This is a genomic window from Prochlorococcus marinus CUG1416, from assembly GCF_017695965.1.
GTDB lineage: Bacteria > Cyanobacteriota > Cyanobacteriia > PCC-6307 > Cyanobiaceae > Prochlorococcus_A.
This window is the reverse complement of sequence record NZ_JAAORM010000002.1, coordinates 57,672-113,730: the sequence shown is the minus strand read 5'-3', so window position 1 is coordinate 113,730 and position 56,059 is coordinate 57,672. Positions and strand designations below refer to the sequence as shown.

The 56,059-nt window shown below is 33.7% G+C and carries 65 protein-coding genes, 4 tRNA genes and 3 rRNA genes (1 of these 72 running past the window's edge); 42 read left to right on the top strand and 30 right to left on the bottom strand.

Annotated elements, in window-relative coordinates:
- Positions 1–145: 145 nt before the first annotated feature.
- Positions 146–379: a non-structural protein (NS2)-like protein gene (locus tag HA146_RS01880; protein ID WP_209107898.1), complete on the bottom strand. Its 234-nt coding sequence runs from the start codon at positions 377–379 to the stop codon at positions 146–148.
- A gap of 409 nt (positions 380–788) precedes the next feature.
- Between HA146_RS01880 and HA146_RS01875 the strand changes: the two genes are divergently transcribed.
- Both HA146_RS01875 and HA146_RS01870 read left to right on the top strand, forming a co-directional pair.
- A complete protein-coding gene (locus tag HA146_RS01875) occupies positions 789–1,079 on the top strand; it encodes a TatA/E family twin arginine-targeting protein translocase (RefSeq protein WP_209107897.1) in 291 nt (96 codons plus the stop codon).
- A 4-nt stretch (positions 1,080–1,083) separates the two neighbouring features.
- On the top strand, positions 1,084–1,476 hold the full coding sequence (locus HA146_RS01870) for a hypothetical protein (protein WP_209108459.1): 393 nt from the start codon (positions 1,084–1,086) through the stop codon (positions 1,474–1,476).
- Between the two features lie 11 nt (positions 1,477–1,487).
- Here the strand turns inward: HA146_RS01870 and HA146_RS01865 are convergent, their stop codons facing one another.
- Positions 1,488–1,805, bottom strand: a complete 318-nt coding sequence (locus tag HA146_RS01865; protein WP_209107896.1) for a hypothetical protein — start codon at positions 1,803–1,805, stop codon at positions 1,488–1,490.
- Positions 1,806–1,896: 91 nt separating this feature from the next.
- Between HA146_RS01865 and HA146_RS01860 the strand changes: the two genes are divergently transcribed.
- A complete protein-coding gene (locus tag HA146_RS01860) occupies positions 1,897–2,112 on the top strand; it encodes a Nif11-like leader peptide family natural product precursor (protein WP_209107895.1) in 216 nt (71 codons plus the stop codon).
- Position 2,113: 1 nt separating this feature from the next.
- Here the strand turns inward: HA146_RS01860 and HA146_RS01855 are convergent, their stop codons facing one another.
- Positions 2,114–2,599, bottom strand: coding sequence for a hypothetical protein (locus tag HA146_RS01855; protein WP_209107894.1), 486 nt, complete (start codon positions 2,597–2,599; stop codon positions 2,114–2,116).
- Between the two features lie 323 nt (positions 2,600–2,922).
- Between HA146_RS01855 and HA146_RS01850 the strand changes: the two genes are divergently transcribed.
- On the top strand, positions 2,923–4,452 hold the full coding sequence (locus HA146_RS01850; protein WP_209107893.1) for a phytoene desaturase family protein: 1,530 nt from the start codon (positions 2,923–2,925) through the stop codon (positions 4,450–4,452).
- 116 nt (positions 4,453–4,568) lie between these two features.
- Positions 4,569–4,772, top strand: coding sequence for a hypothetical protein (locus tag HA146_RS01845; protein ID WP_209107892.1), 204 nt, complete (start codon positions 4,569–4,571; stop codon positions 4,770–4,772).
- A 12-nt stretch (positions 4,773–4,784) separates the two neighbouring features.
- On the opposite strand, the gene HA146_RS01840 is transcribed toward HA146_RS01845, so the two are convergent.
- Both HA146_RS01840 and HA146_RS01835 read right to left on the bottom strand, forming a co-directional pair.
- Positions 4,785–5,075: a TIGR03894 family protein gene (locus HA146_RS01840; RefSeq protein WP_209107891.1), complete on the bottom strand. Its 291-nt coding sequence runs from the start codon at positions 5,073–5,075 to the stop codon at positions 4,785–4,787.
- A 90-nt stretch (positions 5,076–5,165) separates the two neighbouring features.
- Entirely contained in the window at positions 5,166–5,372 is a 207-nt protein-coding gene (locus tag HA146_RS01835) for a hypothetical protein (protein ID WP_209107890.1), read from the bottom strand.
- Between the two features lie 306 nt (positions 5,373–5,678).
- On the opposite strand from HA146_RS01835, the gene HA146_RS01830 reads away from it, so the two are divergent.
- On the top strand, positions 5,679–5,987 hold the full coding sequence (locus HA146_RS01830; RefSeq protein WP_209107889.1) for a hypothetical protein: 309 nt from the start codon (positions 5,679–5,681) through the stop codon (positions 5,985–5,987).
- A 276-nt stretch (positions 5,988–6,263) separates the two neighbouring features.
- Here the strand turns inward: HA146_RS01830 and HA146_RS01825 are convergent, their stop codons facing one another.
- Positions 6,264–6,404 (bottom strand): hypothetical protein, encoded by a 141-nt coding sequence (locus HA146_RS01825; protein WP_209107888.1) that lies wholly within the window; start codon positions 6,402–6,404, stop codon positions 6,264–6,266.
- A gap of 159 nt (positions 6,405–6,563) precedes the next feature.
- Here HA146_RS01825 and HA146_RS01820 point away from each other — a divergent pair, with 159 nt between their 5' ends.
- Positions 6,564–7,073: an alternative oxidase gene (locus HA146_RS01820; protein WP_209107887.1), complete on the top strand. Its 510-nt coding sequence runs from the start codon at positions 6,564–6,566 to the stop codon at positions 7,071–7,073.
- Here HA146_RS01820 and HA146_RS01815 read toward each other — a convergent pair.
- Positions 7,070–7,504 carry an NADH-quinone oxidoreductase gene (locus HA146_RS01815; RefSeq protein ID WP_209107886.1) on the bottom strand — a complete coding sequence of 145 codons (435 nt, stop codon included), beginning with the start codon at positions 7,502–7,504 and terminating at the stop codon, positions 7,070–7,072. The two genes, HA146_RS01820 and HA146_RS01815, sit on opposite strands and share 4 nt — an antisense overlap.
- 412 nt (positions 7,505–7,916) lie before the next feature.
- On the opposite strand from HA146_RS01815, the gene HA146_RS01810 reads away from it, so the two are divergent.
- Both HA146_RS01810 and HA146_RS01805 read left to right on the top strand, forming a co-directional pair.
- Positions 7,917–8,054 (top strand): hypothetical protein, encoded by a 138-nt coding sequence (locus HA146_RS01810; protein WP_209107885.1) that lies wholly within the window; start codon positions 7,917–7,919, stop codon positions 8,052–8,054.
- A gap of 463 nt (positions 8,055–8,517) precedes the next feature.
- Complete coding sequence (locus HA146_RS01805) at positions 8,518–8,769, top strand: DUF3104 domain-containing protein (protein ID WP_209107884.1); 252 nt, start codon at positions 8,518–8,520, stop codon at positions 8,767–8,769.
- Positions 8,770–8,842: 73 nt separating this feature from the next.
- On the opposite strand, the gene HA146_RS01800 is transcribed toward HA146_RS01805, so the two are convergent.
- Positions 8,843–9,733 (bottom strand): GNAT family N-acetyltransferase, encoded by an 891-nt coding sequence (locus HA146_RS01800; protein WP_209107883.1) that lies wholly within the window; start codon positions 9,731–9,733, stop codon positions 8,843–8,845.
- A gap of 159 nt (positions 9,734–9,892) precedes the next feature.
- Between HA146_RS01800 and HA146_RS01795 the strand changes: the two genes are divergently transcribed.
- The 4 genes from HA146_RS01795 to HA146_RS01780 all read left to right on the top strand — a co-directional run bounded on the left by HA146_RS01795 (position 9,893) and on the right by HA146_RS01780 (position 13,286).
- On the top strand, positions 9,893–11,278 hold the full coding sequence (locus tag HA146_RS01795; RefSeq protein ID WP_209107882.1) for an aldehyde dehydrogenase family protein: 1,386 nt from the start codon (positions 9,893–9,895) through the stop codon (positions 11,276–11,278).
- 78 nt (positions 11,279–11,356) lie between these two features.
- Positions 11,357–12,109, top strand: a complete 753-nt coding sequence (locus HA146_RS01790; protein ID WP_209107881.1) for a LysM peptidoglycan-binding domain-containing protein — start codon at positions 11,357–11,359, stop codon at positions 12,107–12,109.
- Between the two features lie 81 nt (positions 12,110–12,190).
- On the top strand, positions 12,191–12,400 hold the full coding sequence (locus HA146_RS01785; protein WP_209107880.1) for a photosystem I reaction center subunit IV: 210 nt from the start codon (positions 12,191–12,193) through the stop codon (positions 12,398–12,400).
- Between the two features lie 4 nt (positions 12,401–12,404).
- Positions 12,405–13,286 (top strand): DNA-formamidopyrimidine glycosylase, encoded by an 882-nt coding sequence (locus HA146_RS01780; RefSeq protein ID WP_209107879.1) that lies wholly within the window; start codon positions 12,405–12,407, stop codon positions 13,284–13,286.
- A gap of 43 nt (positions 13,287–13,329) precedes the next feature.
- Here HA146_RS01780 and rrf read toward each other — a convergent pair.
- From rrf to HA146_RS01755, 5 genes are all read right to left on the bottom strand, one after another.
- Positions 13,330–13,446: ribosomal RNA gene (rrf, locus tag HA146_RS01775) — 5S ribosomal RNA — on the bottom strand.
- Positions 13,447–13,510: 64 nt separating this feature from the next.
- Positions 13,511–16,386, bottom strand: a 23S ribosomal RNA gene (locus tag HA146_RS01770).
- 258 nt (positions 16,387–16,644) lie between these two features.
- Positions 16,645–16,717: transfer RNA gene (locus HA146_RS01765), tRNA-Ala, on the bottom strand.
- Positions 16,718–16,729: 12 nt separating this feature from the next.
- A tRNA-Ile gene (locus HA146_RS01760) sits at positions 16,730–16,803 on the bottom strand.
- Positions 16,804–16,928: 125 nt separating this feature from the next.
- Positions 16,929–18,413 (bottom strand): 16S ribosomal RNA (locus tag HA146_RS01755).
- Together the 16S, 23S and 5S rRNA genes with 2 tRNA genes alongside form the textbook arrangement of a ribosomal RNA operon.
- A 609-nt stretch (positions 18,414–19,022) precedes the next feature.
- Between HA146_RS01755 and HA146_RS01750 the strand changes: the two genes are divergently transcribed.
- The gene (locus tag HA146_RS01750; RefSeq protein WP_209107878.1) at positions 19,023–20,462 is read left to right on the top strand and encodes a glycoside hydrolase 100 family protein; all 1,440 of its coding nucleotides are present in this window, start codon (positions 19,023–19,025) and stop codon (positions 20,460–20,462) included.
- A 2-nt stretch (positions 20,463–20,464) separates the two neighbouring features.
- On the opposite strand, the gene petD is transcribed toward HA146_RS01750, so the two are convergent.
- Together petD and petB are read right to left on the bottom strand one after the other, a co-directional pair.
- Positions 20,465–20,947, bottom strand: a complete 483-nt coding sequence (petD, locus tag HA146_RS01745; protein WP_002808353.1) for a cytochrome b6-f complex subunit IV — start codon at positions 20,945–20,947, stop codon at positions 20,465–20,467.
- Between the two features lie 33 nt (positions 20,948–20,980).
- A complete protein-coding gene (gene petB / locus HA146_RS01740) occupies positions 20,981–21,637 on the bottom strand; it encodes a cytochrome b6 (RefSeq protein ID WP_011817812.1) in 657 nt (218 codons plus the stop codon).
- Positions 21,638–21,708: 71 nt separating this feature from the next.
- Here petB and ctpZ point away from each other — a divergent pair, with 71 nt between their 5' ends.
- The 6 genes from ctpZ to HA146_RS01710 all read left to right on the top strand — a co-directional run bounded on the left by ctpZ (position 21,709) and on the right by HA146_RS01710 (position 26,368).
- Positions 21,709–22,992, top strand: coding sequence for a carboxyl-terminal processing protease CtpZ (ctpZ, locus tag HA146_RS01735; protein WP_209107877.1), 1,284 nt, complete (start codon positions 21,709–21,711; stop codon positions 22,990–22,992).
- Positions 22,993–23,037: 45 nt separating this feature from the next.
- Positions 23,038–24,294 (top strand): HD domain-containing protein, encoded by a 1,257-nt coding sequence (locus HA146_RS01730; RefSeq protein ID WP_209107876.1) that lies wholly within the window; start codon positions 23,038–23,040, stop codon positions 24,292–24,294.
- Positions 24,295–24,304: 10 nt separating this feature from the next.
- Entirely contained in the window at positions 24,305–24,967 is a 663-nt protein-coding gene (locus HA146_RS01725) for a septum site-determining protein MinC (RefSeq protein ID WP_209107875.1), read from the top strand.
- Between the two features lie 111 nt (positions 24,968–25,078).
- Positions 25,079–25,894 (top strand): septum site-determining protein MinD, encoded by an 816-nt coding sequence (minD, locus tag HA146_RS01720; RefSeq protein ID WP_209107874.1) that lies wholly within the window; start codon positions 25,079–25,081, stop codon positions 25,892–25,894.
- Between the two features lies 1 nt (position 25,895).
- On the top strand, positions 25,896–26,231 hold the full coding sequence (gene minE / locus HA146_RS01715; protein ID WP_209107873.1) for a cell division topological specificity factor MinE: 336 nt from the start codon (positions 25,896–25,898) through the stop codon (positions 26,229–26,231).
- Between the two features lie 65 nt (positions 26,232–26,296).
- Positions 26,297–26,368: transfer RNA gene (locus tag HA146_RS01710), tRNA-Thr, on the top strand.
- Positions 26,369–26,547: 179 nt separating this feature from the next.
- Here HA146_RS01710 and HA146_RS01705 read toward each other — a convergent pair.
- The 4 genes from HA146_RS01705 to HA146_RS01690 form a co-directional block, all read right to left on the bottom strand.
- Positions 26,548–27,129, bottom strand: a complete 582-nt coding sequence (locus tag HA146_RS01705) for an L-threonylcarbamoyladenylate synthase (protein WP_209107872.1) — start codon at positions 27,127–27,129, stop codon at positions 26,548–26,550.
- A 23-nt stretch (positions 27,130–27,152) separates the two neighbouring features.
- On the bottom strand, positions 27,153–28,022 hold the full coding sequence (gene prmC, locus HA146_RS01700) for a peptide chain release factor N(5)-glutamine methyltransferase (RefSeq protein WP_209107871.1): 870 nt from the start codon (positions 28,020–28,022) through the stop codon (positions 27,153–27,155).
- Between the two features lie 11 nt (positions 28,023–28,033).
- Positions 28,034–28,186, bottom strand: a complete 153-nt coding sequence (psbM, locus tag HA146_RS01695) for a photosystem II reaction center protein PsbM (RefSeq protein WP_209107870.1) — start codon at positions 28,184–28,186, stop codon at positions 28,034–28,036.
- A 102-nt stretch (positions 28,187–28,288) separates the two neighbouring features.
- Complete coding sequence (locus HA146_RS01690) at positions 28,289–28,651, bottom strand: 2Fe-2S iron-sulfur cluster-binding protein (protein WP_209107869.1); 363 nt, start codon at positions 28,649–28,651, stop codon at positions 28,289–28,291.
- 222 nt (positions 28,652–28,873) lie between these two features.
- On the opposite strand from HA146_RS01690, the gene psbB reads away from it, so the two are divergent.
- The 7 genes from psbB (at position 28,874) to HA146_RS01655 (ending at position 35,086) form a co-directional block, all read left to right on the top strand.
- Complete coding sequence (gene psbB, locus HA146_RS01685) at positions 28,874–30,397, top strand: photosystem II chlorophyll-binding protein CP47 (RefSeq protein WP_209107868.1); 1,524 nt, start codon at positions 28,874–28,876, stop codon at positions 30,395–30,397.
- Positions 30,398–30,420: 23 nt separating this feature from the next.
- Positions 30,421–30,519, top strand: coding sequence for a photosystem II reaction center protein T (locus HA146_RS01680; RefSeq protein WP_011131951.1), 99 nt, complete (start codon positions 30,421–30,423; stop codon positions 30,517–30,519).
- Between the two features lie 100 nt (positions 30,520–30,619).
- Positions 30,620–31,099: a transcriptional regulator NrdR gene (gene nrdR / locus HA146_RS01675; RefSeq protein ID WP_209107867.1), complete on the top strand. Its 480-nt coding sequence runs from the start codon at positions 30,620–30,622 to the stop codon at positions 31,097–31,099.
- A gap of 110 nt (positions 31,100–31,209) precedes the next feature.
- A complete protein-coding gene (locus HA146_RS01670; RefSeq protein WP_209107866.1) occupies positions 31,210–32,301 on the top strand; it encodes a 30S ribosomal protein S1 in 1,092 nt (363 codons plus the stop codon).
- A 141-nt stretch (positions 32,302–32,442) separates the two neighbouring features.
- Positions 32,443–33,684, top strand: a complete 1,242-nt coding sequence (gene metK, locus HA146_RS01665) for a methionine adenosyltransferase (RefSeq protein ID WP_209107865.1) — start codon at positions 32,443–32,445, stop codon at positions 33,682–33,684.
- A gap of 11 nt (positions 33,685–33,695) precedes the next feature.
- Complete coding sequence (locus HA146_RS01660) at positions 33,696–34,925, top strand: FGGY-family carbohydrate kinase (RefSeq protein WP_209107864.1); 1,230 nt, start codon at positions 33,696–33,698, stop codon at positions 34,923–34,925.
- Between the two features lie 88 nt (positions 34,926–35,013).
- A tRNA-Phe gene (locus HA146_RS01655) sits at positions 35,014–35,086 on the top strand.
- A gap of 93 nt (positions 35,087–35,179) precedes the next feature.
- On the opposite strand, the gene HA146_RS01650 is transcribed toward HA146_RS01655, so the two are convergent.
- Complete coding sequence (locus tag HA146_RS01650; protein ID WP_209107863.1) at positions 35,180–35,599, bottom strand: hypothetical protein; 420 nt, start codon at positions 35,597–35,599, stop codon at positions 35,180–35,182.
- Between the two features lie 146 nt (positions 35,600–35,745).
- On the opposite strand from HA146_RS01650, the gene HA146_RS01645 reads away from it, so the two are divergent.
- The 3 genes from HA146_RS01645 (at position 35,746) to HA146_RS01635 (ending at position 37,205) form a co-directional block, all read left to right on the top strand.
- Positions 35,746–36,381 (top strand): TVP38/TMEM64 family protein, encoded by a 636-nt coding sequence (locus HA146_RS01645; protein ID WP_209107862.1) that lies wholly within the window; start codon positions 35,746–35,748, stop codon positions 36,379–36,381.
- A 118-nt stretch (positions 36,382–36,499) separates the two neighbouring features.
- Positions 36,500–36,679 carry a hypothetical protein gene (locus HA146_RS01640; protein WP_209107861.1) on the top strand — a complete coding sequence of 60 codons (180 nt, stop codon included), beginning with the start codon at positions 36,500–36,502 and terminating at the stop codon, positions 36,677–36,679.
- The gene (locus HA146_RS01635) at positions 36,654–37,205 is read left to right on the top strand and encodes a phycobiliprotein lyase (protein WP_209107860.1); all 552 of its coding nucleotides are present in this window, start codon (positions 36,654–36,656) and stop codon (positions 37,203–37,205) included. Before HA146_RS01640 ends, HA146_RS01635 begins: the two co-directional genes overlap by 26 nt.
- Here HA146_RS01635 and HA146_RS01630 read toward each other — a convergent pair.
- Complete coding sequence (locus tag HA146_RS01630; protein ID WP_209107859.1) at positions 37,189–37,701, bottom strand: R-phycoerythrin subunit beta; 513 nt, start codon at positions 37,699–37,701, stop codon at positions 37,189–37,191. The two genes, HA146_RS01635 and HA146_RS01630, sit on opposite strands and share 17 nt — an antisense overlap.
- A 177-nt stretch (positions 37,702–37,878) precedes the next feature.
- Between HA146_RS01630 and HA146_RS01625 the strand changes: the two genes are divergently transcribed.
- From HA146_RS01625 to HA146_RS01615, 3 genes are read left to right on the top strand one after another with little or no spacing between them, the layout of a single operon-like run.
- Positions 37,879–38,085, top strand: coding sequence for a hypothetical protein (locus HA146_RS01625; RefSeq protein WP_209107858.1), 207 nt, complete (start codon positions 37,879–37,881; stop codon positions 38,083–38,085).
- A gap of 22 nt (positions 38,086–38,107) precedes the next feature.
- On the top strand, positions 38,108–40,516 hold the full coding sequence (locus HA146_RS01620; protein ID WP_209107857.1) for a UvrD-helicase domain-containing protein: 2,409 nt from the start codon (positions 38,108–38,110) through the stop codon (positions 40,514–40,516).
- 5 nt (positions 40,517–40,521) lie between these two features.
- Positions 40,522–41,769 (top strand): CCA tRNA nucleotidyltransferase, encoded by a 1,248-nt coding sequence (locus tag HA146_RS01615; RefSeq protein ID WP_209107856.1) that lies wholly within the window; start codon positions 40,522–40,524, stop codon positions 41,767–41,769.
- On the opposite strand, the gene selD is transcribed toward HA146_RS01615, so the two are convergent.
- Positions 41,770–43,941, bottom strand: a complete 2,172-nt coding sequence (gene selD / locus HA146_RS01610) for a selenide, water dikinase SelD (protein ID WP_209107855.1) — start codon at positions 43,939–43,941, stop codon at positions 41,770–41,772.
- A gap of 10 nt (positions 43,942–43,951) precedes the next feature.
- Here selD and mtnP point away from each other — a divergent pair, with 10 nt between their 5' ends.
- Positions 43,952–44,845 carry an S-methyl-5'-thioadenosine phosphorylase gene (gene mtnP / locus HA146_RS01605; protein ID WP_209107854.1) on the top strand — a complete coding sequence of 298 codons (894 nt, stop codon included), beginning with the start codon at positions 43,952–43,954 and terminating at the stop codon, positions 44,843–44,845.
- 37 nt (positions 44,846–44,882) lie between these two features.
- On the opposite strand, the gene HA146_RS01600 is transcribed toward mtnP, so the two are convergent.
- The 6 genes from HA146_RS01600 to HA146_RS01575 all read right to left on the bottom strand — a co-directional run bounded on the left by HA146_RS01600 (position 44,883) and on the right by HA146_RS01575 (position 47,202).
- A complete protein-coding gene (locus tag HA146_RS01600) occupies positions 44,883–45,077 on the bottom strand; it encodes a photosystem II reaction center protein J (RefSeq protein ID WP_209082923.1) in 195 nt (64 codons plus the stop codon).
- A gap of 9 nt (positions 45,078–45,086) precedes the next feature.
- Positions 45,087–45,206 carry a photosystem II reaction center protein L gene (locus HA146_RS01595; RefSeq protein WP_002806119.1) on the bottom strand — a complete coding sequence of 40 codons (120 nt, stop codon included), beginning with the start codon at positions 45,204–45,206 and terminating at the stop codon, positions 45,087–45,089.
- Positions 45,207–45,217: 11 nt separating this feature from the next.
- A complete protein-coding gene (gene psbF / locus HA146_RS01590; protein WP_025929749.1) occupies positions 45,218–45,364 on the bottom strand; it encodes a cytochrome b559 subunit beta in 147 nt (48 codons plus the stop codon).
- A 1-nt stretch (position 45,365) separates the two neighbouring features.
- Complete coding sequence (psbE, locus tag HA146_RS01585; protein WP_011819648.1) at positions 45,366–45,614, bottom strand: cytochrome b559 subunit alpha; 249 nt, start codon at positions 45,612–45,614, stop codon at positions 45,366–45,368.
- Between the two features lie 133 nt (positions 45,615–45,747).
- On the bottom strand, positions 45,748–46,764 hold the full coding sequence (locus HA146_RS01580; RefSeq protein ID WP_209107853.1) for a photosynthesis system II assembly factor Ycf48: 1,017 nt from the start codon (positions 46,762–46,764) through the stop codon (positions 45,748–45,750).
- 9 nt (positions 46,765–46,773) lie between these two features.
- Positions 46,774–47,202: a rubredoxin gene (locus HA146_RS01575; protein WP_209107852.1), complete on the bottom strand. Its 429-nt coding sequence runs from the start codon at positions 47,200–47,202 to the stop codon at positions 46,774–46,776.
- 76 nt (positions 47,203–47,278) lie between these two features.
- On the opposite strand from HA146_RS01575, the gene HA146_RS01570 reads away from it, so the two are divergent.
- Genes HA146_RS01570 through HA146_RS01560 form a run of 3 tightly spaced genes read left to right on the top strand, consistent with a single transcriptional unit; the run spans position 47,279 to position 48,910 of the window.
- Positions 47,279–47,641: an NAD(P)H-quinone oxidoreductase subunit 3 gene (locus HA146_RS01570; protein WP_011375859.1), complete on the top strand. Its 363-nt coding sequence runs from the start codon at positions 47,279–47,281 to the stop codon at positions 47,639–47,641.
- Between the two features lie 4 nt (positions 47,642–47,645).
- Positions 47,646–48,380, top strand: a complete 735-nt coding sequence (locus tag HA146_RS01565; RefSeq protein WP_245157395.1) for an NADH dehydrogenase subunit K — start codon at positions 47,646–47,648, stop codon at positions 48,378–48,380.
- A complete protein-coding gene (locus HA146_RS01560) occupies positions 48,380–48,910 on the top strand; it encodes an NAD(P)H-quinone oxidoreductase subunit J (protein WP_209107851.1) in 531 nt (176 codons plus the stop codon). Before HA146_RS01565 ends, HA146_RS01560 begins: the two co-directional genes overlap by 1 nt.
- On the opposite strand, the gene HA146_RS01555 is transcribed toward HA146_RS01560, so the two are convergent.
- Positions 48,907–50,292, bottom strand: coding sequence for a gluconeogenesis factor YvcK family protein (locus HA146_RS01555; RefSeq protein ID WP_209107850.1), 1,386 nt, complete (start codon positions 50,290–50,292; stop codon positions 48,907–48,909). The genes HA146_RS01560 and HA146_RS01555 overlap by 4 nt on opposite strands.
- A gap of 136 nt (positions 50,293–50,428) precedes the next feature.
- On the opposite strand from HA146_RS01555, the gene HA146_RS01550 reads away from it, so the two are divergent.
- Complete coding sequence (locus tag HA146_RS01550; protein WP_209107849.1) at positions 50,429–51,214, top strand: ABC transporter ATP-binding protein; 786 nt, start codon at positions 50,429–50,431, stop codon at positions 51,212–51,214.
- 5 nt (positions 51,215–51,219) lie between these two features.
- The gene (locus HA146_RS01545; protein ID WP_209107848.1) at positions 51,220–52,065 is read left to right on the top strand and encodes an MlaD family protein; all 846 of its coding nucleotides are present in this window, start codon (positions 51,220–51,222) and stop codon (positions 52,063–52,065) included.
- A gap of 7 nt (positions 52,066–52,072) precedes the next feature.
- Here HA146_RS01545 and bchD read toward each other — a convergent pair whose 3' ends face one another.
- On the bottom strand, positions 52,073–54,250 hold the full coding sequence (gene bchD / locus HA146_RS01540; RefSeq protein ID WP_209107847.1) for a magnesium chelatase ATPase subunit D: 2,178 nt from the start codon (positions 54,248–54,250) through the stop codon (positions 52,073–52,075).
- A gap of 48 nt (positions 54,251–54,298) precedes the next feature.
- Here bchD and folK point away from each other — a divergent pair, with 48 nt between their 5' ends.
- The 3 genes in view from folK to HA146_RS01525 are tightly spaced (at most 47 nt apart) and all read left to right on the top strand, a layout consistent with a single transcriptional unit that may run on beyond the window.
- Positions 54,299–54,865, top strand: coding sequence for a 2-amino-4-hydroxy-6-hydroxymethyldihydropteridine diphosphokinase (folK, locus tag HA146_RS01535; RefSeq protein WP_209107846.1), 567 nt, complete (start codon positions 54,299–54,301; stop codon positions 54,863–54,865).
- A 47-nt stretch (positions 54,866–54,912) separates the two neighbouring features.
- Entirely contained in the window at positions 54,913–55,473 is a 561-nt protein-coding gene (locus HA146_RS01530) for an NUDIX hydrolase (protein ID WP_209107845.1), read from the top strand.
- Positions 55,473–56,059, top strand: partial view of a cryptochrome/photolyase family protein gene (locus HA146_RS01525; RefSeq protein WP_209107844.1) — the 5' portion only. It continues 850 nt past the right edge of the window; 587 of the gene's 1,437 nt are visible here — the first part of the coding sequence; the start codon lies at positions 55,473–55,475; the stop codon falls past the right edge of the window. The genes HA146_RS01530 and HA146_RS01525 overlap by 1 nt, the downstream gene beginning before the upstream one ends.

Genomic DNA, 56,059 nt, shown 5'->3' with positions numbered 1-56,059 from the left:
ATTAATAATTTATATTTTGTTATTTATAATTCTTCTTTTAGGAGTTATTTTTAATTTAAAAATAACTAATTTTAAAAAAGTTAAAGAAGTACAAAACAAGGCCAAAGATTATTAAAAAACGAATATTTAATTTGTATTACTAAGATTAAAATTCAATTTTTTCATTTGGAGTAAATACTGAGCAATATTTTCTTACTAGATCCTTTGGCTGATTAGTAGAAGAATTCGATAATTTTAACTTTTCTATAGCCTCATTAACATCAATCTCACCAAGTCGATATCTTGCACATGTATCCAATACTTTAAACATTTTTGTTGTAACCGCTTCAGCTGGATAAATTAAAAAACTTAAGTAAAAAATAATAAGTAAGGACTTCATTTTTTAAGAATTTAGATATTTAGCAATTAGTTTCAATAACAGAGCAACAAAATTAGTTTAGAAAAAATAAGATTAAGATTTTTTAGAATAACTAATTTGATTGAAACCTAGGATTCTTCTAAAATAATAATAAAAGAAATTAAGATAAAATAAGTGATATTAAAAAATTATCTCCGTGAAAATAAGAAAATTAATCGAAAAACACAAAACTTTTATAAATTGGTATAAAAAAAAATTCAAGTTGAGTGATTATCAATTACTTTGGCTAGTTTTCTTTAAAGGGATATTAGTAACAATGATATTTTTCAAAATCTTTTAATATTAATAAAGCTATTCCAATTATGAAATTTTTAAATGATTTGACTATATTTAATAATAGATTTTCTCATTAAGTAATTAGTTATCAGCTATGAATATTTTTGGTGTAGGTTTGCCTGAAGTTACTGTAATACTAATCTTAGCTCTTTTAATTTTTGGTCCAAAAAAGCTTCCGGAATTAGGAAAACAGCTTGGTAAAACTTTGAAAAGTCTTAAAAAAGCGTCGAATGAATTTCAAAATGAAATCGATCAGGTTATAAACGAAGAAGACAAAGAGGAATCGCCTAAATCCATGGAAAGCAGTCAAACGAATGAAATTGATCAAGAAAAACTTGCTTCAGAAAAAAAGAATCTTTCAAAGAAAGAAAACAGCAACAACTAATATTTTGGATAGGCCCATAACCCCCATAGAGGAATTTGAAAGAGCATTATCTAAAGCAGCTCTTACTAAAGAAGAATCTGAATTAATAGACTATATACGCTATACAAGCGTTTTTACACAACCAAGCCTTATTAAAGATTTAAAAAGGCCCTCAAAGCCTCCTCTTTTGTCAGTTCTATGTCAAATTTGCAGAAAAATTGGTGCAGAAATGCCAGATCATTTCAACAAAGTAATCGATTGGTCAATTGAAATTAGTGATCACGATACAAAATGGGATGCTCATTTAATTTGCGCAGAAGCATTTAACATAGACAAAATTCCATTAAGTCCAATTAATGGAACTACTTTATTTGATGTTCTTGTTGTACACAAAGAATTATTTCTTGGCTTTGATTGAATTAAATTAATCTAATCATCCAAAGGAATAGAATCAGTATCTATAACTTCCGAGTCATCATAGTTATTTGATTTTCTTTCAATCCAATTATTAATATAACTAACTAGAGGTAATGAACCTCTAAAAATAAAAAGAGAAGTAGGCAAAGCGCTTAATAAACCGACAACCGGACTTTTAAAAAGTAATCTTCCAGCCTTAATATTAAATAAAACAATCAGTAAGGAGGGAACCATAACTTTAACTACTGTTTTGAGCGCCTCAAGCCAACCAACACGATAAGTCCACCATATAAGAATTATTCCAACTACATAAAGAAATAGGTAAGTCATAAAAATAGTATAATAATTATCTATTTATCTTGTTCTAAATAAGAACAATATTTTTATAAGTTTTTTAAAATCAATCAATCAAATTCTAGTGATGAGTTTTTCTGAAATAAGAAAATTTTTAATTAAGATGCAGTCTGATGAAGACTTAAAACAGCAGGTTACATCTTCTTCTACAGCGGATGATGTAGCACTAATAGGTCAAGGCTTAGGATATGATTTTTCAGGCGATGATCTCTTAAGATTTAATGGACAAAAAGTTGATAAAGTAACTGTAAGAAAAGTAGATCATCCAGGGGAATACCACTAATTTAAGACTTAACCCATATTGCGAGCCCGCCGCCCCTGCCTCGTGCACACATCCATTTATCTTTAGTACTAATTCCTACAAGAGAGAAAAAAGGCATTTTCTTATCTTCAGGTTTTTTTAATTCCTTATTAAATATTGGAAAATTACTAAAACTAATCTTCAATTCTTCAAAATAAAAAGTTAACAAAGGTCTAAACCCTTTTAACTCTGCGCTGCCTATAAAGATAATGTTTAATAATCCGAAATTAATTGAATTTTTTATTTCAAAATTCAGTTGATCTTCTTTATTTTTCTTTTTTAATTCTAGTTTTGCAGATAATACTTGGAGAATCGAACTAGATATATTTTTTATTTCATCTGACTCGTTTCCCCAGACATACTGAAACCTCCATATTCCTAACAATTCCTCATAAACTATTCCGCTACCATTCTTTTGAGACTTTTTTTCTAATAGTTTTAACTCTTTTATGCAAGGAAAGGTCTTCATAAACAATTTGAATCTAAGAACTAAATACTAAGAAAACCTCATAAAAAATGTTATTGGTTAAATAAATCCTATAAAAAAATTTCTTTGTTTCGAAATATTTCAAAAAAAAGGGAGGCTTGGCACACATAAGGAACAATATCTCGTTAATATATTACTTAATGTAACAAAACCAATGGATTTCATCTCTAAAAGCCAAGGATACGTACCTCTCAAAGTAGTTCCTTACATATTTTTCCTAGCGATTGTACTAAGTATTACAACTTCAACAAATACATTCGTTTAAAACGATTTAGTTTTTAAATTGAAAATAAAGTCAATATTTAATGCAAAAATATGATGTCGTAATAGTTGGAAGTGGTATAGGTGGATTGTGTTGTGGTTCAATTCTAGCTTTAACAGGTAAAAAAGTTCTTATTTGTGAAGCACATTCCCAACCTGGAGGTGTTGCTCACAGTTTCAAAAGAAAAGGTTACACCTTCGAGTCTGGTCCTTCACTATGGAGTGGGATCGGTAAATGGCCAACAACTAATCCCCTAGGGCAAATTCTTAAATTACTTGATGAAGAAGTTGAACTATTTCAGTACAAAGGTTGGCAAGTTATAGTCCCAGAAGGCAATTTTAATCTTGATGTAGGAGAAGAATCCTTTAAAAAAACAATAAAAACTTTAAGAGGTGAGAAATCTGTTAAAGAATGGGAATCATTTATTTCTGAAATAAAACCTCTTAGCCAAATAATAAATGAGATACCTTTACTCTCGTTTTCTCCTGAATCAATAAATTTCTTAGATCTAATAAATTTAACCTCAAAATTCTTACCTAATATCAAGCAAATGCCAAAAATTAATAAGGGTTTTGGGAATTTAGTAAATAATCACTTAGAAGATCCTTTTCTCAGAAATTGGGTGAATTTATTGAGCTTTTTGATAAGTGGTATGTCAATGCATGATACAAATACAGCTGCTATGGCTACTTTATTTAACGAATGGTTTGAACCAAATTCCTACCTTGAATACCCCAAAGGAGGCAGTGAATCTATTGTAAAAGCGTTAATTAATGGATTTAAAAAAAATGGAGGAGAATTAATACTCTCTTCAAGAGTTACGAAAATAAACTTCAATAAAAATTTAGCGGCAGGTATAACCCTTGAGGATGGTTCCACTTATAGTTGTGAATCTGTTGTAATGAATACTGATGTTTGGAATTTAAAAAAGTTAATCCCAAATGCAATCTCAAAAAAATGGAAGCTAAAGGCCTTAGATCCTGATAAATGCGATTCTTTCCTTCATATACATTTAGGTTTTGATGCTGATGGACTTGAAAACTTGCCGATACATGCGATTCACGTTGATGATTGGGAGAAAGGTATCAATGCAGAAAGAAATATAGCGGTATTTTCAATCCCATCTGTTTTAGATAAAAATATGGCCCCTAAAGGGAAACATGTTCTTCATGGATATACTCCGGCAAATGAACCATGGGAAATTTGGGAAAACCTAAATCCAAAAGAACTAGCGTATAGAAATCTAAAAGAAGAAAGATGTTCAATATTCCTTAATGCTGTGCGAAAATTCATCCCAGATATAGATGAAAGGATAGATTTAAAGATGTTAGGGACTCCAATTACTCATAAAAAATTCACTAATACCCATTGCGGTAGCTATGGTCCAGCATTATCTGCAGCAAGAGGTCTTTTCCCAGGATGCACAACTCCAGTGAACAATTTATTTACTTGCGGTGCAAGTACATTTCCAGGTATTGGAATTCCAGCTGTTTCAGCAAGCGGTGCTTATGCAGCTGAAAAAATTATTGGGAAAAAAGAATTTACAACTCTTCTTAGAAAAATAAATTTATGAATCAAGTCCTTTTTTATAACTCAAAAATACTAAGTTAAGAAATAAAAATAAAGAGAGAAGAAATGTTCAATGATGATAATCTTTATCTGAACATAAACTTAACTTATAGCTATTATATGTTTTTATTATCAATTCCTCAAGCCTGGCATTTGGTTGGCACTTGGTCAGAGCAACTTCCAAGCGAGTCAAATCTTATAGGAATGGGTCAAACAGAATTAATGATGACTTTACATTCAATATTTGTTCCTCTCTTACTTGTAATTTCATATTATCTATTCAATCGACTTAATAAAAACGAATCAAAGAATATTAAAGGATGATAGTTTTAAAGTTTATTTAGCTGAACTTCTTCTAACTACTTTTCTTCCTGTAGAAGTGTCAACTCCGCTTGAATCTTTTGTTTGAGAATTATTTTCAACATTATCAATATCACTCTTGTCCATTTCTGCACAAACACCTACTACCATTGCAGCCTGCATTTGATCTGGTAAATCTCCAATAGTCAATAAGGCCTTCAAAACTAATTGAAGTCGGGTTTGTCGATCAATGTCTGGTCTTAATTTTTTTACAGTATTCCAAAGTTCTTGGGTAACTTCTTTTAAAAGTTCTCGATCTACAGCCAAATTAAAACCTTTTTATCTTTATACTAATCTAACAAAAAATTGGATCTCTTAAAATAATATTCAATAAAAAGATTGTTAGTTGAAATTTTTCTATGCGAATACAAGTTGCATTTGTTGATGCGATTCATTTTTTTCTTGCAAAAGTTCATCTTTTTCAATCTTTTTTAAGATAAAAGTTCTATAAAATTTCTTTTGAATCCTTATTGGAGTATTTTCAAACTTTTCATTTTTACTTACTAGAGAATTCCACTCTTTTGAATTAAAAGTGGCATAAGGAGAAGATGAAATCACTTTCATGGCCTAATAATACGCTTGTACTAATAATAGTACATTTTTACTATAATGCAACAATTTTCGTGCTTTAATTACCCCCCCCCAACATCTTTGGGAGTTAATTAAATTTTCTTTCCTTATCTAAATCATAAAATATATAAGTTTCATATATGAATCAACGTATCATGCATTACCTATTAATACCTTTTTTTAGTGTCTCAAGACTTTTCTTGCTGAAAACCCTTTAAAATAAATAATTTGTTGGAATTCACATTGACAAGATATTTTTAATCATCGTTCCTATAAAAGTATTAAAAATTTGATTTAAAAATGCTTCTGAGTAATCAAAAAAGAATAAAAATTCAAGGAATAATTAAAAGAATTGCACATGACAAATCAATTTCATTAGAAGAAAGAATATATGTCGAGAAATTTGCTAAGCACAATTCTACAATTTCTCTTTGGCTAAAGAAAGCTAACAGCTTTAGGAGGAATGTTGTAAAAAGCGATAGTGGAATTGATTCCCTTTTACAATCATTTGGGATAGATGGACTTTACAAAGAAAATCATTTCAACCCAAATGAAGATGATATATCTGACTGGTTTGGCGGAGCACCTGATTGGTTAAGAAGAAGTTAAGATCCCTATATATTTAACTTACCCAGGCTGTTTTAAACAAATATATACTCGCTAAAGATATAATCACCCAAAAAATCCAGGGCAAAAATTTAATTGGAACTAAATAATTTTTTGAAACGGTTTGCATATAGATTTTTCTTTTAGATTATTTCCTCCTTACTATTTTTGAGAATAGGTTTAATTGCTCTATTTTTATATAGAAAATAATATATGCATACTCAAAAATATTAAATCACTCAAAATTAATAAAATGTACTCAACCTAAACCATCATTATCTAAGCAACTTTATTTTCAATTTTGATTGGAAAATTTGCTATTTTTGTTTCACCCTGTTCTGAATCATTCCAAAATTTTATAAGTCTTTCTAATTCATCAATCCTTTTTTTTGCATTCGCAATCTTTTCACTTGTTGTCATATAAAGTTTTTTTAACTACCCAATTAATGCATGAAAAAAAAATTTTTCAATAGTAGATAATAATTCTTAGATTAGAAATATTAATTTTTGGTTAATTACTTAAAAAGCATATACCTCTAAATCAAAATAAGTAATTATACTTAAAGAAAAGTGAACTTCATGAAGAAAATAAATTCTTTCATTTTAAATAATACTGTCAAATTCTTAGACTTCATTTACTCTAGTAGACATTTACAAAGATTTTGGGTTTTAGAAGTTATAGCTAGATCTCCTTATTTTGCATTTCTGTCAGTTCTACATTTTAAAGAATCCCTCGGAATTAAAAATGATAAAACAATGTTTTTAATGAAAGAACATTTTTATCAAGCTATTAACGAAACTGAGCATCTTAAGGAAATGGAGAAAAGAGGAGGAGATAGGTTTTGGATTGATAGATTTTTTGCTAGACACCTTGTGCTTGTTTATTACTGGATCATGGTTTTTTATTATTTTTTCTCTCCAGCAAATGCTTATGATGTCAACATAAAAATAGAAGAACATGCATTTAAAACTTATTCCAAATATTTAAAAGATAATCCGAATGACCAAAAAATTAAAGAAATAGCTCAAGATGAATTAAATCATGTTCGAGAACTTAATGAAGCTTTGTCAATGCTAACTTCCGTTTAGATTAGTGCTGAAAAATCTATTAGCAATATTGATATCATTATCGAAGAAGAGATTAATCCAAGGCCAATCATCAATGAGACATAACCTTTTTTCCTCGGTAATTTATAAAAAGACAAGCCAATTACCAATGTCATAATTAATGAGAAAAAAATTATAATTTTTTCATTAACCAAATTGAGATGTATAACTAAACTTGTTTTATCAAAATACTTAAGAAATTTTGATAGAACTAATTCCTCCTCTGTTTTCTTGAAAAAACAAAGGGAGCTAATAACTGCAGAACTTAATAAAGAAAATGCAATAAGAGCAGTAACCGGTTTTGTTAATCTGTTAACTGTTCTGTTAAAACTTGCCAATAAAACAAAAACGAATAAAGAGGTAACAAGAGGTATTAAAGGTATAAGAATTGATGTATTAATGAAATTTCCCACAAATAAAATTAGTATCTATTTTAAAATTTTATATTATTTCGACGCGTTATTTTATTAAGTAAGATTTTTTAAAATTTTATATTATTTCGACGCGTTATTTTATTAAGTAAGATTTTTTAAAATTTTAAATGTAATTAGTACCTATTGCATTTTGTGTAAATTGATACCAAAATTTAATTAGTATGTACAAATAAAATGCTGGCTATTTCTGAAATTATTCTTGCAAGTGCTATCTTCCTAGGAATTGTATATTGGGAAGTTAAATTACTTTACACCAATACAACAGTAGCAAAATAACTTTTACTAAATAAGGAAAAATTAAGAACAGATAAAATTTAAATAAAATTTAAGAATTTAAATCGACAAAAAAAGCTTTGAATATGAGAGAATAAACACAAATAAAAACAGTCTCATGAGCGAAGTTCAAAATCCTAATACTAATTCAACGCATCAGCAGCAACAGCAGCAGCAGCAATCTTATATAGAACGCAAAATCAATTCTGCTGAGAGCGAGAGACTTTATCTTGAGATGAAAGAGGCTTGGCTTTGAATTAGATTAGTTTTTTAAATAATACTTGTAATTTGTAAAACTTTTTTTTTTGATTTTGAAGTAATTAATACTTTTTTTTTATCCATACCTTCTAAATTCTGTTTAGCTACTAATGAATTTTGTTTAAAAAGCTAAAGCAGTTAGAGAAAATCAACGGAAGAATTGCAATGGGAGGATTGATATATTTAGTTTTTACAAAATTAATTTCTTACCGTGCCGACATATTAGACCAACTTAAATTTTACATAATTTAAAAAATGAATTGAAAATCTTATCCAGGAATATTTCTTTCTATATAAGCGTCGGTTAAAGCTAAAGCTAAACCTAATAATGTTGAAAATATAGCAATTTCAGTAGATTCCATTCCATTCCTAAACTACCTCTAGTTTGCAAATTAATTCAAAGTTCGGCAACAAAACTAATATTTTATTATAGTACTCATGTACTATTTTATACGTCAATTGTGAGATCGGCAGCTTCTGAGTTTCTTTTCGTTAGAACAGGCGATTATGTAGTAATTAAAAGTCAAGTAAATTGCGAGGATACTAAAGAGAAGAAGAATAATTATTGGGTCGGTCAAGTTATTAACTGTATTGGAGGAGCTAGAAATCCAAATTCATGGACCTTGTTTCAAGTAGCCAATATTGATAATGGAGAAATCACTATAATTAACGCCGATATTGTAGAAAAGATTTTGAAACCTTCTGAAACTTAAACTTATGGATAGCTAACTTACATTCTTTGATTATTAAATAACCAAAAGGCGAAAAGATGAATTTCAGAGGAAATTATCCCAGTTCCAGGCAAGCAAGTCCGTATACTTGATTCATTGGACAGGGAGGTTGAATACCTTTATACATTCTATAGGTTTTTGATATTTCCTCAAATCCCAAACTTGATAAAAGAAAATTTGCATAAGGATTAAGATTAGAGCAATCCAATAAGATTTGGGAATCTAAATCACCAACCAACTCTCTGATTAGTAGTTCAGCGAGTGGTGGAGTATCCGCCAAAAGAGGTCCTATTCTCCAGCCTTGGTTATTATCCTCCAAGACACACGGTCTTATCCTGCCAAATCCATGGCACATCCCATTATTATCGACAATTACGCTAACATTACCATGTGAATTTTTTAACCAGTCATTTAGAAAATGCGGTCTGGGACTAGGTTCTCGCTGATCATCGTAAGTTAAGACTACTTCAGAGGAAATTTGATTCCCAGGGACAACTTTAAAAGAATGTAATTGATCTTTATAGAAATTGCTCAATGGTAAATCTTGAAAACCATTCAATTTCCATCGATTTGTAATTGAAGATTTTCTAAAACCCCAATTTTGGTAATCATTCAATCTATCTGGAGCAGCCTCTAGGCCAATACAATCAACATTTTTTAAATAATCGAGTGCATGTTTCCATAATCTCAATCCATATCCATTATTTCGGAATTCTTTTTTTACGATAAATAAACCTATAAAACCATAGGAGGAATTATATTTGATGCACGCAATAGAACCTATAGGATTATTGTCTAGGCAGCCAACCCATACTCCTTGTTTATCTGTATTTCTATAAATTGATACATCATCCATTCCAGGAGAAAATCCCTCTAACCTTGCCCAATTTGTAACTTCTGATATTTCATTTGTAGATATCAATCTAATTGAAAATTTTCCCTTCATAGAAATATATTAACTAGGAAAAATTAGAATTTTCAAAGGGAATATTAATTAATTTGATTCTTTCTTATAAATTATTCACTTTGGCCTAATTGCTTAAAAAAATTTTGCTATTTACAATTTATCCTCTGATATATTTAATACTATTCATAGAATTAAAAAATGAAAATTTCTGATAAATTTCATTTAGAAAATATCTATAAATTAAAGAATACAGTTCTTACTGGTAAAACAGAAGAGATGAAATGGAGAATCAAACAGATAAATATAGTTTCTAAACTTTTGGATGAAAATAAAAAAGAGATAATAAAATCACTTTTTATTGATCTAGGAAAATCTGAAATTGAGGGGCTTTCAGAAATCCTTTTAATTAAAGAAGAAATTTCACTTATAAAAAAGAAACTTAATTCTTGGATGCGCCCAAAAAAGATTGCAACACCTTTTTATCTATTTCCATCATCCTCCAAAGTTATTTATGAACCCCTTGGGTGTGTTTTAATTCTTGGTCCATATAATTATCCATTGTTGTACGTTTTAAAGCCATTGGTAAATATTTTCTCCGCAGGAAATACTGCAGTTATAAAACCATCAGAGAAATGTCCTTCAACCTCAAAACTTATTAAAAAGCTTACTTCCAAATATTTCCAAAAAGATGTCCTATTAGCAGTAGAGGGTGACTATAAACAATCCATAAAATTAATTGAACAAAATTTTGACCATATATTTTTCACAGGAAGTACCGAAACAGGAAAATCTATTATGAAATTGGCTTCAAAGAACTTAACTCCATTAACTCTTGAATTAAGCGGAACAAATCCTGTAATTATTTTTAAGAATGCAAATTTAGAAGTTGCTACGAAGAGAATTGTTTGGGGCAAATTTTTTAATTCTGGTCAATCCTGTATGGCTCCAAATCATATCTTTGTAGATAAAGAAATTGAAAATAATTTTATAGAAAAATTAAAGCAATGCATAGTAAGTTTTTACGGAGAAAATCCAATAATTTCTGAAAACTTATCTAAATTAGAAAAAAAGCAATTTTCATCGACTATAGAAACTCTCAAACGATATAAAAAAGGAAAAAGAATTTTATATGGGGGAACTTTTAGTAAGAAAAAGTTGAAAATATCTCCTACAATTCTAAGAGCTAAATTAGATGAAACAGATATTTTACAAAAAGAATTATTTAGCTCAATACTTCCAGTAATTGGAATCAATGATACAGAATCTGCTTTAAAACAGATTAATCAGACTTCAAAACCATTAGCAATCTACTTATTTGGAGGCAATAAAAAAATCCATAATCATATTTCAAGAATAACCAGCTCAGGCACTATTTGTATCAATGATGTTATGTTACCTGTCCTTATTCCAAATTTACCTTTTGGAGGCGTTGGGCAGAGTGGTATTGGTAAATTTCATGGGGAGGAAGGTTTTCGAAATTTTTCAAATCAAAAATCTATTACTTTCAAAGGTTTTCTATTTGATTTAAATCTTAGATATCCCCCTTACGAAAGAGTAAAGAAATTTTTAAAGTTTATTTTTTAGATTTAAATTACTTAAATTGTTTTCAAAAACCTAGCGATTTTGAATTAAGAGATTATCTTTAAATAAATAGTGAAGTTAATGAAATTAGTATTTTTAGTAATTGCAATTCTTATTAATTTCCTTAATCACTCATTGATTAAGTCAGAAGAAAAGATTGATTCGGTAAATAATACAATTGAGAATATTGCTAAAACAGAATCAATTTCTGAAGATAAAACTGAAATAAGAAAAATTCATATCGTAAAAATTGGAGATACAATTTCAAGTATTTCAAAATTCTATTCAATAAATAAAGATTTAATTATTGAATTGAATAATTTAAAAAATGAAAATTACATATATGTTGGCCAAAATCTTATTATTTCCGAATCTACTGAAAATTCTAAAAAACAATCAGATTTAATAAAAAATTATCATATTGTTCAAATAGGTGAAAATCTTACTGAAATATCAAACAAATATAAGTTAAATTTAGGATATTTGATAGAGATTAATAATCTCAAGAATCCAGATTCTATAAAAGTTGGGGAAAAGCTCTTATTAAGCAAAAATAATCCAATTAATGCAGGAAATTATCAAATAATTAAAAATAATGAATTACTTGAGGTAGATAAACAAATTTATGGTCCAATAATTATTCAAAGTAAATCTTATAAAACAATTAAAGGTAGAAAAGTTTTAAATGTACTAAATCAAGAAAATAAAAAACTGATACTTTCAATAAACTGCGATTCAAATGAATTAGATGTAAGAATCCCAGGCAGAAAATGGAGAGGAGAGGATGCTGCTAAAGAAGAATTCGAAAAAAACTTAATAAATGATTTTTGTTAGAACTTTTAATTAATATGTGTGAATAATTTGTCTAAGACTATTAATGATGGGTTATTGTTTAAAAAGTTAAATTAAAAAGTAATGGCAATTTCAAGAGGAGATCTCGTACGAGTAAAAAGACCAGAATCATATTGGTACAATGAGATAGGCAAGGTTGCTTCAGTTGATACCTCTGGTATTAAATATAATTGTGTAGTTAGATTTGATAAAGTAAATTACAATGGGATAAGCGGTACCGAAGGTGGAGCAAATACAAATAATTTTGCTGAAAGTGAATTAGAAAAAGCTTAAATAATTGCCTGAGTTACCTGAAGTAGAGACAGTTCGCAGAGGTTTAGAGCAAAAACTTAATAACTTTATTATTAAAAGAGTAGAAGTCTGTAGGGATTCAACTGTGGCTTTTCCTAAAAATAAACAAGAATTTATTAATGGACTTCAGAACTCACTTTTATACAAATGGGATAGAAGAGGAAAATATTTAATAGCTGAACTAAAAAAAATTGGAAATGAGAATATTCAATTTAATCTCGAAAACCCCTCAAAAAACAACGGATTTCTTATTGTTCATCTAAGAATGACTGGATATTTCAAATTTATTAATAACTCTGCTCAGCCTTGTAAACATACAAGAATAAGAGTTTTCGATAATATAAATAATGAGCTTAGATACATTGACGTAAGAAGTTTTGGTCAAATGTGGTGGATTAAGGAAGGGTTATCGCCTAAAAAAATAATCAAAGGATTAGGTTCTTTAGGACCAGAACCATTCTCTAAGGACTTTGATGCAAATTATCTTAAGAAAGTTATTTCCAAACGAACAAAATCTATAAAAGCTATCTTATTAGATCAAACAATTGTGGCAGGTATAGGAAATATTTATGCTGATGAAAGTTTATATTCGGCTGGCATCTCACCTTTTAGGGAAGGTAAAACAATAAAGAAGAATGAGTTAATTAATCTCAAAGAATCAATTGTTAATGTATTAAAAAAAAGTATAGGTTCTGGGGGCACGACATTTAGTGATTTTCGAGACTTAGAGGGAGAGAATGGAAATTTTGGTTTACAGACAAATGTCTATAGGAGAACTGGCAAAGAATGTCGCAAATGTGGAAATTTAATTGAAAAGCAAAAAATTGCTGGAAGAAGTACCCATTGGTGTCCAAATTGCCAAAAATAAAAAAAGGCTTACTCAAAAAGAGTAAGCCCTTTTAAATATTTTTACCTGGCATTGAGCTATTTTCTCAAGGGGCTACCCCCTAAATATTTTCGCCGCTGATGCGTTTCACAACCGAGTTCGAGATGGATCGGAGTGGTTCCACATCGCCATGAACACCAGGATAGTGTGAACCTTGAGAACTGCATAGAAAATTATGTAAATTAAAAACAATAAATTAAGTTTATTTGGTCAAGCCCTCGGTCTATTAGTACTCCTCCGCTGCACTTGTTACCAAGCTTCCACGTAGAGCCTATCAACGGGTGTTCTTCCCGTGACCTTACTGACTTAAGCCATGGCAATACTCATCTTGAGGTGGGCTTCCCACTTAGATGCTTTCAGCGGTTATCCACTCCGCACATGGCTACCCAGCGTTTACCGTTGGCACGATAACTGGCACACCAGAGGTGCGTTCCTCCCGGTCCTCTCGTACTAGGGAGAAATCCTCTCAATATTCCTGCGCATACACCGGATATGGACCGAACTGTCTCACGACGTTCTGAACCCAGCTCGCGTACCGCTTTAATGGGCGAACAGCCCAACCCTTGGGACCGACTTCAGCCCCAGGTTGCGATGAGCCGACATCGAGGTGCCAAACCTCCCCGTCGATGTGAACTCTTGGGGGAGATCAGCCTGTTATCCCTAGAGTAACTTTTATCCGTTGAGCGACGGCCCTTCCACGCAGAACCGTCGGATCACTAAAACCGACTTTCGTCCCTGTTCGACTTGTAGGTCTCACAGTCAAGCTCCCTTCTGCTTTTGCACTCAATGACTGATTTCCAACCAGCCTGAGGGAACCTTTGTGCGCCTCCGTTACCTTTTAGGAGGCGACCGCCCCAGTCAAACTGCCCATCAGATACTGTCCGCTTCCCGGATAACGGGCAAGCGTTAGAACCCTAGCTCTAAAAGAGTGGTATCTCACCGATGACTCAATAGTACCCACAAGCACTATTTCAACGTCTCCCACCTATTCTGCGCATTCAGAGCCCGAGCACAATATCAAACTACAGTAAAGCTTCATAGGGTCTTTCTGTCCGGGTGTATGTAGTCCGCATCTTCACAGACAATTCTATTTCGCCGAGCCTCTCTCCGAGACAGCGCGCAAATCGTTACACCTTTCGTGCGGGTCGGAACTTACCCGACAAGGAATTTCGCTACCTTAGGACCGTTATAGTTACGGCCGCCGTTCACCGGGGCTTCAGTCGCCAGCTTCACTAAAAGCTAACCAGCTTCCTTAACCTTCCGGCACTGGGCAGGTGTCAGCCCCCATACATCGTCTTGCGACTTAGCGGAGACCTGTGTTTTTGGTAAACAGTCGCTTGCGCCTCTTCACTGCGACCAGCTCTCGCTGGCACCCCTTCTCCCGAAGTTACGGGGCCATTTTGCCGAGTTCCTTAGAGAGAGTTATCTCGCGCCCCTCGGTATTCTCTACCACCCCACCTGTGTCGGTTTCGGGTACTGGCATTTGTGTCTTAACGGGTATAGGGCTTTTCTTGGAAGCATGACATCACCAACTTCGCTGCCGTAGCAGCTCGTACTCACGCCTTAGCTCAAGATGTTTTCTCCATCTCTCAAAGCCTCGAACGCTTGAACCAGTAACCAACATCTGGCCTGGCTAGCCTTCTCCGTCCCCCTTCCCAAAACACATCTGGTACAGGAATATTGACCTGTTATCCATCGACTACGCCTTTCGGCCTCGCCTTAGGTCCAGACTAACCCTCCGCGGACGAGCCTGCCGGAGGAACCCTTAGGGTTTCGGGGCATGGGATTCTCACCCATGTTTTCGCTACTCAAGCCGACATTCTCACTTCTATGCTGTCCACGTCCGCTTACGCTAACGCTTCACCCTACATAGAACGCTCCCCTACCATAAATAAATTTATCCGCAGCTTCGGTATAACGCTTAGCCCCGTTCATTTTCGGCGCAGGATCGCTCGACCAGTGAGCTATTACGCACTCCTTTGAGGATGGCTGCTTCTAGGCAAACCTCCTGGTTGTCTGGGCAATCCCACCTCCTTTATCACTTAGCGTTAATTTTGGGACCTTAGCTGGCGGTCTGGGCTGTTTCCCTCTTGACTATGGAGCTTATCCCCCACAGTCTGACTGCCTAGTTACACACAGGGTATTCAGAGTTCATATCGATTTGGTACCGCTTTCGCAGCCCGCACCGAAATGGTTGCTTTACCCCCCTGCTGGAGCACTAGACGCTACGCCTCAACGTATTTCGGGGAGAACCAGCTAGCTCCTGGTTCGATTGGCATTTCACCCCTAACCACAGCTCATCCGCTGAATTTTCAACTTCAGTCGGTTCGGACCTCCACTTGGTATCACCCAAGCTTCATCCTGGCCATGGTTAGATCACCAGGGTTCGGGTCTATAAACACTGACAAACGCCCTATTAAGACTCGCTTTCGCTGTGGCTCCACCATTTCCGGTTTAACCCGCCAGTGCCTATAAGTCGCCGGCTCATTCTTCAACAGGCACACGGTCACCCGATTAGTCGGGCTCCCATTGCTTGTAAGCTCACGGTTTCATGTTCTATTTCACTCCCCTCCCGGGGTTCTTTTCACCTTTCCCTCGCGGTACTGTTTCACTATCGGTCACACAGTAGTACTTAGCCTTACGAGGTGGTCCTCGCAGATTCACACGGAATTCCACGTGCTCCGTGCTACTCGGGATACAGCTAGGTCAACTCATCTTTCGATTACGGGGCTTTCACCCTCTGTGGCACGCCATTCAAACGTTTCTTCTAGACTTATTGATCCATATTGCTGTCCCACAACCCCGATAGTCAAGACTATCGGTTTGGGCTGTTCCCCGTTCGCTCGCCGCTACTGAGGGAGTCGTTATTTACTTTCTCTTCCTCCAGCTACTAAGATGTTTCAGTTCGCTGGGTTAGCTCGCACCAACCTATATATTCAGTTGGCCGTACATGGGGTTGCCCCATTCGGAAATTCCCGGATCAAAGTGTGCTTCCAACTCCCCGAGACTTATCGCAGGTAACCACGTCCTTCATCGCCTCTGTGTGCCTAGGTATCCTCCGTGAGCCCTTTGTAGCTTGACCAATAACTTCAAAAATTGAAGCATCAGCTTAATAGAATTGTTATTAATGCATTCGCACAAATAATAAATCTGCATCATTAAAGATGCTTATTGTCTTTAAAAAATAATCTATGCAGTTGTCAAGGTTCTCTGAAAACAATGAAATTAATTCAATGAGTCCAGCATCTTAATGATTTCATTAGGAAGCTAGATTCTTTCAGAATTTGGTCACGACTCAAAAAATTCCCTTTCTAAAGATTATGGAAGAGGTGGTAATCAGTGGAGGTAAGCGGACTCGAACCGCTGACATCCTGCTTGCAAAGCAGGCGCTCTACCAACTGAGCTATACCCCCAACATAGAGATATGGGCCATCCTGGACTTGAACCAGGGACCTCACCCTTATCAGGGGTGCGCTCTAACCACCTGAGCTAATGGCCCAGGAAAAATAATGGGTGTGACCTAGAAAAACTTAGGAATTGAAATCCTTAATAAATTAAGAACGTGAGATACCGATCGACCTAAGGTGACAAAATAATAATATTAAACATTTTGTTGTCTCCCTGTTAGGAGGTGATCCAGCCGCACCTTCCGGTACGGCTACCTTGTTACGACTTCACCCCAGTCATTAGCCCCACCTTCGGCGTCCTCCTCCACAAGGGTTGGAGTAACGACTTCGGGCATGGCCAACTTCCATGGTGTGACGGGCGGTGTGTACAAGGCCCGGGAACGTATTCACCGCAGTATGCTGACCTGCGATTACTAGCGATTCCTACTTCACGTAGGCGAGTTGCAGCCTACGATCTGAACTGAGCCACGGTTTATGGGATTTGCTAGCTCTCGCGAGTTTGCTGCCCTTTGTCCGTAGCATTGTAGTACGTGTGTAGCCCAGGGTGTAAGGGGCATGATGACTTGACGTCATCCACACCTTCCTCCGGTTTATCACCGGCGGTCTTTCTAGAGTGCCCAACTAAATGCTGGCAACTAAAAACGTGGGTTGCGCTCGTTGCGGGACTTAACCCAACATCTCACGACACGAGCTGACGACAGCCATGCACCACCTGTCACTGCATTCCCGAAGGCACCCTCAAATTTCTAAGAGGTTCGCAGGATGTCAAACCCTGGTAAGGTTCTTCGCGTTGCATCGAATTAAACCACATACTCCACCGCTTGTGCGGGCCCCCGTCAATTCCTTTGAGTTTCACACTTGCGTGCGTACTCCCCAGGCGGAACACTTAACGCGTTAGCTACGACACCGAAGGGGTCGATTCCCCCGACACCTAGTGTTCATCGTTTACGGCCAGGACTACAGGGGTATCTAATCCCTTTCGCTCCCCTGGCTTTCGTCCATGAGCGTCAGTAATGGCCCAGCAGAGCGCCTTCGCCACTGGTGTTCTTCCCGATATCTACGCATTTCACCGCTACACCGGGAATTCCCTCTGCCCCTACCATACTCAAGCCTTTCAGTTTCCACTGCCATGATGGAGTTAAGCTCCACGCTTTAACAGCAGACTTGAAAAGCCGCCTGCGGACGCTTTACGCCCAATAATTCCGGATAACGCTTGCCACTCCCGTATTACCGCGGCTGCTGGCACGGAATTAGCCGTGGCTTATTCCTCAAGTACCGTCATATCTTCTTCCTTGAGAAAAGAGGTTTACAGCCCAGAGGCCTTCGTCCCTCACGCGGCGTTGCTCCGTCAGGCTTTCGCCCATTGCGGAAAATTCCCCACTGCTGCCTCCCGTAGGAGTCTGGGCCGTGTCTCAGTCCCAGTGTGGCTGATCATCCTCTCAGACCAGCTACTGATCGAAGCCTTGGTGAGCCATTACCTCACCAACTAGCTAATCAGACGCGAGCTCATCCTCAGGCGAAATTCATTTCACCAATAGGCATATGGGGTATTAGCGGTCGTTTCCAACCGTTATCCCCCTCCTGAGGGCAGATTCTCACGCGTTACTCACCCGTCCGCCACTAACCCGAAGGTTCGTTCGACTTGCATGTGTTAAGCACGCCGCCAGCGTTCATCCTGAGCCAGGATCAAACTCTCCGTTGTGTTCAAATCCTTTTGTAGATAAATCTACTCAATATGAATTGCATTCTCCAAATAAAAATAAGATTGACTTAAATTATTTAGGTTCAGCCTCCTTAGATAATTAAGGATTACTTTGAGTGCACATTAAAATATTTCAAATGTGACTTTCCAAGATCTCAGATCCGTTGGTTCTCAAAAACTAAAAGTTAGCAATTGAAAACAATTTATATATTCTTGACGGGACCTCACACCTTTATTACAAATTCATCTCAAAATTATCAAACCTAAATTTGATAAAGTCTTGACGCAATAAAAGCATCAGTTCCTAAGTTTTAAATTTTCTAGGTGCAGAGTTAAGCACAAGTGCATAACTCATTTCGAAGGGAAAACCCTTCTACTGGCTGAAAATACAGATCGAAATCTCATCTCCAAAAAATTCATTACAATTACCAAAAATTAGATTTAAGATAATTGATTGAATAATGCAAAAAAAATATTTTTGCCCAGAAGAAAATACTAAACCATTTGACCGTAATTTTGCAACCATTAATACATAATTTTTTTATTAATTTTTTTTTGTTCAATATTCACTTAACGAACTAGGCTGTAAATAGAAGGATTTTAAATAAAATGGCAGAAAGATTTAGTCAAAAAAATTTAAGGGTTCGTCCAAGTTCTGAAGAAGATAAAATTGTAACAAATGCAAAAAAACACTTCGAAAAGACTTTAGTTGAAATATCAGGAGAGCTAGTAGGCAGTGTTGCAGCACTAGAACACCCAACAAACAATAAAAAGTTAAATTATGGAGAAATATTTTTAAGAGACAACGTTCCCGTAATGATTTACCTCATTACCCAAAAACGGTACGAAATTGTCAAAAGGTTCCTAAGTGTATGCCTTGAGTTACAAAGCACTAATTACCAAACGCGTGGCGTATTTCCTACTAGTTTTGTTGAAGAAAACGGAAAGCTTATTGGAGACTATGGTCAGAGATCAATAGGGAGAATTACTTCGGCTGACGCAAGTTTATGGTGGCCCATTTTATGTTGGTATTATGTCAACAAAAGTGGTGATTATGCCTTCGGAAAAAGTCAAGGTGTTCAAAGAGGTATTCAACTTTTACTAGATCTAGTTTTGCATCCAACATTTGAGGGTACTCCCGTACTATTTGTACCAGATTGCGCATTTATGATTGATAGACCTATGGATGTATGGGGAGCACCTCTAGAAGTTGAAGTTTTACTTCATGGATGTTTAAAAAGTTGTATAAACTTAATGGAATTAAGCCGAGCAGATCATGTAAGTAGACTTTTAGATCAAAGACTTATTCTTACAAATCAATGGGTTAAGGATTTAGGAAGTTTTCTATTGAAACATTATTGGGTTACTAGCCAAACAATGCAAATTTTAAGAAGAAGGCCCACTGAGCAGTATGGAGATGATCAACACTTCAATGAATTTAACGTTCAACCTCAAGTAGTTCCTTCATGGCTTCAAGATTGGTTAGAGAACAGAGGTGGTTATTTGATAGGAAATATTAGAACAGGAAGACCTGACTTTCGATTTTACAGTTTAGGGAATTCCTTAGCCTGTATGTTCGGAGTACTCCCTCCTGCAGAACAAAGAGCTTTATTTAGACTAGTTTTACATAACAGACAGCATTTGATGGCTCAAATGCCTATGAGAATTTGTCATCCTCATATGGATGTCGAAGAATGGCAAAACAAAACTGGATCAGATCCAAAGAATTGGCCTTGGAGCTACCACAATGGTGGTCATTGGCCAAGTTTACTTTGGTTTTTTGGAGCAGCTGTTCTTTTACATCAAAAAAATTATGCTTCTGATGATGTAATTCTTATGGAAGAAATGAAATCTTTAATCGAGGAGTCATATTGGTGTCAACTTAATCAATTACCTAAACAAGAATGGGCAGAATATTTTGATGGACCTACAGGTACTTGGGTAGGTCAACAATCTAGAACCTATCAAACTTGGACGATTGTTGGATTTTTATTAATGAATCACTTTCTAAGAGAAGATAATAATGATCTAGATATGTTTAAGATTTAAGCCTAAAACAATCCTAAAGTTAGTGATTTATCAATAGGTAAGCATGCACCTATACCAAGATATATTGTTAGAAAAGTTCCAAACAAGAAAACAGACATCGCAATTGGTCTTCTAAAGGGATTAGAGAATTTATTAACGTTTTCAATGAAGGGTAAAATCATTAATCCAAGTGGAATTAATGTTTGAAGTGCAATACCCAAAAGTTTATTAGGAACTACCCTAAGAATTTGAAAAACTGGATAGAGGTACCATTCAGGAAGTATTTCTAAGGGGGTCGCGAATGGATTTGCTTTGTCTCCTAACATTGCAGGATCTAGAACTGCTAATCCCACTACGCATGCAATAGTACCTAAAATCACTACTGGGAATATATATAATAAATCATTTGGCCAAGCTGGTTCCCCATAATAATTATGGCCCATACCTTTAGCTAACTTTGCTCTTAATTTTGGATCAGATAGATCTGGTTTTTTTAACGTAGACATGTGGGACTCTGATTGTATTTTAATTGTAATTGTTTATAAGGGACCTGAAATACCCTGTTTACGAATCATTAGAAAATGCATCAACATGAAAACTGCTAACGACCATGGCAATACGAAAGTATGAAGACTATAGAATCTCGTAAGAGTTGATTGTCCAACACTTTCTCCACCTCTAAGTAGTTCAACCATAAAATCACCAATTACTGGTATTGCAGCAGGTACACCTGAAACAATCTTGACTGCCCAATAACCAACTTGATCCCAAGGCAAAGAATAGCCTGTGACACCGAAAGCAACTGTTATGACTGCCATTACAACACCTGTAACCCAAGTAAGTTCTCTTGGCCTTTTAAACCCCCCGGTAAGATAAACCCTGAAAACATGAAGGATTAACATCAAAACCATCATAGATGCACTCCATCTATGAACAGATCTTATTAACCATCCAAAACTTACATCGGTCATCAAATAACTGACTGAACTATAGGCTTGTGTCACTGTTGGCTTATAGTAAAAAGTCATTGCAAAACCTGTTGCAAATTGAATTAGGAAGCATACTAAAGTTATGCCTCCTAAACAATAAAAAATATTTACGTGAGGGGGTACGTACTTGGAAGTTACGTCGTCAGTTATGTCTTGAATTTCAAGCCTTTCTTGAAACCAGTCATAAACAGATGAAGAATTAGCCATCCAAAAAAAAATTAGCTTTGATATAAAGAGCTTACTTAAAATTCTTATACTTGGTGTTAACACTTAACCCAATGAATTCATCTTTTAACAAACTTTTAACATTCAAAATATTGATCACTGTATTAATGGTCAGCATTTTTTCTACCAATTTTTTATGCATTGAAAGAGTGGATGCTCTCAGTGATAGCAAGCAATTAGTACTTGATGCTTGGACCTTGGTAAATGAGGGATTTTATGACCCAGAAAAGTTTGATGAAATCCAATGGAAGAGAATTAGGCAAAAAACATTACAGAAACAAATTGAAACAAGTGAAGAGGCTTATTCGGCAATTGAAGACATGTTAAGGCCTCTAGACGATCCTTATACAAGAATCTTACGCCCAAAAGATTATGAACTATTGAAATCAAGTAATTTTGGCAGTGAGATTAATGGTGTTGGGCTTCAATTAGGTGATGATGATAATAGTAATAAAATCAAGGTTATATCTACTCTTGGGGGATCACCAGCCGAAGAAGCTGGAATAGTTAGCGGGGATTTTATAGATAAAGTAGATGGAGTTTCATCAGAAGAATTAGGCCTTGCAAATACTGCTTCTAAATTAAGAGGTGAATCAGGAACTAAAGTTTTAGTTGAAATAACTTCGGAATCAGGAGACATTAAGGAGGTAGATTTAGAAAGGAGATCAGTAGACCTCAGGCCAGTTAGAACAAAACGATTAAGAGACGATTCTCATACAATAGGATATTTAAGGATCACTCAATTTAGTGAAAGCGTACCCAAAAAGGTTGAAGAAGCTCTTCAAGAGTTAAAAGAGAAAGAGGTTGAAGGATTGATCTTAGATCTTAGGAATAATTCAGGCGGACTAGTAAGCTCAGGAATAGCAGTTGCAGATTCATTATTGAGTGAGAGACCAATAGTAGAGACTAAAAATAGAAATGGAATCAAAGATGCAATCATTTCTCAAAAAGAGACATCTTTTGATGGCCCAATGGTAACTTTGGTGAATAAAGGGACTGCGAGTGCAAGTGAAATACTTGCAGGTTCTCTACAAGATAACGACAGATCAATTCTCATGGGAGAACAGACCTATGGGAAAGGTTTAATTCAATCCCTAAAAAGTTTAGGAGAAGACAGTGGAATAGCCATTACAGTAGCTAGTTATTTAACTCCCAAAGGTAATAATATCCAAGGACAAGGCATGAAACCTGATAAGTTACTCGATCTTCCGGATGTAAGTGAATATGGAAGTTCTGACGATAAATGGGTAAGAAATGCAGAATTATTTTTGGATTCACTTCTAGAAAAAGAAGAAGTTTCGACTAAGACGATTGAATTAAACAATGAAGTAATATAAGCCTGAAATAGTAAAAGTATTTATAAATAAAAAATTTTAAACACTATGAGTATTAAAAGAATATTTCATGATCCAATTCACAAAGAAATAGTATTTAATTCAGAGAAGCCAGAAGAATTAATGATTATGGAATTAATTGATACAATTGCTTTTCAAAGATTAAGAAGAATAAAACAATTAGGTGCGGCATCATTACTTTTTCATGGTGCAGAATCGAGCAGATTTACTCACTCAATTGGCGTTTTTTGTATCGCAAGAAAAATATATCAGAGATTAATTGAAAGTAAATCTTTATTTTGTGAAAATAAATTTGTTCTTTATGGAGCAGCTCTATTACATGATTTAGGTCATGGTCCTTTGAGCCATACCAGTGAAGCAATATTCGATCACAATCACGAACAATGGTCTCAAAACTTAGTTAAAGATTATTCTCCAATTAATTCAATACTCAAAAATTATGACAACGAATTACCTAGACAAATCGGGGAATTATTTGGATCAAAACAACTATTTTCAAAACCTTTAAAAACATTGATTAGCAGTGAAATAGATTGCGATCGTCTCGATTATCTTTTACGCGACAGTTACAATACAGGTACCAAATATGGCTTAGTAGATTTAGAGAGAATTATTTCAGGTCTTACTTTTTCACCTGATGGAAATATTGCAATCAAACCAAAAGGAGTTATCGCTATTGAGCATTTCTTAGTACTAAGAAACTTAATGTATAGAACCATCTACAATCACAGAATAAACGAAATATCAACATGGATTCTGGAAAAAATAATATCCACAATAAAACATAATTTTGAAAAGAAAATATGGATAGATAGATCACTTTATAAATGGATATTTTCACCTCAAAATCTCGATTTTGATGATTTCATAAAAAATGATGACATAACTTTTTATTATCATTTAATTAGATGGAAAGATGAATCTTTCGAGCCGCTTTCTACTCTATGCAAAATGTTTATTGATAGAGATTTGTTAAAGGCATCAGACATAAGTTTTTTAAGTAAGATAGATAGGCTAAAAATCCTTGCATTTGCAAGGAAATTATGTGAAAAGAATAATTATGATTCAGAAATATTTTGTGGAATCAAAGAAAGATCTTTTAAAGGTTTTGAATCTAACAATGCTTTAAAAATATGGGATGGAACTTATCAAAACTCATTAGAAGATAGTTCTGCATTAATAAAAACTTTAATGAAATCTGAAGAGAGTTCCCTTATTATTTACCCCAAGGAAATCAAAAGTGAGATTATCAATAAAATTTCAGTTATAAAAAATAATCCCTAAATTAAATTAAATGGAAATCGTTTTAAATAATAATAAAAATAAATATTTAGAAATTTTTTCTTTGGGAGATTTAGATAATGTCCATGAAACTTTTAAACAATTTACTTCCATGAAAGGACCTCTGGAAGCAAAAATTTACGCAATCAATGAATCAATAAGTTCTCATCAATTATTAAAATTAAAAAATCATTTTGAAAAATTTAATATTTATTCTTTATGCATTTACTCAAATAATCGATATACAGTATTAGCTGGAAACTCTTTAAAAATAGATTCAACTTTTGTTAAAGAGCAAGAGATTAGAAATAAGTTACTTTTAGTCAATTCAAAAAAGAAAGACGATATTCTTCACGAAGGAACCGTAAGATCAGGTGACAGAATATCTTCAAATGGAAACCTTTGCATTATTGGAGACGTTAATCCTGGAGCCATAGTTTCCGCTACGAAGAATATTTACGTTTGGGGCAAATTACTAGGGATCGCCTTCGCAGGCCAGGGTGGAGATAAAAATGCCTCTATTGCATCACTTTATTTAAACCCTTTACAGTTACGAATTGCAGATGTCATAGCTATTGGTCCAAAAGATAAGCCCAATCATCATTATCCAGAAATTGCTCTAATAGATAAACAGACGATAATTATCAAGCCATACATAATAGAAAGTAAAAATTAATCAATCATTTGAAATAAATCAATCCAAGTTCGATAAATTTAAGAATTACTTAATATTTAAAATATTTAACTTTCTGCAACTGGCCTTATCATTTGAAAAATCACTAAATTCGTGGCGGAAAATACTCGCACAATACTAATTTGTTCAGGTAAAGGTGGAGTTGGTAAAACCACTCTAACTGCAAACCTAGGCATAGCACTTGCCAACAGTGGAGCAAGGACTGCTGTATTAGATGCTGATTTTGGCTTAAGAAACTTAGATCTTCTTCTAGGATTAGAAAATCGCATTATTTATACAGCTCAAGATGTTCTAGACAAAAATTGTCGTCTTGACCAAGCATTGGTTAGACATAAAAAGGAACCTAATCTTGCTCTTCTTCCTGCAGGTGATCCTAGGATGTTGGATTGGATGAAGCCCGAAGATATGAAGAAAATTAGTGAGCTACTTAGTGAGAAATTTGATTTTGTTTTAGTAGATTGCCCTGCTGGAGTAGAAGATGGCTTTAAAAATGCCCTTGCAGCTTGTAAAGAAGCTATTGTTGTTACCAACCCGGAATTATCTGCAGTTCGTGACGCCGATAGAGTAATAGGGATTCTTAATACTTCTGATATTAAGCCTATCCAGCTTGTAATCAATAGAGTTCGCCCTAACATGATGGCTAATCAAGAAATGCTATCTATCGATGATGTTCAAGGTATCCTTTCTTTACCTTTGTTAGGTATTGTTTTAGAGGATGAACAAGTAATAATAAGTACAAATAGAGGAGAACCACTTACACTTACTGATAGTAAATCTCCTGCAAAAAAATGTTATTTGAATGTTTCCCAAAGACTTACAGGAAAGGATGTACCAATTATTGACCCTACAAACGAAGGTAAAAGTCTTAAAGATAAATTCATGAGATTAATGCAAACAAAGGTTTTTTAAAATGATGACCCTCAGAGACCTTATAAACAAGTTACTAGGAAGAGAAACTGCTAGTGCAAACACAGCTAGGGAAAGATTACAGCTTGTACTTGCTCATGACAGAGTTGATATGGATTCTTTAACAACTGATCTTTTGGACAAAATGAGGAAAGAAATTCTCGATGTTGTTGCAAAATATGTTGAGATTGATTTTGAAGATGTGGCAGTAAGCTTAGAGACGGAGGATAGAATGACTGCATTAGTAGCCAATTTACCAATCAAAAGAACTGTTTCAGGAGAAATAAAGTATAAAAAAAATGATAAGAATGAAAAAAGTGATAAAGATATCAAAAAGTAATAAATTTTAAAAAGCTAAAAAAAATACTAATGATTGACCCTCCTTAATTGTAAGATAGTAATTATGCCGGCTTAGCTCAGCGGTAGAGCAGCGCTTTTGTAAAGCGAAGGTCATCAGTTCAAATCTGTTAGCCGGCATTTTGGTTTATTTAATTATGTTCAATATTTTTTTGCCGAAAATAATAAAATCAAACTGAATATAGCAATGCTAGGTAATAATCTTATTTCAAGAGCATACTCTACAAAAGATGTAACGGGTTCAAATATCCAATAAGTAAAAAATTGAATTAATAAAACAAAAAACAATAATACAAACATTAATGCAATTCCCTAACTAACACTTCCCCTTTTCTAATCAGCATCCACTCGCCACTTTTCTTCCAAGAGATTATAGTACTGGCTTTCCCACTCCTTTTTTCCCATGGAATAGGTCCCAGAATTTCTACAGAAGGGAAGTCTATAGAAATACCTTCAGCTGTAATTGAACCCTTGAAGCCTGAAATATTTGCACTTGAAGTTAACAATGGTCCTGTTTCTTTCATGAGAGATTGAGCCATATATGAATTTGGGATTCTCAACCCAAGAGTAAGATCCTTGCTTGTGAGAATTGGAGTCTGTTGTTCTGAAGAAGGAATAATCATTGTCAGAGCTCCAGGCCAATATTTTGAAGCTATATTTTCGAAATCTTCTTTAGCTGATTCGTGAACATAATCGATTAATTGTTTCTGTTCTGATCCCATGAGAATTAAGGGTTTATTTCTATCTCTTTTTTTAAACTCATAAATAGTTTTTGAAAATTTTGGCAAGCATCCAATTGCAGGTAAAGTATCTGTTGGGAAAATTATAGGTAAACCACTTTTAAGCGTCTTCAAAGCTAATTTGCAGTTTATTAAATTCATTTAGATTATTTACCAATAATAATTTATTTATATCTTCCAATGGTAAACCTTCCAACACCTGAAAGATCATTCACAATTTCTACTGATTTAAAATTATTGTTAATAAATATTTGTTTTACTTTTTCACCTTGATCATAATGATTCTCTAAAATTAGCCATCCCTTCTCTCTTAAAAATAATGGTGCGTTTTGAATAATTTCCCGAATATGTTTCAAACCATCTTCACCGCCTAATAAAGCAATTTTTGGTTCAAAATTTTTAACCTCTTTGGGCAATTTTTCATAAGTATCTTGAGGAATATATGGCGGGTTTGAAATAGCGAGATCTAATTTGCCTTTATAACTTTCAAGAGGGGTCCACCAATGTCCGCAAAAGAATTTTAAATTTGAATGTTGAGAAGCATTTATATAATTTTTTTTGGCTATTTCTAATGCATCTTGATCAATATCAGTTGCTATTCCATCCCACAATGGATACGCTAATGCCAATGCAATACTGATAGCACCTGATCCAGTTCCTAATTCAGCAAAAAATACTTTTTGTGATTTCTTTCCAAATATCTTGAAGACAATATCAACTATGAGTTCTGACTCTGGCCTTGGGATAAGTACATTATCTGTGACTTGTAATTTTAAATCCCTCCAAAAAGTTATCCCACAAAGGTATTGGATAGGAGAACAACTTAATAAATGATCTTCCCAAATAGATGCTAGATGGTCTAAGTTTTTTTTTAAATATATCTTGTTCTCAGGATTTATACCCAATAGGCTTAGATCACTATTGGAGACACCGCCTATACAGTCAAGTAAAAGAGCAAAAGATTGATTATCTCCTCCTTTAGAAAGTTGCTTTTTTTTCCAAAATAAAAATTCTTTTACAGAAATGCTAAGCATTTAAGAAAATTTTAGCGTTTTGGGCCAAGCCTACCTTTACTAGAGTCGGAGAAGAAGCTTGATTTTTCGCCATCTTGAGTAGAAATAAATAAGCCTATGAGGAATATTGTTGGCACCCCTACAAATAAAAGACTAGCTATGAATCCAAAATTAGTTGTTTCCATTTAGTTAACAGTTCTATTAGGTATTAAGACTATAGACATATAACTTGAAATAAAGTGGAAAAATCAACAAATTTTATCAACTGATTAACAGTCTTAAACAATTTAGCGAGGTAATTTTTTATTTTCACTAATTTTTTTAAGTTCTTCTAAATTTGAGGGTGCAGATTGTGGTTTTGTTAAAATCACTGTAGATGATTTTATTAATGTTTGGCATGCAAGTCGCCAATTTTCTGGTCTATTTTTGAGTTTTTCTTCTTCAACAGAAGTAAGAGGGCTCAAAGAATTTTTGTTTCCTCCTTCAACTGAAATAAAACAAGTACTGCATTGCCCTGCCCCTCCGCAATTTCCTAAAATCCCTTTTAATCCATAAAGTTGTAAGTTCTCTTTCATTACTAGTTCCCTTAAATTTTCACCAGGATTGCATTGAACCTCTAAATCCTCACGGATGAATCTGATAGTTGCCATTTTTTTAATTATTTTTCCTATTTTGGCGTTTTAGTTTGAGAATTGTGACCAAAATATTAACAATTTTTAGTCAAAAATTCCTTGTAAACCTAGTGATACAAACTGATTTACCCAATTTTAGCAAGAAAATAAATTTATTTACAAAAATCCCTCAAAGACTAAAAAACCCTTACTATCGTGATGTTTAGCTGTTTATTCAGCATAGTTACTAGAAATTAACCGATGGGATTGCCTTGGTATCGAGTTCACACAGTAGTTATTAATGACCCAGGTCGACTACTTGCTGTGCATCTTATGCATACTGCATTATTAGCCGGCTGGGCCGGTTCTATGGCTCTTTATGAATTAGCCATTTTTGATCCTTCTGATGCTGTTCTCAATCCAATGTGGAGACAGGGAATGTACGTTATGCCTTTCATGGCAAGACTAGGTATCACAAGTAGTTGGAACGGATGGGATATCACCGGTGCTACAGGAGTTGATCCTGGATTCTGGAGTTTTGAAGGGGTTGCAGCAGCACACATAGTATTTAGTGGACTATTGATGCTGGCCTCTATATGGCACTGGACTTACTGGGACTTAGATTTATGGGAAGATTCAAGAACAGGTGAGCCTGCTCTGGACCTGCCAAGAATCTTTGGAATTCATCTTCTTCTAGCCGGACTTACATGTTTTGGATTTGGAGCATTTCATTGTGCAAACGTGGGTATTTGGGTTTCTGATCCTTATGGTCTAACTGGTCATGTAGAGCCTGTAGCCCCTTCCTGGGGAGTAGACGGATTTAATCCTTTCAATCCAGGTGGGATAGTTGCAAATCATATTGCGGCTGGACTTATGGGTATCATTGGAGGTATTTTTCACATTACAAATAGACCTGGAGAAAGACTTTATAGAGCATTAAAACTAGGAAGTCTTGAAGGAGTTCTAGCTAGTGCTCTAGCTGCTGTGCTATTTGTATCTTTTGTCGTTGCAGGAACAATGTGGTATGGTTCAGCGACAACACCAGTCGAGTTATTTGGTCCTACCAGATATCAATGGGACTCAGGCTATTTCAAAACTGAAATTAATAGAAGGGTTCAAACTGCTATAGATAATGGTGCCACTAGAGAAGAGGCATATGCATCCATTCCAGAGAAATTAGCTTTCTACGATTATGTTGGAAATAGTCCTGCGAAAGGAGGATTATTCAGGGTTGGAGCTCTAGTTAATGGTGATGGCTTACCAACTGGTTGGCAAGGTCACATTGCTTTTCAAGACAAGGAAGGTAACGATTTAGAAGTCAGAAGAATACCTAACTTCTTTGAAAACTTCCCCGTGATACTAGAAGATAAAGAAGGCAATGTAAGAGCTGATATTCCATTTAGAAGAGCTGAAGCAAAGTATTCATTTGAACAAACTGGCGTTACTGCAACTATTTATGGAGGTGACCTAAATGGGCAAACATTTACTGATCCTGCAGTAGTTAAAAGATTAGCTAGAAAGGCGCAGCTTGGAGAAGCATTCAAGTTCGACAGAGAAACCTATAAATCTGACGGTGTATTCCGAAGCTCTCCAAGAGCGTGGTTTACATATGCACATCTATGTTTCGGATTGCTATTCTTGTTTGGCCACTGGTGGCATGCTTCAAGAACTCTTTACAGAAATTCCTTTGCTGGTATTGACGCTGAGATTGGTGACCAAGTTGAATTTGGTTTATTCAAGAAGCTTGGTGACGAAACCACAAGAAGAATCCCAGGAAGGGTTTAAACTAAACTTTATTACTTAATCTTATGGAAGCTTTTGCTTACGTTCTTATTTTAACTCTCGCAGTTGTCACGTTATTCTTTGCTGTCGCCTTTAGAGATCCACCTAAATTTGATAGAAAATGAACTTAGAAAAAAAACCTCTTTAATCAAGAGGTTTTTTTTTACTTTTCATAATGAAAATATTGCTCTACTATAAGAGTTAAAGTTCACATTAATTCACTACATGCAGTGTCCAACCTGTCAAAATACAGATAGCAGAGTTTTGGAATCAAGATCTGCTGATAGTGGTAAAAGTGTTCGCAGAAGGAGAGAGTGCTTAAATTGCAACTTTAGATTTACAACTTATGAAAGAGTTGAAACAATGCCAGTTTCAGTAATAAAAAAAGATGGGGGCAGAGAATTATTTGATAAACAAAAATTATTTACTGGCATATCAAGAGCTTGCGAAAAAACCACCTTCACTAGTGAAGCAATTATTAATTTTGTAGATGGGATTGAATCACAAATCATACAGGATTCTAATAAAGATATTAAATCTTCACAAATTGGAGAATTAATACTTAAAAATCTTAGGAAGGAAAACGAAGTTGCCTATATAAGATATGCCTCTGTATATAGAAAATTTAATGGGGTAAAAGATTTTATTTCTACTCTTGAATCTCTAAAAGGAACTTCAAAAAACCAATTAGCTTCAATTTTATAAAATTCAGCATCCTAAAGTGTAGAATACATAACACAAATGATTTTTTGCTATTAGTTTGCAGGCTAGTAGCATTCCTTTCTAACTACCTTTGGTAGTCTGCGATGCAACAAATGAACGAAAATTCTTCCCAAACAATTCAAGAACTTTCTGAAGATAAAGAAATTAAAAATTCGTCTGAATTAGATAATGATGCATTATCCCAAAAGGAGGAAGAGTTATCATTCGAAAATAAAGATATTCCTTCCGCAGATTCTTCCTCTAGTAGAACAAATGCGGATTTTGATAATGCAGGATTCACTCAAGAAGAATTTGCATCACTATTGGGTAAGTATGATTATAACTTCAAGCCTGGCGATCTAGTAAAAGGTACCGTTTTTGCTCTAGAACCCAAAGGAGCCATGATAGATATAGGTGCCAAGACGGCTGCTTTTATGCCTGTTCAGGAGGTTTCAATAAATAAAGTTGAAGGACTAAATGATGTTTTACAACCTTCAGAAAGCAGAGAATTTTTCATAATGAGTGAAGAAAATGAAGATGGCCAATTAGCACTTTCTATAAGAAGAATTGAATATCAAAGGGCATGGGAAAGAGTTAGACAACTGCAAAAAGAAGATGCAACTATTTATTCTGAAGTTTTTGCGACAAACAGAGGTGGAGCTCTTGTGAGGGTTGAAGGCTTAAGAGGTTTTATCCCAGGTTCTCATATAAGTGCTCGAAAAATTAAAGATGACTTAGAAGGTGAGTACCTACCTTTAAAATTTCTTGAAGTTGATGAAGAGAGAAACAGATTAGTACTAAGTCATAGAAGAGCTTTGGTTGAGAAAAAAATGAATAGACTTGAGGTGGGAGAAGTAGTTGTAGGTTCTGTTAAAGGTATTAAACCTTATGGAGCTTTTATTGATATTGGAGGAGTTAGTGGTCTGTTGCACATTTCTGAGATCAGTCATGAACATATCGAAACTCCTCATAATGTTTTAAATGTAAATGACCAAATGAAAGTTATGATAATTGACCTTGATTCAGAAAGAGGAAGAATTTCATTATCTACAAAAGCACTTGAACCTGAGCCAGGCGATATGCTAACCGACCCTCAAAAAGTTTTTAATAAAGCTGAAGAAATGGCTGCGAAATATAAGCAAATGTTATTTGAACAAACTGACGATAATGAGGAAATAGCCACAGCTTCCGCTGAAACAGTTTAAATTCACTTAATTTACGTTGCCCTTTGATATCGCACCTAAAGGGTTATTTATCTTTAAACAAGCATTTCTAAATTTACAATCATTGATTACTAACGACAGTCTAAATTATTATAAAGTTTAATATTTACAAATTATATATAAATGAGTGATTTCATTTTCACTTCTGAATCAGTAACTGAAGGTCACCCTGACAAAATATGTGATCAAATTAGTGACGCGGTTTTAGATGCTTTATTAACAGAAGATCCAGAAAGCAGAGTTGCATGCGAAACTGTCGTTAACACGGGTCTTTGTCTACTTACTGGAGAAATAACTTCAAAAGCAAAAGTCGATTACATAAAACTTGTTAGAAATGTAATTAAAGAAATTGGATATGAAGGCTATAGAGCAGGGGGTTTTGACGCAAATAGTTGTGCTGTTTTAGTAGCACTTGACGAGCAATCACCAGATATTTCACAAGGAGTGAACGACGCAGATGATGTTAACGATGACTTGGAAGATAATACCGGAGCTGGTGACCAAGGCATAATGTTCGGCTATGCATGTGATGAGACGCCTGAATTAATGCCCTTACCGATTAGCTTAGCTCATAGATTAGCTATTCAACTTGCCAAAGTGAGACATGAAGAAGTCCTTAATTATCTACTCCCTGATGGTAAAACTCAAGTAAGCATTGATTACGAAAAAGGGGTGCCAGTCTCTATTAATACGATTTTAATTTCAACTCAACATAATCCTGAGATTGATGGAATAACAAACGAAGAAGAAATTCGTAAAAGAATAAAGGAAGATTTATGGACGCATGTTGTAAATCCTGCTACTGAAGATTTAGAAATCAAACCAAACATTAGCAAAACAAGATTTCTAGTAAACCCCACGGGGAAATTTGTCGTAGGCGGGCCTCAAGGAGATGCTGGGCTAACTGGTAGAAAAATTATTGTAGATACTTATGGTGGATATGCTAGACACGGAGGTGGGGCATTTTCTGGCAAAGATCCCACAAAAGTAGATAGATCAGCCGCTTATGCAGCACGTTATGTAGCTAAAAGCATAGTTAAGGCAAAACTGGCAAAAAAAGCGGAAGTACAATTAAGTTATGCAATTGGAGTAGCAAAACCAATTTCCATTCTCGTGGAAACTTTTGATACTGGTGTTATTTCACAAGCTAATTTGACTGAGCTAATTAAAGAGCACTTTGATTTAAGACCCGCAGCAATAATAAAAGAATTTAACTTAAGAAATCTACCAAAAAAAATGGGAGGAAAATTTTTTAGAAAGACAGCCTCCTATGGACATTTTGGCAGAAGAGATCTTGAGCTGCCTTGGGAAAATGTAGAAGAAAAAGCAGCCAAATTAGCAGAGGCTTCCAAAATCTTTTTATAAATATTTTTTCTATGCCTGATAATTTTTATGGAGGGTTAGATTTTGGAACGAGTGGTGCAAGAATATCAATAATTAATCCTAATAAGAAATTAGTATATTCAAATTCAGTACCTTATTCATACAGCTTTAAAAATCCAAATTCTTGGATCAATTCTTGTGAAAATCTCTTAGTGAATTTACCTATTGAGGTAAAAATTAACCTTAATAAATTGGCTATCTCCGGCACCTCAGGAACTTTAATAGCATCCAATTTGCGAGGAGATCCGATAGGAGAAGCAATACCTTATGACCAAGCATGTATTGAACATAAGATCCTTCTTGAATCCTTAACTTTTGGAGAAGATCATCTGCGAACTCCATACAGTAGTCTTGCTAAAGCATTAAAACTAATAGATAAATACGGGACAAATATACTTTTACGACATCAATCTGATTGGATCACTGGTTGGTTTTTAAAAGACTGGACTCATGGAGAAGAAGGTAATAATCTAAAACTTGGTTGGGATCTAAAAAAAGAATCGTGGCCAAAAAGCTATCTCAATACTTCATGGCAAAAATGCCTACCGCATATAGTAAAAAGTGGAAAAATTATTGGACAAGTAAATTCTGATTTGGCAGAGAGATTTAACTTCAATAAGAAATTAATATTAACCTCAGGCACCACTGACTCTAATGCAGGTTTAATAGCTGCAGGTTTAGGGAAAGAAGATGGTCTCACAGTTTTAGGAACAACAATAGTGGTTAAAAAAATTATTGATAACCCTATAAAAAAACAGGGAATTACAATCCATAGAGTAAACGACGATTGGATATGTGGAGGAGCATCAAATGCTGGATGCGGCATCTTGTCTAAGTTCTTTTCTGATTTAGAAATAAAGGAACTCAGTCGACAAATTAATCCATCGAAAAACACTTATTTGGATCTTTTACCTCTTAATAGTAAAGGAGAGAGATTTCCTGTTAATAATTCTAATTTAGAGCCGATACTTGGCCCTCGACCAGTAAGCGACTCACTTTATTTACATGCATTATTTGAGGGGCTAGCTAAGATCGAATTGAAAGGATGGGAAGAACTAGGCAAACTAACCGGTTCACTGCCAAAAAAAATTATTACTATTGGTGGAGGTTCAAAAAACCCTCAGTGGAGAAAAATAAGAGAAAAAATTATAAATATACCAATATTTTCTTGTAATAAAACCACTTCTTTTGGTACTGCCTTATTAGCGATTAATTCAAAATAATAATTTTTGATATTTGATAAAGATATAAAATTTTTAATGAAAAGGGTTTCACAAACTACACATCTTAATTTAAAGTATATAGGTTAGAGCCGGGATAGCTCAGTTGGTAGAGCAGGCGACTGAAAATCGCCGTGTCCCCAGTTCAAATCTGGGTCCTGGCACCTTTAAAACCCCTTCCTAGAAGGGGTTTTATACTTTCATGACATGGGGACTCGTGATTTTTTTGTAATTTTATTTTTTATAATTGAAAATTCTTAGTTTTCGACTCTACAGACCTGACCAATAACGCCCAAAATCAATTTATCTCCATTTGGATCTTGCCAATCAGCTAAATCATTGAAATTTTTATTTACTTGATCTATAGAGACATCAACGTCTCTAAATGACTTTTCAAAACAATTTATATCCATTGTGTAAAGAATATCCTTAGTAATTTCAGTTTTTGTCTTGGGAATAAATTTACTCAATACTCTCACAGAACCATCCTCATTCCTTTTAATACTTTGTCTATCCCATAACTGTTCTCCATATTCACTTTTAGGGACTCCAACCCATTCATGAGGCAAAGCATTTGATTGTTTTATTGAAATACACAGGGAAAAGATTATCGAAAGAACTAAACCAATGCTATTTCTAGTAAATATTGAATTAACTTTATTCTTAGAATTAACCATGAATACTTATGAAATAAAAAAATTTCTTATCGAGAGTAAATATAAGATTAAAAATTTATAAAAATTTTTATTGATTAGTAATTCTATTATAGATACAATCAAATATTAAATTAAGAATTTACTTCCAATAAATTTACTAGAAAATAATGAATAAAATACAGAAATTTCTCTCAGTAGTTTTTTTTATCGCAATATTTGTTGTATTGATTTATTTAATCCAAAATTATGGGATAGAACCCCTAAGGAACAAAATTGAGAGTATGGGGATTTGGGCTCCATTTGGAATCTTCATACTAAGAGGAGTAAGTATTATTTTACCAGCTCTTCCAAGTTCAGCTTATTCTCTTCTCGCGGGTTCATTATTAGGGTTTCAAAAAGGTTACATGACAATTATCTTTTCTGATATCGTTTTTTGCCAAGCTGCTTTCTTTATTGCAAGAAAATATGGGCGAGTCCCTGTAAGGAATTTAGTAGGCCCAAAAGCGATGAAAAAAATTGAAAGTTTTAATCAAAACCAACTAGAAGAAAATTTCTTTCTCATGACAGGCCTACTAATGACTGGACTTTTTGATTTTCTAAGCTACGCAATTGGTATTGGAGGAACTCGCTGGAAAATATTCACTCCAGCATTATTAATAAGTCTTCTAATCAGTGATTCCATACTAGTTGCTGTAGGAGCCGGTGTTAGTCAGGGAGCAGGATTATTTCTGGGAGTAGCTCTTTTGGGCATGTTTGCATTAGCTACTATTTCAGGATTAGCAAAAAATAAAATTCCTAAATAAAAAAAGAGTTAAAAATCCTGTAATCAAAGAAGAGAGATATGACATTTTTGCAAACAAGAACTATTTGAATAAGAATTCATGCAAGAATAGAAGTCGATTAATTTTTTAAAGTTCTTAGATGACTCCATTTAGACCAACTTCACATAATCGCCCTGGAGAACAAATATCAACAACTCCTTCTGGATTAAAAGTAACTTCTGCAAAGAGATTAATGGTGGATTCAATGGTAAGAATGATTCAAAAAGCAGAAAATCATTCCGTAGAAGATAAACTTGACGAAGAATCTAACAACAATTAATCAATTCATTGATAAAAGCATAGGAGAGTGGAAGTCCATAAGAAGTAGTCATACATTAGCTTTTCAGGAATTTGAAAACTCAACTAGTAAAATATACATAAAACATATCAACTCAAAAAATAAAAAAGTTCCTGAAATTTTTAAAAATTACAAATTAAGTTTAAACCTAGAGAACACAGCCATTTCTATAAAATGGCAAGCTATTAGTGATTGGGAAGAAGATAATATGAGTGAGGAAGATGAAACTATTTTGATATTTTTACCCAAGGATGAAAATTCAGGAATTGTTTTACGAAATAAAGGTTATACAGAATCCTTTATTTCATCATCCAATTATTTTGTTGATGAACAAAATAATTTACACATTACAACTATTTACAAATCAACAGTTTCCGAAGAGAGAATTTCCTTTTTATCTACTCACATAAGATCCAGATTTTCTACTATTAGAAATCTCGCAAACAACTCAGTAATACAGACGTCCCATACTTCAGAGATAAGAAATTTAGCTAGTTTAAAAGATTAATTATCTTTGCAAATTGCAACTCTGTTTCAGATATTAATTTAGTAAGAAATCCTGTCTTTCCTTGCATATTATTAACTGTTGTATTTAAATCAGAGATTGTTGCATCTCGCATTAATTCAATAACCCTTCTTGCATTGCTTAAAGGTACCCCAAGAGCAAGATAAGTATTTTTAAGATCCTTCAAACAACTTTTTTCTAAAACTGATTCGTCATTAGAAATTAAAAGATAAGCAACAATCCTTAGTATTATTTCTCCATCTCTTAAACAAACGGACATCTTGTTAGTTGTATTTAAAGATATTTCTGAATTAACTGAATCTTGATTTTCGCAAATCATTGCTGTTACAGCGTCTGCTGCAATTGCAGGCGAATTATTGGTTATTGAGGTTATTGCATCTAATCTCGAATTTGCACTATTAATAAATTCTTTTATGTTTCTTAAATCATTTAATTTATTATCAGCAGTCAATAGTTGATTATTATTTGAAACTGACATTCCTGAAGTAAAAAGTTAAAGTTAGAGTTTAAGATTAGTACAAAGCTAGTAAAAACAATACAATTTCAAAATTAACGCAATGCTTCTTAATTAATAACTTCATTCCAAAGTGATAGTTGAAATAATTCAAAAAAAAATTTTTTTCCGCTAATATGAAATTATGTTTTTAATAAAGTTTTGGATCAACAAGATTTAAAATTATCAAAGAAACTTATTTCCTCATATAAAAAGAGATTGCAAAAAGAAATTATTGACCGAAGTATAAAATTAAGAATGCCTCAAAATAAATTTGAAGAAATAATAAATAACAACAATGAACTTATAAATTTAAAAAAAACGTTAGAACACCTTGAAACGGAATCTGAACCTCATAGTAAAGTCTGATTTCTGAAAAACCCTTCCAAAAGTGTCTCAAACTAACAATTTTCTTTTTAAGTCCTTAAATAATGAACAACTACTAGCAGTAAATCATGTTTATGGACCATTATTGGTTGTAGCAGGTGCAGGCAGCGGAAAGACAAAAGCTCTTACCCACAGAATTGCAAATCTTATTGAGAACAATTCTATAGATCCCTACAACATTCTTGCGGTTACTTTTACTAATAAAGCTGCTAAAGAAATGAAGGCAAGATTAGAGGTTCTTCTAGCTCAAGAATTAGCCTTAAATCAATTTGCTCAGCCTTGGGCAACTCTCAAAGAAATTGATCAAAATCAATTAAGAACAAACGTTCACCAAGAGAGGCTTCAGAACCTTTGGATCGGTACTTTCCATTCTTTATTTTCAAGACTTCTGAGATACGATATTGAAAAATATACTGATCCAGAAGGACTAAAATGGACAAGGCAATTTTCAATTTACGACGAAACAGATTCTCAAACTTTAGTAAAAGAAATTATCAGTCAAGATATGAATCTTGACCCTAAAAGATATGATCCCAAAAAGATTAAAAGAATAATAAGTAATGCTAAAAATCAATGCCTAACTGCGAATGATCTTTTAGAAAAAGCAGATAATAATTTTGATAAAACAGTTGCAGAAGCCTACAAGAGATATAGAATTTCGCTTTCAAAAAATAATTCTCTAGACTTTGATGATCTTCTACTTTTGCCTGTTTTCTTATTGAGGCAAAATGATATAGTCAGAGATTACTGGCACAAAAGATTTAAACATATTTTGGTTGACGAATATCAAGATACAAATAGAACACAATATGAACTTATAAAATTAATTGCTGCTGGAAATACTGAACCAAAAAAATTCTTTAGTTGGGAAGATAGATCAATTTTTGTAGTAGGAGATGCTGATCAAAGTATTTATAGTTTCAGAGCAGCTGACTTCAGAATTCTAATTGGTTTTCAAGAAGATTTTAAAACTTCACTTAATGAAGATACAAAATCATCTTTAATTAAATTAGAGGAAAATTATAGGTCATCATCTAATATCCTTGATGCTGCAAACTCGCTAATTGAAAACAACTCTGAAAGAATTGACAAAGTTTTAAGGGCTACTAAAGAAAAAGGGGAGCTTTTAAAGTTACTCAGCTGTGATGATGAAATTTCCGAGGCAGAAGCAATTACCAATAAAATTAAATCACTAAACAATTATAATCAGAAGCCAATTTGGAAAAATTTTGCAATTTTATATCGAACCAGAGCTCAGTCAAGAGTATTAGAGGAATCTCTTGTAAGGTGGCGCATTCCTTATACAATTTTCGGAGGATTGCGTTTTTATGATAGAAGGGAAATTAAAGATGCGATAGCATATTTAAAAGTTCTGGTTAATTCTTCAGATAACGTTAGTCTTTTACGCATCATAAATGTTCCTAGAAGAGGGATTGGTAAGACTACTATTCAAAAACTTAATGAATTATCTAACAAGCTAAATATTCCATTATGGGAAGTAATCAATGATAAGCAAAGTATTGAAGAAACAATAGGCAGATCATCAAAAGGAATTAATAAATTTACTGAAGTTATGAATGATCTACTGTGTTATCTAGAAAATTCAGGCCCTGCTCAACTACTACAACTAATATTAGAAAAAAGTGGTTATTTAAGTGACCTGCTATCTAGTGGGACTGAAGAATCTGAAGATAGAAGAAATAACTTACAAGAACTAATTAATGCAGCTACTCAATATGAAGAAGAAACAGAAAGTGGAGATGTAGAGGGATTTCTTTCTACAGCAGCCTTAACAACTGATAATGATACGAAGAAAAATAATCCCAACTCTGTAACTCTTATGACTCTGCACAATAGTAAAGGTTTAGAATTTCAAAATGTTTTTATCACTGGGCTAGAACAAGGTCTCTTCCCTAGCCATAGATCAATAGATACTCCCTCACTTCTTGAAGAGGAAAGAAGATTATGCTACGTAGGTATTACTAGAGCTAAAGAAAGAGTTTTCTTAAGTCATGCCAGAGAAAGAAGATTATGGGGTGGAATGCGTGAAGCAACAATTCCTTCAATATTTCTTTCAGAAATACCTGAAGATTTAATGGATGGCGAATTACCACAAACTGGTGGTGCTTCAATTAGAAGAGATTTGCATCTTAATCGTTTAACAAGAGTTGATCGAAACAATCCAAATGAATTTGTCAACAAACCAATAAATGCAGTAAGGAAATTATATTCGGGACCCAGTAAAGGGAAGAGCTGGATAGTTGGAGATAAGCTAATTCACTCAAAATTTGGGAAAGGTGAAATCATACATATTTTTGGGAGTGGGGAAAAAATATCTTTAGCAGTAAAATTTGGTGATAAAGGAAGTAAAATTCTAGATCCCAGATTAGCTCCAATTCGTTATATAAGTTAAAACTCATGAACGATATCTCTAATTACATCCAAGGTGAATTAATCAAAACTCCATTTAATTTATATAACCTAATTACTAAATACATAGCATCTAATAACAATACTAAAGTAGCTTTTGTTGGTGGTTATTTAAGAGATTTATTAATTAGTAAATTCCACAAAGAATCTTTTTCTAAGCCTGTAGATATAGATCTTGTTATAGAAGGCTCCTCTATTTCTCTGGCAAAATTTATAAAAAAAAATATTGTAAATGTAGATTTATGTTTAATCAAGGAATTTAATTTATACAACACAGTAGAAATAAATATTAATGACTATAAAATTGATATTGCTTCTGCAAGAAAAGAGATTTATTCTGCTCCAGGCTTAAATCCCACAGTAACTAAAAGTACTATTGAGGAGGATCTTAAAAGGAGAGATTTCACTATAAATTCAATAGCCTTCGAGGTCTCGAACAGGAAAATCTATGATCTTTATGGAGGAATTTCTGATATAAAAAGCAAAAAATTGAACCTACTTCACAATAAAAGTATTTCAGATGATCCTAGTAGATTAATTAGATGTGCAAAATATGCTTCAAGGTTAGATTTCAATATTTCAAATAATTCTCTTAAACAATCTCAAGAAACAGTTAGACAATGGCCTTGGAAAAGTTCAGAAACTCATCAGAAAATGATTTTCCCTCCTGCACTTGGCATACGAATAAGGATGGAACTAGCTGAAATATACAAACACGATAACTTGAATAATGTAATTTCGATAATTCATCAATGGGGAATTATCTCAATATTAAATGAAAATATTCAAGTCGATAAGAGGTTTTTCAGGGGACTAAATTGGATCAAAAAGTTGAATGGAAGTTATATTCTATTCTTGTTAAAAGATGCAGACGATTTAGAGAAAGCATGTCAAAGATTTTTGATCAATAATAGTGAGAAGAAAATATTAGAAGATTATACAAATATAAAAAAGATATTCAAAACCAAGCAAGATAAATACATACATTATTCTCCGTCAAGTTGGACAGAATTTATTGAGAAGAGAAACCTTAATGACGAAACAGTCAAATTATTAATTTGTGATGGGGGTGTATTTTGGCGAAACTTATTTAAGTGGCTATTTACTTACAAATACATAAAATCTGAAAAAGATGGAGAGATATTAAAAAAAGAAGGGTGGGAACCAGGGAAAGAAATGGGAAAGGAAATCAAAAGATTAAGATATTTGGAAATTGACAAGTTAAATAGAAATTAATTACATTTTTACAACTTTTCCAACCTTATACCATTTATCTTTTAAAGAATTTTCATATTTAGGGTTGCAACTAATCAACAAGGGGCCACATGTTTGGGGATCTAATAGTAATGAAATTCTTTCGCTAAAGGTCTCTTTATCTAATGAATTTTTATTTAAAAAATTAATTATCCTTTTTTGCTGATTTCTTTTGTAAATTTTGTCAAAAATTTCTTTATTTGATTCAAAAAAAGTACTTTTAATATTTCTTCTTATTAAATCAAAAACTCCAGGATAGGCTTTAAATGCCAATAAATCTAATAAAACTTTTATAGGCTCTAGATTATTTGTTTCCCTAAACAAGTTAGATGATTCAACCATCTCTTTAAGATGTCCAATAAATCCATATCCAGTAATATCAGTAGCAGCATTGACTAATGATTCTCTAAATTGATCTTGAAGAAAATAAATCTCATCGATCAAATTTTGCTGACTCTTGACTAAATTCTTCATTATTTCAGAAGAACTACTTGGCATATTAATATTTTGCATTTGCCCCGCGAAGTAAATCCCAACTCCCAGTGGTCTAGACATCATAAGGACATCTCCATCATTCATTCCAGATTTCAACCATGGTTTTGCTCCACTTTTCAAGATCCCCTGAACAGTTAATGAAATATCTATTCCTAGTGAATAAGGTTTATTTACTAAACTTCTTGCCTCGTAAGTATGGCCTCCCATTAGTTCACCTCCTTGATCCTCAACTGTTGACTTAATCCCCTGAAGGCATTGAGAAAAGAGGTAACTCTGAAATTCTCTTTCAACTTTTGGCAATGATATCAAAGCCTGCGCAGATGACAGTTTTGCGCCACAGGCCCACAAATCTGAGCATGCATGCAAAGTAGTAATTTTTGCATTGAGCCAAGGATCACTTACCAAAGCAGGAAATCCATCTACACTTTGTAAGATACGATCTTGACCATTGTTATAGATCTGAACTGAATCCTCAGGGGATGAAGCTAAGCTATCTAAATTTGAATTTATTAAAGATTTATTCAAAACAAACTGAGGAATTTTCGCCGCACATCCCCTACAATCATTCAATGAAATATTTTTTCCACCATTAAGCATAATTAGTCTTTTTGAGCGGAACTTTTGAATAAAGTTCAGATCAATTTTATGCTTTAAAAACCAAATAAAAAAAGAAGGACCAAAAACAAAATTGCGATAAATAGCAAAAGCCTTTGGATATTGGCTTGGAAATACATTAACTATTTGCAATCCGAACCTTTGTGGAAACCATTTTTTTAAAGATCTACCTTCTATCTCTTTTTTTAGGTTATGGACTAGTGTATTTACCACTTTTACTGCAAAAATACCAGATGCAGGTCTCTTTGATGAATCTATTACTGCGCAATCGCCTGCAGCAAAGATCCCGGAGACACTTTTCAACTGCAAATTGTGATTTATGAATATTCTGCCATTTGAGTCAGAGTCTAATAGTTTTTTTTGTATCCATAATGGAGATTTATTTCCAGTACATAAAAGAATCTTGCCATAATCAGAATCAAGATTGTCAACCAATTCAATATTTGAATTTCGTAAACTTTTTAGAATCTTATTATTAATTTTTGTTGAATCACATAATAGCTTTAAGTGTCTAAATCTCCATCTTTTTCTCAAAGCATACGAGACCTCAATTGCAGCAAGACCGCTCCCAACAATTACGAAAGGAAGTTCTTTAACCGAATCAAAAATATCTTCCTGTTGTATCAATTCATAAGCTCTCAGAAAAGGTTTAATTGGAAAAGCATTTCGATTCTCTAATAGGGTCTCAAATTCTCTCGGTATTTTTGTTTCACTTCCATAATTAAGTACCAACTTCGAAAAATCCACTGGGGGTCTATTACTTAAAACAATTGTCTTTAAATTAAAATCAATATCCTTTACTTCTTCTTGTATAAAAGATATTTTTGCATTGTTTGCTAAAGATTTTATATCAATTAAACTTTCTTCTAAAGAAATTGATTTTGAAATCACAGATGGGAACATCGCTGAATAAACCAAATAAGAATCTCTAGATATAATTGAAACAGGGATTTCTGGTATTAATTCCGGACTCATTAACCATTTCTTAATTAAAAGAACATTTGTGTGTCCTCCTCCAATTAGTACTAGATGATTACAAGTCATTTACATCACAATGCATAAAGAACATTTATTACCAATTAAGAATTCAAGATTAGGAGTAATAGGAGGGAGTGGATTTTACTCAATGGATAACATAGATTATTTAAGAGAAATAGACATAGATACTCCCTATGGTAGACCCTCTGATTCAATAAAAGTATTTAAGCTTGAAAATTTAGAAATAGCATTCATTCCTAGACATGGCATAACACATAGTTTAAATCCCACTGAAATTCCTTACAAAGCTAATATTTGGGCTCTAAGATCATTGGGAGTACGATGGATTATCGCTCCATCAGCAGTTGGTTCTCTTCAAGAACAAATTAGGCCACTAGATATAGTTGTACCTGACCAATTTATAGACAGAACTAAAAATAGGCCTGCATCATTTTTTAATGATGGAGCTGTAGCTCATGTAACGATGGGAGATCCCTTTTGTACCAATTTATGCAGAATATTGGGGGAGATCGGAGAAAAAAATATTCCTGGCGGAAGACAATTACATAAAGGAGGAACTTATTTAGCCATGGAGGGGCCAGCTTTCTCAACTCGAGCAGAATCTAATTTATATAGAAGCTGGGGCTGTTCAATAATAGGCATGACAAATCATACTGAGGCAAGATTAGCAAAAGAGGCTGAGATAGCTTACTCCTCATTATCTATGGTAACTGATTATGATTGCTGGCATCAAACCCATCAAGAAGTATCTGTAGAAATGGTTTTGGATAATCTTAAGTCAAATACTGAAGTAGCTAATAAAATAATCTTTGAAGTAGCGAAAGTAATTGAAAAAGAAAGACCGAACAGTAAGTCTCATTTTGCATTAAAGGATGGATTGATAACCCAAAAAGAAAATATCCCTAACATTACTAAGCAAAAGTTAGAGATATTTATAGATTCTTATTGAACTTATATTATAAAGTTAACTTAAAATAGTTAATAATTTAAGCTGAACCTACTCCATTATAAGATCCATAGAAAAATATTCCTAAAACGAATATTACTGCAATTCCACCTGCTGTAGCAACAAGCCATAGTGGAAGGGTGCCTTCAGTCCACCTTCTTTCCCAGGCTACAGCTGGTCTACCATCTGGCAACCTGTCTGGAATTCTGCCATCGGGGCCTTTTAGTTTACTCATAATTTTAATTTAGTTGAAGAAATAACTGGAGAATAAAATTCCCAAAACAAATACTGATAATAAACCTAGGTAAAGGCTTGTGCGATTAAGTTCTACAGGAACTTTGTTCGGATTTTCGTTTACTTGCATAATGAATAAAGTTAACGTCTGATAAATTGCATAGCTGCAATAGCACCTAAGAAAAATACTGAAGGTATTGCAAGAGCGTGAACTGCAAGCCAACGAACAGTAAATATTGGATAAACGCGGACTTCTGCAGCCTGCATTGGAGCTTGTGAGTTAGTCATTTTATTTTGTTCTTAAATCTAATTGAGACTTAGCGTCATACCTTTGAGTAACTACAGGGGCTTTCGATTCAGATGCTTGAAAGTAGCTATCTGGACGAGGAGTGCCAAAAGCATCATAAGCTAGTCCTGTATATACAAAAAGGAAACCTGCTATAAAGATTGCTGGAAGTGTTACTGCATGAATAATCCAGTATCTAATACTGGTAATTATTTCAAAAAATGGGCGTTCACCCGTTGATCCTGCGGCCATAATCACAATTATTTACCCTATGATCTTACAAGGTTAAATCATATGTTTGCGAAGATATTAAGAGCTTGGTTACAGACAGTTGCTAAATTGATGCAAAATTAAGGTTTTTTTTATTTTTTATTAATAGTTAAATTCAACCTTTCCACTTAAGAATGTAGCCACGCTCTCCTAGAACAAACCCTTTTTGAGTATTAATTTGTTCTTTATCAAGAAAAATAATTTTAATATAGTTAGTTGGTAATGAAGAAGCTACAGGATCAGAGTTCCAAGTTTCACCTTTATCTTTACTAACTATGAGAGTTCCATTACCGCCTCCAGCCCAAATATCTCCATTAGGATCCCATCCAAGATCAAGATAATTGTATCCATTCAAGATTGGAATTATAGGCTTAGTCCAACTTTCAAGATCTTCGCTATCAGCACTAAACCTAATTTCAGCACCTCTAGATAACATCCATAAATTCCCAGAAGGATTAAATCCAATACTTTGAACTCTTTTACTACTAGCTCTTTGATGTGCAACCCAAGTATCACTATTACTCTTAAGGGTTGAAAAGAAATTTCCTAAGCTACTTACACTTACATAATCTCCATTATTAGTTCTCCTTAAATCTCTAACCCCTCCTGATCCCGAAGCATCTACTACTTTGGCATTCCATGACTCACCACCATCTAAAGTTTGATATAAGGCACCTGCAGTTGTAGCCAATTCCGCAACCCCATTATCTACAGTTGTTACAAGAAAAGGTTGACCTGGTAATTTGTTGCCTAGTGATAGACTAGTCCAATTTTTTCCCGAATCAAGCGTATGCATAACCAATGAAGGCTGGCCTATTAACCATCCCTCTTCACCTTTAAAATCAATATCTAGCAGACGAAAGTTATCATCACTTGGTAAATCTAAATTTCTTTTTTCCCAAGTTTCTCCTCCATCATTTGATTCCATAATGAGTCTATTGGAACCCACTAAGAATCCATTATTATTATCTATAAAGTCAACATCTAGAGCATTTGCCTGATCTTCAAACTGAATTGTTTTCCAAGGGCTGCTATCATTCACTTTCAATCCTGTAGATGAACAACTGCTCAAAACAAAACAAAGAATTACGGCTAAAAGAAGATTAGGAATGCTGGTAATAGTTTTTTTCATTTTTCTATATTAATGCAAAGAGTATAAAGAAAGGAAACATGCAGCTGCAAATGCCAAACCTCCAAAAATTAATATATTTTTCTGGCCAGGAGGTAAGCTATTGAAACCAAAACCATAAGTTAAATTTTCCTCAAAACCGCTAGGTTTAGATTTTGGACCTATATCTTTATAAAAGTTCTTACCAGCCCTGCAAACAGGGCATGCGAATGTATTACCATCCAGCTCTGAAAAAGGTGTATTTTTAGGTATGTCTAATTTTTTATTTCCTTCAGACGGGTCATAAATGTATCCACAACTTCTACATTCGAATCTATTTTGGTCTAAATTAATAGGAGGTAGTTCAAAATTTACTCCTGAAGAATTTTCAGAAAGTTTTTCTTTCTCAAAATTTTCAACTATTTTGTTTTCCTCAGAGGCTGGTTGAATGTTTTCACTCACGGTTTATTATTGTTCTTTAAGAACTTTAAAAGATTTTGCTTAATTAAGCGAATTTTATTCAAAATTAATTTTTAAGATGTTTTTATTAACTGGCTATGAATATTTTTTAGGCTTTCTCTTGATTGCTGCTGCCGTTCCAATATTAGCTCTAGTTACAAACCTCATAGTTGCGCCCAAAGGCAGAACTGGCGAAAGAAAACTAACATATGAATCTGGAATGGAGCCTATTGGAGGAGCATGGATTCAATTTAATATTCGTTATTACATGTTCGCCTTAGTTTTCGTTATATTTGATGTAGAGACAGTATTCCTTTATCCTTGGGCTGTTGCCTTTAATAGATTAGGCTTATTAGCATTTATTGAGGCATTAATTTTCATTGCAATACTAGTTATCGCTCTGGCTTACGCATGGAGAAAAGGAGCTTTAGAATGGAGTTAAAAAATTGAACCCACAATTATCACCAAAAGCAATAAGAGAGATCAGAGAAGGGACTTGCAATCCCCTTGGGGCACCACAGGTTACCACAGATTTAAGCGAAAACATTATACTCACAAGCTTAGATGATCTTCATAATTGGGCTAGATTAAGCAGTCTATGGCCTCTTCTATACGGCACAGCTTGTTGTTTTATTGAATTTGCTGCCCTAATTGGATCTAGATTTGATTTTGATAGATTTGGATTAGTTCCAAGAAGCTCACCAAGGCAAGCAGATTTAATAATAGTTGCAGGGACAGTAACAATGAAGATGGCACCTGCCCTAGTAAGACTTTATGAGCAGATGCCTGAGCCAAAATATGTGATTGCTATGGGCGCTTGTACCATTACAGGAGGAATGTTTAGCGCAGATTCTACTACTGCCGTCAGAGGGGTTGATAAATTGATACCTGTTGATTTATATCTTCCAGGATGTCCTCCAAGGCCAGAAGCAATTTTTGATGCCGTAATAAAATTAAGAAAAAAAGTAGGTAATGAATCAATTTTAGAGAGGACAAAAACAGAGCAAACACACAGATACATAACAACTGATCACGAAATGAACCTTGTTTTCTCTGATAATACTGGTGAATATTTAAACAAAACTTCAATGAATGTTATTCCTACCTCCAACAAAGAAAAAATAACTGAATTACCTGAGATCAACAAAAAAGTTGAAATTGTCAACAGTGATAAAGATTAATGGGAAAAGACAGTATAGACAAATCCTCAGATACTTCAATAGAAAAAGAAGGATTCATAAGTCAAAATTTATCCAAAGATGGAATTCCGAATCAATCATTAAATAATGATCACATAGGAATAGAAAATATTTCTGTGGAACCCAGCAATTTATATGAAGCAGTATTGGCTTTAAGAAATTACGGTTTCAACTATCTTCAATGTCAAGGTGGCTATGATGAGGGACCAGGTAAAAATCTTGTTAGTTTCTATCATTTTATAACTGTAGATGACTTACAAAACATAGAAAAAATTAACGAAGTCAGATTAAAAGTTTTCTTAAAAAGAGATTCTGATTTATCAATACCTAGTTTATATAAAATATTCAAAGGAAGTGATTGGCAAGAAAGAGAAACATATGACATGTATGGAATAAATTTTATTGATCATCCAAATCCTAAAAGACTCTTAATGCCTGAAGACTGGAGAGGATGGCCATTGCGAAAGGACTATATTCAACCAGACTTCTATGAACTTCAAGATGCTTATTAGTTTAATTTTTTTAATTTGCGGTATATAAACATAACTGCTCTTGCAAGTCTTCTTGGATCATGTCTAAGGGTTGGAGTTATTTTTTTTGAATATAATGGTGCTTGCAAAACGTAATAACCCTCAGATAGTAATTTTTCTTTATTACATTGGACAGGTTCTGCTCCTCTACTTTCGTAATAGTCTACTAATGGAGACTTTTCAAATTGAATCTGAGATAAGATTGCGTTAAAAATTCGTGTATTAACTCCAAAATTTGATAGTTGTTTTTCTATTGATTTGATATGTTGATAAACATCAAGTCCGTCGGTTTCTCCAGGTTGAGTCATCAAATTACATATGTAAATTTTGGGAGCATTACTTTGCAATAAAGCATTTACTATTTCTGGTACTAACAAATTTGGCAATAAAGAAGTGTATAAACTGCCTGGGCCAAGTACAATTAAATCAGCATCTTTTATAGATTCAAGAGCACTCGGAAGAGCAGAAGGATTTTCTGGAAGGTAACCAATCCTCGAAATTAATTTTTTAGATTTACTGATCTTGGTTTCTCCAAAAATTTTTTCACCATCCTCTAATTCAGCCCATAACATAACATCAATGCTTGTTGCTGGTAAAACTTGACCTTGTACCGCTAAAACCCTACTAGAAGCCTGTACTGCTTTTTCTAAACTACCTGTAATTGTTGTTAAGGCTGATAAGAATAGATTTCCAAAACTATGTCCCTCTAGTCCACTTCCCTCTGAAAATCTATATTGAAATAATCTAGTTAAAATTGGTTCTTCGTTAGATAAAGCAGCCAAACAATTTCTTATATCTCCTGGAGGTTGCACGCCTAATTGCTTTCTTAGAATTCCACTACTTCCCCCATCATCAGATACAGTTACGATTGCTGTAATGTTACTACTGTAATTTTTTAACCCTTTCAATAAGGTAGATAAGCCTGTGCCTCCGCCTATTGCAACAATATTAGGACCTCTATTTAACTTACTTTTAACTCTTAATGCATCAACTAAAAATGTACTTTTTTCTGGAACAAGTGCTTTTTGAATAGAATTAATACTTCTATTTTGTCCGATCCCAATTAATAAAAGTCCAATAACAAAAATCAATGGTCCCAATAATGAAACAGGCAATATACTAGTTAAACTAGTCATTATCCAAAAAAACACTTCAATAAGCCAATAGAGTGGTCTTAAATTAGTCCAAATTGCTAAGCCTAATAATGAAGTCAAGAATCCAACTGCAGATGTAATCATCCATCTTTTTATTACCAGTCCTGGCAAAAGCCAACTCAAAATTCTTAGAATTTTATTTAATAAGACAAAATTAGACTTTGTAAAATATTTATAATATCTTCTTACTCTTTTTTTACGCTTATTCATTAAAAAACCTCTTAAATTATTTTTCTCAAATTTAAAGACTACATAAATTCATTATAAATCAAATTCATACATCCTTTTTTTATTTCTAAAAATAGGCAATATGTAATAGAAGATGACTTTTTATTTAATATAGGTTTTGAAAAAATCAAAGCATGCAGTTGAAACAAAAAGCCTCTCAATAAGCTGGGGGCACGTTAATGTGCTTAATAAACTCAATTTCGAACTTAATGAAGGAGAGAAATTAGCTATAGTTGGCCCCTCAGGTTCAGGCAAATCAACTATTTTAAAAATATTAGCAGGCCTAATTTTGCCTACCAAAGGAGAATTAAGAATATTTGGTAAAAAACAAACATATTTGAGACTAGACCAAAATAATCCTCCTGATGTAAGACTAGTTTTTCAGAACCCAGCATTATTAGGATCTTTAACTATTGAAGAAAATGTAGGTTTTCTCCTTAAGAGGAATAAAAACCTATCTAAAAAGTTAATCCATGAAATCGTATGTGAATGTTTAGCTGAAGTCGGATTATTTAATGTCGGGAATAAACTTCCAAATGAATTAAGCGGAGGCATGCAAAAAAGAGTTAGTTTTGCTAGAGCTTTAATTACAGATCAAACTCTTAATGCAAATACTAAACCTTTATTACTTTTTGATGAACCGACTGCAGGTCTTGATCCAATTGCCTCATCAAGAATTGAAGATTTAATTAATAAGACAAATGATAAAGCCAACGGATCATCTATTGTAGTTAGCCATGTTCTGAGTACTATAGAAAGGACTTCAGATAAAGTTTTAATGCTTTATGGAGGCAAATTTAGATGGGCAGGTTCTATTGATGAATTCAAAGAAAGTAATGATCCCTATGTGTTTCAATTTAGGTATGGGAAACTTGATGGTCCAATGCAACCCAAAGACATTTAGAAATTATGCGTAGAAGCTTAAGAGATTCAATAGTTGGATTTTCATTATTAGGAGGTATTTTAGTATTCACATTTTTTTCTTTTTGGCTAAGAGGAGTAAAATTATCTTCAAAAAATTGGCACCTCTTTGCTGAATTCAATAACGCAAGCGGTTTATCAAAAAAATCTCCAGTTACTTACAGAGGAATTTTAGTAGGATCAATAGAAGATATTTTATTTACCAATCAATCAATTAAAGCAAAAATAGTTTTAAATAATCCAGAAATTATTCTTCATAGGCCAGCATTTGCCAGAGTAGTAACTAATTCTTTCCTAGGAGGAGATGTGCAAGTCGCTTTAGAAACTAGTGAAAAAGAAATTCCTAAAAACATTGAAAAACCTACATCAGACAAATGCGACACCAAATTAATTATTTGTCAGGGAGATATTATTCCTGGGAAACAATTATCAAGTCTTTCAAATATAACTAATAGAATAAGTCAACTTCTAAAAGAATCCAATCAAGAAAACTTAATTGAGAACATAGTTAAATCAATTGACCAATTTGATAAAACACAAGAAAATCTTGATGAATTAATTTTCTTATCGAAACAAGAAATACAAAGAGTTGAACCTTTAATAAAAGAAATTACAATTGCTGCTGATCATTTGAATAACATTTTGTCTACTATCGATAACAAAGAAACCCTTAATGATATTAAATTGACAATTAATGCTGCAAGATCTATCTCCAGCAAAATAGATGATATGAGTGATGATTTTGAAAAATTAACGAAAGATAAAGAATTTACTAAATCCATAAGAGATTTAACTATTGGACTTTCAAAATTCCTTAACGAAATTTATCCATAAGTAATACTTAGAATTCATTGATAGCATTTAAAGCCATAGCCGCGATTGCTTTATCTGTGGCTTTTGGCAGTTGGACATATTTTCCTTTAGCTGCCTCTGCTAATTCTTTACCAAAGCCGCTTGCAATAAATTTTCTCTCAGTATCAATTACTAAGAGTTTTATCCCAAGCATAGGATATTTCGCAGCTATATCAAGAACCTCTTGCTTTAAATTTGAATTATCATTATCTTTTTCTGCAACCTCATTTTGTCCTAGAGATAATCCTAATGGTACATTTCCTCTTCCATCAGTAATCCCCACAACAATAACTTGTCCTATATCTCCTGTTGAAAGAGCATTTTTTGCTACTTTCGCTGATTGTGTTAGTCCATGAGCTAAAGGAGATCCACCTCCGCAGGGCATTGTTTCTAGCCTTCTTTTTGCTGCGGTTATTGATCTTGTTGGAGGTAAAAGAACTTCTGCCTGATTACCTCTAAAGGGAATAAGAGCTACTTCATCTCTATTCTCATAGGCCTCTGTTAAAAGTCTTATTACTGCACCTTTAGCACTTTGCATTCTATTTAGAGCCATAGAGCCACTAGCATCAACCAGAAAAATAACTAAGGCTCCCGCCTTTTTTTGAAGAAGCTTTGCCCTAAAATCATTTTCTTCAATAACTATTGATTTATTAGGGTTTCTTAATCTTCTTGATTTTTGATAAGGAGCCGCAGCTCGAAGAGTTGCATCTACCGCAATTCTTTTTACTTTACCTCTTGGAATAATAGGTTTCACATATCTTCCTCTACTGTCACTAAATATCACTGATCTACTTCCACTATTTCCTGCTTTTGCTTTAGCTGATGAAAAAAGTAATAAATCAGGATCAACCATACAGGCCTCAGGATCCAATATAAATTCTTCAGGTATTTCGGGAGTAGATTCTTCTTCTCCATCAGAATTATCTTCTGCTTGTTCTTGATCTTGATCTTGATTATCATCATTCTCATTAGCCTCAGATTCAGAGTCATCATTGTCTGATTGAGGTGGGGGTGGCGGGCTCTGATCCTCTGGAGGAGGTGGCTGAATATCATCATCTTGAGGTGGCATTTGCATTGCTCGTGGAAGGATAACTAATCTTACTGCGACTTTTAGGTCCTCAGAATTTACATTTTCATCGCCTCGAAGAGCTGCATTCGCCTTAGCTACCTTTACTGCGAATAATTCTGATCTATGGCCTTCTACTCCCCCTCTAAGAGCTTCATTCACTAAATAAGTTATTTGCTCTTTTGTTATCTTCACATCCTTTAACCATTGCCTTGCCAAAATTAATTGAGTGGACAAATTATCAGATTCTTCTGACCATTTTTCTGAAAATGTAATATTATTTTCCGCATGTGATAAAACAGATTTTGTAATTTCAACTCTTTGAGCATTATCAATAGATTGATCTGCAGAAAGCACAATCGCAAAACGATCTAGAACATGATCTCTTAAAGCACCTTCTTCAGGGTTATAAGTTGCTATTAAGAGTGAATTGCAAGGATGTGAGAGACTTAAACCATCTCTTTCAATATTATTTTGCTCTCTTCCTATAGCTTCAAGAATTAAATTTACAATTCCATCATCCAATAAATTTATATCATCTACATAAAGAACTCCTCTATGAGCCTCCGCTAAAATTCCAGGCTGAAAAACTTGTTCTCCAGTATTTAATGAGGCAGCGACATCAATTGATCCAACAAGTCTGTCTTCAGTTATGCCAATTGGTACTTGGACAAATGGTGCCTCTCTTACTTTTTTCGGTATTTCTTCAATTCGGTTCAGGTAATTACTGCCAATTGTCTCCCGTAATAATTTATTAGTATTAATATCCCATTCCTCTGGTCTATTTGGATCTAGGTTCCTACCAATAGGTCTCAATGAAATATTACTTTGGGTCAACTTTTCCAATACTGATTCAGTATCTAACACTTCAATAGGAGGTAGCAAAGTATGTAAACCTCTTGCCAATACAGACTTACCAGTACCTCTACCACCAGCAATAATAACTCCCCCCAAACTTGGGTCTACTGCCGCAAGGAGTAAAGATAATTTCAATAAGCTATGACCTGTAATTGCAGCCAAAGGAAAAGCTCTAAAAGAATCCTTTGATTTCATTAAATCTTTTATATCTTCTTTTCCTTTTAACTCTGAATTCAAAATCACTTTAAAAATGCCTGATATAGAATTTATCCAATAACTTTGTTTTTTGTAGTGGAATTATCAAATCTTAATATCAAAAATGGACTATGTATATCCCTCGGAGCAAATATTGATAGTAAATTCGGAAGTCCTTTAGATTCATTATTAGTTTGCAAACCAAAAGTCGAAGAAATCATAAAAGAGTGGGTAGATCAGTCCAATACTAAAAAAGAAGAAAACAGAAAATCCAAACCAAACTTTATATGGTCTTCAATATATGAGACATCACCTCATGGAGTTGAAAATGAACAGCCAAATTATCTAAATACATTAGTTCTTGTAAAAAGTAATTATTTTCCTAAACCATCAAATAAAAAGGCGAAATTACTGTTAAAAGAGCTAAAAAAGTTAGAGAGATTTTTCGGAAGAGAAGAGATGCCAAAGGGTAAGAAATGGCTATCAAGATGTCTCGATTTAGATATTCTTTGGTGGGAAGATTTTCATACGGTTGACGAGGAATTAACATTACCTCACCCTAGATTCATGAATCGGAATTTCGTTATTACACCACTATCTGAAATCTTAAGTAGAAGCCAAAAAATCACAAAGTTTGATGACCCAAAATGGTCTATTAAATGATTTACAAAACCAAAAAATAACTGTTAGGCTGTTTTTATTTAAAAATTATGGGCAACAAAAACCTTATAAAAAGATCCATATTTAAAGAAAAAATATCTGAGTTAAAGTCAAAAAAATTTAGTTTCGAAATAAATAGAATTGAGCTTCCAAATGGACATGAAGGTGAATATGGATACATTAAGCATCCTGGGGCAGCATTAGCCGTACCTATTACAAAAGACAATAAGGTTATCATTCTTCGACAATATAGATTTGCTGTTTCAAGGTATTTATTAGAATTTCCAGCAGGTACATTAGAAATAGGTGAAACACCTATTAATTCAATTCAAAGAGAAATACAAGAAGAGACTGGATTCAGTGCAAACAAATGGGACGAACTAGGAACTCTTGTCCCTGCTCCTGGTTATGCAGATGAAGAAATTTATTTATTTTTAGCTCGTGATTTAAACAAACTCAATTCCGAGGTTAAAGGAGATTTAGATGAAGATATAGAAGTATTAATTTTAGATCCCGACGAACTAGATAATCTTATTTCTAGTGGGGATGAAATTCTTGACGCAAAAACCGTGACGGCTTGGTTTAGAGCTAAACAATTTTTAGATAAATAATGAATAAACCTAGAATACTTTTTTGGCATAGAAAGGATTTAAGAATATTTGATAATCAAGCTTTAATCAAAGCATTTTCATTATCAAATGCTATTACTTCAACTTATATATTTGATAAAAATTACTCACACGATTTCAATGCAAGTTCAAGAGCTTGGTTTCTAGGAAATTCGCTTCAAGAATTGGGAAATAATTGGAAAAAAATGGGTAGTAGATTAGTTATAGAAGAAGGGGATCCGGTATTAATAATTCCACAATTAGCAAAGAGAATAGATGCTAAATTTGTTTTTTGGAATAGATCAATTGAACCTTATGAAATTAATCGCGATTTACAAATAAAAAAAAATTTAAAAGAACAAAATATTCAAGTTATTGAAACTTGGGATCACTTATTAATAGAACCTTTAAAAATATTTTCAGGAAATAATAAACCTTATTCAGTTTATGGACCTTTTTATAAAAACCTTAAATCAAAAATGAATTTATTAGGTTCATATGACCAAGATAAAGTTATTTTCCAGTTTAAAGATATAGATAATAAACTCAAAGAAAATAAGACAATAAATTCATCTGATTCGGTTTTAGA

Coding starts and splice junctions, on each gene's coding strand:
- HA146_RS01845 (WP_209107892.1), top strand. CDS start 4,569: ATGTTTTTATTATCAATTCCTCAAGCCTGGCATTTGGTTGGCACTTGG.
- HA146_RS01660 (WP_209107864.1), top strand. CDS start 33,696: ATGCCTGATAATTTTTATGGAGGGTTAGATTTTGGAACGAGTGGTGCA.
- HA146_RS01555 (WP_209107850.1), bottom strand. CDS start 50,292: ATGAATAAGCGTAAAAAAAGAGTAAGAAGATATTATAAATATTTTACA.
- HA146_RS01850 (WP_209107893.1), top strand. CDS start 2,923: ATGCAAAAATATGATGTCGTAATAGTTGGAAGTGGTATAGGTGGATTG.
- petD (WP_002808353.1), bottom strand. CDS start 20,947: ATGTCTACGTTAAAAAAACCAGATCTATCTGATCCAAAATTAAGAGCA.
- HA146_RS01725 (WP_209107875.1), top strand. CDS start 24,305: ATGGAAATCGTTTTAAATAATAATAAAAATAAATATTTAGAAATTTTT.
- HA146_RS01705 (WP_209107872.1), bottom strand. CDS start 27,129: ATGAATTTAATAAACTGCAAATTAGCTTTGAAGACGCTTAAAAGTGGT.
- HA146_RS01640 (WP_209107861.1), top strand. CDS start 36,500: ATGACTCCATTTAGACCAACTTCACATAATCGCCCTGGAGAACAAATA.
- HA146_RS01875 (WP_209107897.1), top strand. CDS start 789: ATGAATATTTTTGGTGTAGGTTTGCCTGAAGTTACTGTAATACTAATC.
- HA146_RS01860 (WP_209107895.1), top strand. CDS start 1,897: ATGAGTTTTTCTGAAATAAGAAAATTTTTAATTAAGATGCAGTCTGAT.
- HA146_RS01730 (WP_209107876.1), top strand. CDS start 23,038: ATGAGTATTAAAAGAATATTTCATGATCCAATTCACAAAGAAATAGTA.
- mtnP (WP_209107854.1), top strand. CDS start 43,952: ATGCATAAAGAACATTTATTACCAATTAAGAATTCAAGATTAGGAGTA.
- HA146_RS01835 (WP_209107890.1), bottom strand. CDS start 5,372: ATGAAAGTGATTTCATCTTCTCCTTATGCCACTTTTAATTCAAAAGAG.
- HA146_RS01690 (WP_209107869.1), bottom strand. CDS start 28,651: ATGGCAACTATCAGATTCATCCGTGAGGATTTAGAGGTTCAATGCAAT.
- HA146_RS01795 (WP_209107882.1), top strand. CDS start 9,893: ATGAAAATTTCTGATAAATTTCATTTAGAAAATATCTATAAATTAAAG.
- nrdR (WP_209107867.1), top strand. CDS start 30,620: ATGCAGTGTCCAACCTGTCAAAATACAGATAGCAGAGTTTTGGAATCA.
- psbM (WP_209107870.1), bottom strand. CDS start 28,186: ATGGAAACAACTAATTTTGGATTCATAGCTAGTCTTTTATTTGTAGGG.
- prmC (WP_209107871.1), bottom strand. CDS start 28,022: ATGCTTAGCATTTCTGTAAAAGAATTTTTATTTTGGAAAAAAAAGCAA.
- HA146_RS01530 (WP_209107845.1), top strand. CDS start 54,913: ATGGGCAACAAAAACCTTATAAAAAGATCCATATTTAAAGAAAAAATA.
- HA146_RS01820 (WP_209107887.1), top strand. CDS start 6,564: ATGAAGAAAATAAATTCTTTCATTTTAAATAATACTGTCAAATTCTTA.
- psbE (WP_011819648.1), bottom strand. CDS start 45,614: ATGGCCGCAGGATCAACGGGTGAACGCCCATTTTTTGAAATAATTACC.
- HA146_RS01560 (WP_209107851.1), top strand. CDS start 48,380: ATGGGAAAAGACAGTATAGACAAATCCTCAGATACTTCAATAGAAAAA.
- HA146_RS01810 (WP_209107885.1), top strand. CDS start 7,917: ATGAGCGAAGTTCAAAATCCTAATACTAATTCAACGCATCAGCAGCAA.
- psbB (WP_209107868.1), top strand. CDS start 28,874: ATGGGATTGCCTTGGTATCGAGTTCACACAGTAGTTATTAATGACCCA.
- HA146_RS01790 (WP_209107881.1), top strand. CDS start 11,357: ATGAAATTAGTATTTTTAGTAATTGCAATTCTTATTAATTTCCTTAAT.
- HA146_RS01580 (WP_209107853.1), bottom strand. CDS start 46,764: ATGAAAAAAACTATTACCAGCATTCCTAATCTTCTTTTAGCCGTAATT.
- HA146_RS01630 (WP_209107859.1), bottom strand. CDS start 37,701: ATGTCAGTTTCAAATAATAATCAACTATTGACTGCTGATAATAAATTA.
- HA146_RS01595 (WP_002806119.1), bottom strand. CDS start 45,206: ATGCAAGTAAACGAAAATCCGAACAAAGTTCCTGTAGAACTTAATCGC.
- HA146_RS01750 (WP_209107878.1), top strand. CDS start 19,023: ATGGCAGAAAGATTTAGTCAAAAAAATTTAAGGGTTCGTCCAAGTTCT.
- ctpZ (WP_209107877.1), top strand. CDS start 21,709: ATGAATTCATCTTTTAACAAACTTTTAACATTCAAAATATTGATCACT.
- HA146_RS01615 (WP_209107856.1), top strand. CDS start 40,522: ATGAACGATATCTCTAATTACATCCAAGGTGAATTAATCAAAACTCCA.
- HA146_RS01600 (WP_209082923.1), bottom strand. CDS start 45,077: ATGAGTAAACTAAAAGGCCCCGATGGCAGAATTCCAGACAGGTTGCCA.
- HA146_RS01830 (WP_209107889.1), top strand. CDS start 5,679: ATGCTTCTGAGTAATCAAAAAAGAATAAAAATTCAAGGAATAATTAAA.
- HA146_RS01650 (WP_209107863.1), bottom strand. CDS start 35,599: ATGGTTAATTCTAAGAATAAAGTTAATTCAATATTTACTAGAAATAGC.
- HA146_RS01670 (WP_209107866.1), top strand. CDS start 31,210: ATGAACGAAAATTCTTCCCAAACAATTCAAGAACTTTCTGAAGATAAA.
- HA146_RS01545 (WP_209107848.1), top strand. CDS start 51,220: ATGCGTAGAAGCTTAAGAGATTCAATAGTTGGATTTTCATTATTAGGA.
- HA146_RS01785 (WP_209107880.1), top strand. CDS start 12,191: ATGGCAATTTCAAGAGGAGATCTCGTACGAGTAAAAAGACCAGAATCA.
- HA146_RS01680 (WP_011131951.1), top strand. CDS start 30,421: ATGGAAGCTTTTGCTTACGTTCTTATTTTAACTCTCGCAGTTGTCACG.
- metK (WP_209107865.1), top strand. CDS start 32,443: ATGAGTGATTTCATTTTCACTTCTGAATCAGTAACTGAAGGTCACCCT.
- HA146_RS01645 (WP_209107862.1), top strand. CDS start 35,746: ATGAATAAAATACAGAAATTTCTCTCAGTAGTTTTTTTTATCGCAATA.
- psbF (WP_025929749.1), bottom strand. CDS start 45,364: ATGACTAACTCACAAGCTCCAATGCAGGCTGCAGAAGTCCGCGTTTAT.
- HA146_RS01855 (WP_209107894.1), bottom strand. CDS start 2,599: ATGAAGACCTTTCCTTGCATAAAAGAGTTAAAACTATTAGAAAAAAAG.
- minE (WP_209107873.1), top strand. CDS start 25,896: ATGATGACCCTCAGAGACCTTATAAACAAGTTACTAGGAAGAGAAACT.
- HA146_RS01570 (WP_011375859.1), top strand. CDS start 47,279: ATGTTTTTATTAACTGGCTATGAATATTTTTTAGGCTTTCTCTTGATT.
- HA146_RS01880 (WP_209107898.1), bottom strand. CDS start 379: ATGAAGTCCTTACTTATTATTTTTTACTTAAGTTTTTTAATTTATCCA.
- petB (WP_011817812.1), bottom strand. CDS start 21,637: ATGGCTAATTCTTCATCTGTTTATGACTGGTTTCAAGAAAGGCTTGAA.
- HA146_RS01865 (WP_209107896.1), bottom strand. CDS start 1,805: ATGACTTACCTATTTCTTTATGTAGTTGGAATAATTCTTATATGGTGG.
- HA146_RS01825 (WP_209107888.1), bottom strand. CDS start 6,404: ATGACAACAAGTGAAAAGATTGCGAATGCAAAAAAAAGGATTGATGAA.
- HA146_RS01800 (WP_209107883.1), bottom strand. CDS start 9,733: ATGAAGGGAAAATTTTCAATTAGATTGATATCTACAAATGAAATATCA.
- selD (WP_209107855.1), bottom strand. CDS start 43,941: ATGACTTGTAATCATCTAGTACTAATTGGAGGAGGACACACAAATGTT.